The organism is Mangrovimonas sp. sgz306409 (assembly GCF_059735265.1).
Genome location: NZ_JCAPEU010000003.1, coordinates 1 through 57671, shown reverse-complemented (window position 1 = coordinate 57671; position 57671 = coordinate 1). Strand labels below are relative to the sequence as shown.

51 protein-coding genes (1 of these 51 running past the window's edge) are annotated in these 57671 nt (G+C 40.1%); 31 read left to right on the top strand and 20 right to left on the bottom strand.

The window, feature by feature from the left end:
- Window positions 1-837, bottom strand: partial view of a DUF8693 domain-containing protein gene (locus AC6I5C_RS06130; protein ID WP_497904398.1) — the 5' end (the start) only. Its footprint begins 3306 nt before the window's first position; the window shows 837 of its 4143 coding nt (coding positions 1-837); its start codon is at window positions 835-837; the stop codon falls past the left edge of the window.
- A gap of 294 nt (window positions 838-1131) precedes the next feature.
- Here AC6I5C_RS06130 and AC6I5C_RS06125 point away from each other — a divergent pair, with 294 nt between their 5' ends.
- The 7 genes from AC6I5C_RS06125 (at window position 1132) to AC6I5C_RS06095 (ending at window position 10116) form a co-directional block, all read left to right on the top strand.
- Window positions 1132-2178, top strand: a complete 1047-nt coding sequence (locus AC6I5C_RS06125; protein WP_497904397.1) for a hypothetical protein — start codon at window positions 1132-1134, stop codon at window positions 2176-2178.
- 193 nt (window positions 2179-2371) lie between these two features.
- Window positions 2372-2821 carry a MarR family winged helix-turn-helix transcriptional regulator gene (locus tag AC6I5C_RS06120; RefSeq protein WP_497904396.1) on the top strand — a complete coding sequence of 150 codons (450 nt, stop codon included), beginning with the start codon at window positions 2372-2374 and terminating at the stop codon, window positions 2819-2821.
- A gap of 6 nt (window positions 2822-2827) precedes the next feature.
- The gene (locus AC6I5C_RS06115) at window positions 2828-5236 is read left to right on the top strand and encodes a 3-hydroxyacyl-CoA dehydrogenase/enoyl-CoA hydratase family protein (protein WP_497904395.1); all 2409 of its coding nucleotides are present in this window, start codon (window positions 2828-2830) and stop codon (window positions 5234-5236) included.
- Window positions 5237-5274: 38 nt separating this feature from the next.
- Entirely contained in the window at window positions 5275-5622 is a 348-nt protein-coding gene (locus tag AC6I5C_RS06110; RefSeq protein ID WP_497904394.1) for a four helix bundle protein, read from the top strand.
- A gap of 38 nt (window positions 5623-5660) precedes the next feature.
- A complete protein-coding gene (locus tag AC6I5C_RS06105) occupies window positions 5661-6851 on the top strand; it encodes an acetyl-CoA C-acyltransferase (RefSeq protein WP_497904393.1) in 1191 nt (396 codons plus the stop codon).
- Between the two features lie 75 nt (window positions 6852-6926).
- A complete protein-coding gene (locus AC6I5C_RS06100; RefSeq protein ID WP_497904392.1) occupies window positions 6927-8729 on the top strand; it encodes an acyl-CoA dehydrogenase FadE in 1803 nt (600 codons plus the stop codon).
- 112 nt (window positions 8730-8841) lie between these two features.
- Window positions 8842-10116, top strand: a complete 1275-nt coding sequence (locus AC6I5C_RS06095) for a DUF6265 family protein (protein ID WP_497904391.1) — start codon at window positions 8842-8844, stop codon at window positions 10114-10116.
- Between the two features lie 3 nt (window positions 10117-10119).
- On the opposite strand, the gene AC6I5C_RS06090 is transcribed toward AC6I5C_RS06095, so the two are convergent.
- Window positions 10120-11919 carry a glycoside hydrolase family 15 protein gene (locus tag AC6I5C_RS06090; protein WP_497904390.1) on the bottom strand — a complete coding sequence of 600 codons (1800 nt, stop codon included), beginning with the start codon at window positions 11917-11919 and terminating at the stop codon, window positions 10120-10122.
- Between the two features lie 92 nt (window positions 11920-12011).
- On the opposite strand from AC6I5C_RS06090, the gene AC6I5C_RS06085 reads away from it, so the two are divergent.
- Together AC6I5C_RS06085 and AC6I5C_RS06080 are read left to right on the top strand one after the other, a co-directional pair.
- Complete coding sequence (locus AC6I5C_RS06085) at window positions 12012-14222, top strand: bifunctional alpha,alpha-trehalose-phosphate synthase (UDP-forming)/trehalose-phosphatase (protein WP_497904389.1); 2211 nt, start codon at window positions 12012-12014, stop codon at window positions 14220-14222.
- An 11-nt stretch (window positions 14223-14233) separates the two neighbouring features.
- Complete coding sequence (locus tag AC6I5C_RS06080) at window positions 14234-14809, top strand: YdeI/OmpD-associated family protein (protein ID WP_497904388.1); 576 nt, start codon at window positions 14234-14236, stop codon at window positions 14807-14809.
- Here AC6I5C_RS06080 and AC6I5C_RS06075 read toward each other — a convergent pair.
- Together AC6I5C_RS06075 and AC6I5C_RS06070 are read right to left on the bottom strand one after the other, a co-directional pair.
- Window positions 14806-16272: a magnesium chelatase gene (locus AC6I5C_RS06075; RefSeq protein WP_497904387.1), complete on the bottom strand. Its 1467-nt coding sequence runs from the start codon at window positions 16270-16272 to the stop codon at window positions 14806-14808. The genes AC6I5C_RS06080 and AC6I5C_RS06075 overlap by 4 nt on opposite strands.
- Before the next feature lie 39 nt (window positions 16273-16311).
- Window positions 16312-17439 (bottom strand): vWA domain-containing protein, encoded by a 1128-nt coding sequence (locus AC6I5C_RS06070; RefSeq protein ID WP_053978293.1) that lies wholly within the window; start codon window positions 17437-17439, stop codon window positions 16312-16314.
- A 232-nt stretch (window positions 17440-17671) separates the two neighbouring features.
- On the opposite strand from AC6I5C_RS06070, the gene AC6I5C_RS06065 reads away from it, so the two are divergent.
- The 8 genes from AC6I5C_RS06065 to AC6I5C_RS06030 all read left to right on the top strand — a co-directional run bounded on the left by AC6I5C_RS06065 (window position 17672) and on the right by AC6I5C_RS06030 (window position 26252).
- Entirely contained in the window at window positions 17672-20044 is a 2373-nt protein-coding gene (locus AC6I5C_RS06065; RefSeq protein WP_497904386.1) for a heavy metal translocating P-type ATPase, read from the top strand.
- A 63-nt stretch (window positions 20045-20107) separates the two neighbouring features.
- Window positions 20108-20296, top strand: a complete 189-nt coding sequence (gene ccoS / locus AC6I5C_RS06060; protein WP_053978291.1) for a cbb3-type cytochrome oxidase assembly protein CcoS — start codon at window positions 20108-20110, stop codon at window positions 20294-20296.
- Between the two features lie 3 nt (window positions 20297-20299).
- On the top strand, window positions 20300-22489 hold the full coding sequence (gene ccoN / locus AC6I5C_RS06055) for a cytochrome-c oxidase, cbb3-type subunit I (protein WP_497904385.1): 2190 nt from the start codon (window positions 20300-20302) through the stop codon (window positions 22487-22489).
- Window positions 22490-22495: 6 nt separating this feature from the next.
- Window positions 22496-22675, top strand: a complete 180-nt coding sequence (locus AC6I5C_RS06050) for a cytochrome c oxidase subunit IV (RefSeq protein WP_053978289.1) — start codon at window positions 22496-22498, stop codon at window positions 22673-22675.
- 2 nt (window positions 22676-22677) lie between these two features.
- Window positions 22678-23655, top strand: a complete 978-nt coding sequence (locus tag AC6I5C_RS06045; protein WP_497904384.1) for a cbb3-type cytochrome c oxidase N-terminal domain-containing protein — start codon at window positions 22678-22680, stop codon at window positions 23653-23655.
- 8 nt (window positions 23656-23663) lie between these two features.
- On the top strand, window positions 23664-25088 hold the full coding sequence (gene ccoG / locus AC6I5C_RS06040) for a cytochrome c oxidase accessory protein CcoG (protein ID WP_053978287.1): 1425 nt from the start codon (window positions 23664-23666) through the stop codon (window positions 25086-25088).
- Window positions 25089-25105: 17 nt separating this feature from the next.
- Window positions 25106-25549 carry a FixH family protein gene (locus AC6I5C_RS06035; protein WP_497904383.1) on the top strand — a complete coding sequence of 148 codons (444 nt, stop codon included), beginning with the start codon at window positions 25106-25108 and terminating at the stop codon, window positions 25547-25549.
- Between the two features lies 1 nt (window position 25550).
- Window positions 25551-26252, top strand: a complete 702-nt coding sequence (locus AC6I5C_RS06030; protein WP_497904382.1) for a sulfite exporter TauE/SafE family protein — start codon at window positions 25551-25553, stop codon at window positions 26250-26252.
- A 52-nt stretch (window positions 26253-26304) separates the two neighbouring features.
- Here the strand turns inward: AC6I5C_RS06030 and AC6I5C_RS06025 are convergent, their stop codons facing one another.
- A complete protein-coding gene (locus tag AC6I5C_RS06025) occupies window positions 26305-27138 on the bottom strand; it encodes a universal stress protein (protein WP_497904381.1) in 834 nt (277 codons plus the stop codon).
- A gap of 198 nt (window positions 27139-27336) precedes the next feature.
- Between AC6I5C_RS06025 and AC6I5C_RS06020 the strand changes: the two genes are divergently transcribed.
- The 5 genes from AC6I5C_RS06020 to AC6I5C_RS06000 all read left to right on the top strand — a co-directional run bounded on the left by AC6I5C_RS06020 (window position 27337) and on the right by AC6I5C_RS06000 (window position 33160).
- The gene (locus AC6I5C_RS06020; RefSeq protein ID WP_497904380.1) at window positions 27337-27945 is read left to right on the top strand and encodes a superoxide dismutase family protein; all 609 of its coding nucleotides are present in this window, start codon (window positions 27337-27339) and stop codon (window positions 27943-27945) included.
- 316 nt (window positions 27946-28261) lie between these two features.
- Complete coding sequence (locus tag AC6I5C_RS06015; protein WP_497904379.1) at window positions 28262-29713, top strand: MFS transporter; 1452 nt, start codon at window positions 28262-28264, stop codon at window positions 29711-29713.
- Window positions 29714-29735: 22 nt separating this feature from the next.
- Entirely contained in the window at window positions 29736-30890 is a 1155-nt protein-coding gene (locus tag AC6I5C_RS06010; protein WP_497904378.1) for an endo-1,4-beta-xylanase, read from the top strand.
- Entirely contained in the window at window positions 30883-31875 is a 993-nt protein-coding gene (locus tag AC6I5C_RS06005; protein WP_497904377.1) for a glycoside hydrolase family 43 protein, read from the top strand. Before AC6I5C_RS06010 ends, AC6I5C_RS06005 begins: the two co-directional genes overlap by 8 nt.
- A gap of 109 nt (window positions 31876-31984) precedes the next feature.
- Window positions 31985-33160, top strand: a complete 1176-nt coding sequence (locus AC6I5C_RS06000; protein WP_497904376.1) for an LETM1-related biofilm-associated protein — start codon at window positions 31985-31987, stop codon at window positions 33158-33160.
- A gap of 9 nt (window positions 33161-33169) precedes the next feature.
- Here AC6I5C_RS06000 and AC6I5C_RS05995 read toward each other — a convergent pair whose 3' ends face one another.
- From AC6I5C_RS05995 to AC6I5C_RS05980, 4 genes are read right to left on the bottom strand one after another with little or no spacing between them, the layout of a single operon-like run.
- Window positions 33170-33925 (bottom strand): LytR/AlgR family response regulator transcription factor, encoded by a 756-nt coding sequence (locus AC6I5C_RS05995; RefSeq protein WP_497904375.1) that lies wholly within the window; start codon window positions 33923-33925, stop codon window positions 33170-33172.
- Window positions 33922-34269, bottom strand: coding sequence for a 2TM domain-containing protein (locus AC6I5C_RS05990; protein ID WP_497904374.1), 348 nt, complete (start codon window positions 34267-34269; stop codon window positions 33922-33924). Before AC6I5C_RS05990 ends, AC6I5C_RS05995 begins: the two co-directional genes overlap by 4 nt.
- Window positions 34270-34271: 2 nt before the next feature.
- Complete coding sequence (locus AC6I5C_RS05985) at window positions 34272-35615, bottom strand: histidine kinase (protein ID WP_497904373.1); 1344 nt, start codon at window positions 35613-35615, stop codon at window positions 34272-34274.
- Window positions 35616-35624: 9 nt separating this feature from the next.
- Window positions 35625-35816 carry a hypothetical protein gene (locus AC6I5C_RS05980; protein ID WP_497904372.1) on the bottom strand — a complete coding sequence of 64 codons (192 nt, stop codon included), beginning with the start codon at window positions 35814-35816 and terminating at the stop codon, window positions 35625-35627.
- A 164-nt stretch (window positions 35817-35980) separates the two neighbouring features.
- On the opposite strand from AC6I5C_RS05980, the gene AC6I5C_RS05975 reads away from it, so the two are divergent.
- Window positions 35981-36859 carry a DUF1684 domain-containing protein gene (locus tag AC6I5C_RS05975; protein WP_497904371.1) on the top strand — a complete coding sequence of 293 codons (879 nt, stop codon included), beginning with the start codon at window positions 35981-35983 and terminating at the stop codon, window positions 36857-36859.
- Window positions 36860-36947: 88 nt separating this feature from the next.
- A complete protein-coding gene (locus AC6I5C_RS05970; RefSeq protein ID WP_497904370.1) occupies window positions 36948-37319 on the top strand; it encodes a protease complex subunit PrcB family protein in 372 nt (123 codons plus the stop codon).
- 49 nt (window positions 37320-37368) lie between these two features.
- On the opposite strand, the gene AC6I5C_RS05965 is transcribed toward AC6I5C_RS05970, so the two are convergent.
- Entirely contained in the window at window positions 37369-38301 is a 933-nt protein-coding gene (locus AC6I5C_RS05965; RefSeq protein WP_497904369.1) for a peptidylprolyl isomerase, read from the bottom strand.
- 174 nt (window positions 38302-38475) lie between these two features.
- Between AC6I5C_RS05965 and AC6I5C_RS05960 the strand changes: the two genes are divergently transcribed.
- Entirely contained in the window at window positions 38476-38931 is a 456-nt protein-coding gene (locus AC6I5C_RS05960) for a hypothetical protein (RefSeq protein ID WP_497904368.1), read from the top strand.
- A 93-nt stretch (window positions 38932-39024) separates the two neighbouring features.
- Here the strand turns inward: AC6I5C_RS05960 and recQ are convergent, their stop codons facing one another.
- Window positions 39025-41226 carry a DNA helicase RecQ gene (gene recQ, locus AC6I5C_RS05955; protein ID WP_497904367.1) on the bottom strand — a complete coding sequence of 734 codons (2202 nt, stop codon included), beginning with the start codon at window positions 41224-41226 and terminating at the stop codon, window positions 39025-39027.
- Between the two features lie 86 nt (window positions 41227-41312).
- Here recQ and AC6I5C_RS05950 point away from each other — a divergent pair, with 86 nt between their 5' ends.
- The 4 genes from AC6I5C_RS05950 (at window position 41313) to lptB (ending at window position 44305) form a co-directional block, all read left to right on the top strand.
- The gene (locus AC6I5C_RS05950; protein ID WP_053978270.1) at window positions 41313-42278 is read left to right on the top strand and encodes a KpsF/GutQ family sugar-phosphate isomerase; all 966 of its coding nucleotides are present in this window, start codon (window positions 41313-41315) and stop codon (window positions 42276-42278) included.
- Window positions 42278-43102, top strand: coding sequence for a twin-arginine translocase subunit TatC (gene tatC, locus AC6I5C_RS05945; RefSeq protein ID WP_053978269.1), 825 nt, complete (start codon window positions 42278-42280; stop codon window positions 43100-43102). Before AC6I5C_RS05950 ends, tatC begins: the two co-directional genes overlap by 1 nt.
- Entirely contained in the window at window positions 43095-43442 is a 348-nt protein-coding gene (locus AC6I5C_RS05940) for a carboxymuconolactone decarboxylase family protein (protein ID WP_076663510.1), read from the top strand. The genes tatC and AC6I5C_RS05940 overlap by 8 nt, the downstream gene beginning before the upstream one ends.
- A 122-nt stretch (window positions 43443-43564) precedes the next feature.
- Window positions 43565-44305, top strand: coding sequence for an LPS export ABC transporter ATP-binding protein (lptB, locus tag AC6I5C_RS05935; protein WP_053978267.1), 741 nt, complete (start codon window positions 43565-43567; stop codon window positions 44303-44305).
- Between the two features lie 111 nt (window positions 44306-44416).
- Here lptB and AC6I5C_RS05930 read toward each other — a convergent pair whose 3' ends face one another.
- The gene (locus AC6I5C_RS05930; RefSeq protein ID WP_497904366.1) at window positions 44417-45292 is read right to left on the bottom strand and encodes a DUF808 domain-containing protein; all 876 of its coding nucleotides are present in this window, start codon (window positions 45290-45292) and stop codon (window positions 44417-44419) included.
- A 21-nt stretch (window positions 45293-45313) separates the two neighbouring features.
- The gene (locus AC6I5C_RS05925) at window positions 45314-46048 is read right to left on the bottom strand and encodes a CDP-alcohol phosphatidyltransferase family protein (RefSeq protein WP_497904365.1); all 735 of its coding nucleotides are present in this window, start codon (window positions 46046-46048) and stop codon (window positions 45314-45316) included.
- 350 nt (window positions 46049-46398) lie between these two features.
- Here AC6I5C_RS05925 and AC6I5C_RS05920 point away from each other — a divergent pair, with 350 nt between their 5' ends.
- Entirely contained in the window at window positions 46399-47442 is a 1044-nt protein-coding gene (locus AC6I5C_RS05920; protein ID WP_497904675.1) for a putative type IX sorting system protein PorV2, read from the top strand.
- Window positions 47439-49025 (top strand): apolipoprotein N-acyltransferase, encoded by a 1587-nt coding sequence (lnt, locus tag AC6I5C_RS05915; RefSeq protein WP_497904674.1) that lies wholly within the window; start codon window positions 47439-47441, stop codon window positions 49023-49025. The genes AC6I5C_RS05920 and lnt overlap by 4 nt, the downstream gene beginning before the upstream one ends.
- Window positions 49026-49326: 301 nt before the next feature.
- Here the strand turns inward: lnt and AC6I5C_RS05910 are convergent, their stop codons facing one another.
- The 7 genes from AC6I5C_RS05910 to AC6I5C_RS05880 form a co-directional block, all read right to left on the bottom strand.
- A complete protein-coding gene (locus tag AC6I5C_RS05910) occupies window positions 49327-50727 on the bottom strand; it encodes a sugar transferase (RefSeq protein WP_497904364.1) in 1401 nt (466 codons plus the stop codon).
- Between the two features lie 56 nt (window positions 50728-50783).
- Window positions 50784-51797: a glycosyltransferase family 4 protein gene (locus tag AC6I5C_RS05905; protein ID WP_497904363.1), complete on the bottom strand. Its 1014-nt coding sequence runs from the start codon at window positions 51795-51797 to the stop codon at window positions 50784-50786.
- Window positions 51748-53112 (bottom strand): O-antigen ligase family protein, encoded by a 1365-nt coding sequence (locus AC6I5C_RS05900; protein ID WP_497904362.1) that lies wholly within the window; start codon window positions 53110-53112, stop codon window positions 51748-51750. Before AC6I5C_RS05900 ends, AC6I5C_RS05905 begins: the two co-directional genes overlap by 50 nt.
- A gap of 59 nt (window positions 53113-53171) precedes the next feature.
- Window positions 53172-53939: a transglutaminase-like domain-containing protein gene (locus AC6I5C_RS05895; RefSeq protein ID WP_497904361.1), complete on the bottom strand. Its 768-nt coding sequence runs from the start codon at window positions 53937-53939 to the stop codon at window positions 53172-53174.
- 190 nt (window positions 53940-54129) lie between these two features.
- Window positions 54130-55260, bottom strand: a complete 1131-nt coding sequence (locus tag AC6I5C_RS05890; protein ID WP_497904360.1) for a glycosyltransferase — start codon at window positions 55258-55260, stop codon at window positions 54130-54132.
- Window positions 55257-56054: a sulfotransferase gene (locus tag AC6I5C_RS05885; protein ID WP_497904359.1), complete on the bottom strand. Its 798-nt coding sequence runs from the start codon at window positions 56052-56054 to the stop codon at window positions 55257-55259. The genes AC6I5C_RS05890 and AC6I5C_RS05885 overlap by 4 nt, the downstream gene beginning before the upstream one ends.
- Window positions 56044-57159 carry a glycosyltransferase family 4 protein gene (locus AC6I5C_RS05880; RefSeq protein WP_497904358.1) on the bottom strand — a complete coding sequence of 372 codons (1116 nt, stop codon included), beginning with the start codon at window positions 57157-57159 and terminating at the stop codon, window positions 56044-56046. Before AC6I5C_RS05880 ends, AC6I5C_RS05885 begins: the two co-directional genes overlap by 11 nt.
- Window positions 57160-57671: the final 512 nt, after the last annotated feature.

Genomic DNA, 57671 nt, shown 5'->3' with positions numbered 1-57671 from the left:
ACTAAACCACACGTCATCATTGGGCACTCCTGTAGTACAATCGCCAATCCCCGAAGCTGTAGCAAATGTTAATTGCCCCTGTGTAGCAAGGGAACAGGAATTATCTGTATTTACGATTAAGGAAATAGGGCTATCACAGTTATCATTTGCTGGCGGTGTGGGAGCTGTTGAAGTTAATGAGATATTGTCAATCCCCGCTGGTGGGTTGGTTCCTATGGAACTATCGTTTCGCCATTCAAAAACCAACCTAAAGGTAGTACCTGCATAGCTAGATGGAATTGTTACGGATTCATTATTCCATGTAGATTGCCCTCCATAATTGTTTTGACCAATACTAGTCCCTCCACTATTCGTCGTGGATATTTGCGTGCCACTATTTGGGATGTAGGATACAGGAACCAACCAAACTCTCATATAATCAAAACCTGACTCTCCCCTACTTATCCAATCAAAATTTAACTGAATAAAGGTTTCTCCCGCAGGTATGGATATATATCTATAAATATGGGAAACACTTGAACTATTATTGGCATATACATGTGGAGGAATCGCTAACGAGGAACTATTGGAAATATAGGCCGCATTGGTTCCACTAAAGCCCGATGTTGCTCCTGTACTACAAACCCATTGATTGGTTTGTGAACTATTGTTGGACCAACCATTTATTGCAAATGTATCACCCGTTTCAAAACCACCATCCCCTAAAGGATCTATAAGTGTTGTTTGGCCAATAATTGCATTTGAGAAAAGAGCTGATAGAAAACAAAATAATAATGTGGAATAACCATGTTTGTAGTTAACTAAATCTAATGGGGTTAAAAGGGAATTGTATTTCACTGTTTTTAAATTTTACTATTTATTTTTAAGCTCAGTAACCCAAATACCATCTAGTTTACTTTGCCCTTACATTTATTTTCTTGACTTACATCAAAAAAAAACACGATATTCCACCAATAAAAAGCACCTCAATATGAGTTTTGAAATCCAGTCGTATTTTTCAGTTCTGATGAAAAAGAGTTTTTGTAGACCTTCAAAAAGAAGCATGAATCCTACAATCAAAAACCAAGAAGTAAATGTAATTTTTTAAGGACTCTAGGGTATCCGCAACACTACTACAAAACTACTATAATCATGTTTTTAAGCCATTTGACGTTTTTCCTGAGTGCAATTGGATTTATTCTTTTTATTGTAAGAAGCAATAAGCAAGAGCCGTTTGAATTATTCTTGACGTTCTTTTCGTTTCTATTTTTTTCTTCTTTGGGAGTGTGGTTGTATTTGGAATATTATTACACCGACCAATCTTTAATGGTTTTAGATTTCTATGGGATCATAAATGAAAATTTCGCCTTGCTGGCTCCCGTATTTTGTGCTGCACTATTTGGAAAATCGGTACCAAAATCTAAAATCTTTAAGTATTTCGGACTTCTAATTCTTGTAGGCGTTGGCTTTGCCATCATACATCTTTTAATTTCCCAAGATGACACCAGGCACCTCATTTTTTATCCCACCAACAAGAATATGCATATTAATGCCATAGTGCAGTTAATCTACAATATATCACTGCTGTGTCTTTTCATTTATTATTTAAGAAAAATCAATGTGAATAAAGGGCCCGAGCTCTTTGATGGCGTGTATAAAAAGGTGTTCAGTGTTCTTTTTATAGTCTATTACATTTTAGACAACCTATTTTTTATATCAATTTTGGTGTATTTCAACGACATCAAGGTCTTTAAACAAATGTATTACATCACCTTGGTTTCAAATTTAATAATGACCCTTTTAATTATAACCTTGGCCATTTATACCAATTGGTTGTTTTTAATCACTAGGTTTAAGCGTAATTGGCAAAAAGATCATGGCAACCAAGAAGAACCTACTACCCTAGACAACAAACCGTTCATCCTTTCCAATCAAAGAGATAGGATTACGAATTGGAATGACTTCAAGCAAAATCATATAAATGAATATGAAAGTGTTATTTCCAATATCGAATCATTAGAGTTTTTAACGAAAACAGAAAAGCTTTATGCTGCCCTGCAACCTTTCAACCTAGCCCATAAAGAACTGGCCGATCTATTAAGTGTCTCCCTCAGAACCATTGAAACCAACTTTTATAGATTGCGGGTGAAACTTCGGAAACAGGGCTATACAGAAGATTACCCCTACCAACAAAATTGAAATTACTAGTCTTACACATTAATGAAAATAAACCTCTTCAAACCTAGATATCCAAAAATTTACTGAAAGAACTTCCATCAAATTCTTACAATTAAAGACACCTTACCACAAGGTGTTTTTTTATGTTAATTTTTTCATTTATTATGCATGCATAATAAATAATTGTTATATTTGAGAGAACGAAACACTATTCATGAAAGACAAAACCATAGACTATGTCCTGAGAACCACTTGGTTGGCAGTAAACAAAATGTATAATGATGAAGCTGCAAAATTTGAGACAACTATGGCCACAGGTTTTACCCTATTAAGCATCGACCCAGAAAAAGGAACACCATCTACCTCATTGGGCCCAAAAATGGGTATGGAGGCCACTAGTTTGTCACGCATTTTAAAAACCATGGAAACTCGTGGACTTATAGAACGAAAACCTAACCCCGAAGATGGTCGTGGGGTGTTGATTCACCTTACTCCCTTCGGGAAAGAAAAAAGAGAACTGTCCAAAGATCGCGTACTCACATTTAACGACGCCGTAAAAAAACATATCTCTCCAGAAAAAATGGCCCATTTCTATGAGGTGGCCGAAACGATCAACGATTTAATTTCCAATAAAAAAATATTTAACCAAAACGAAAGATCATAATTTAAAATGAGCAAACGTATCATAAAAAAAGTGGCCGTTATCGGCTCTGGAATTATGGGAAGCGGCATTGCTTGCCACTTCGCCAATATTGGCGTTGAAGTCCTGCTTTTGGACATCGTGCCCAGAGAACTTAACGACACCGAAAAAGCCAAAGGTTTGACGCTAAACGATGCTGTCGTGCGCAACCGTTTGGTAAACGATGCCTTAAAGGCTGCCCTAAAATCTAAGCCATCCCCTATATATCACCAAAGTTTTGCAAACCGCATCCAAACTGGAAATCTTGAGGACGACATTGCCAAAGTGGCCAATGTCGATTGGATTATTGAAGTGGTTGTAGAACGTTTGGACATTAAAAAATCGGTTTTTGAAAACCTGGAAAAGTACAGAACTCCTGGAACCTTAATCACGTCCAATACCTCTGGGATTCCTATCCATTTTATGAGTGAAGGCCGAAGTGAGGATTTCCAAAATCACTTTTGCGGAACGCATTTCTTCAATCCAGCACGCTACCTAAAATTGTTCGAAATCATTCCTGGCCCAAAAACTTCACCTGAAGTCTTGGCATTCCTAAATGGTTATGGCGAACAATACTTAGGAAAAACTTCGGTGGTTGCTAAAGATACGCCGGCCTTTATAGGTAACCGAATTGGGATTTTTGGCATCATGAGCCTGTTCCACCAAGTGAAGGAACTTGGCTTGACCATTGAAGAAGTTGATAAACTTACTGGACCAGTGATAGGAAGACCTAAATCGGCCACCTTCCGTACGGTAGATGTGGTTGGCTTGGATACCTTAGTACATGTAGCCAATGGTCTTTACGAGAATTGCCCAAATGATGAAGCCCATGAGCTATTCAAACTTCCAGGCTTTATAAACACCATGATGGAAAACAAATGGTTGGGAAGCAAAACAGGCCAAGGATTCTACAAAAAAGTAAAAGCCGATGATGGCTCAAGTGAAATCCTTTCCTTGGACTTGGATACATTAGAATACCGTTCTAAAAAATCGGCAAAATTTGCCACTTTGGAACTTACCAAAACGGTTGATAAAGTTATAGACCGCTTCCCTATTCTGGTATCTGGTAAAGATAAGGCAGGTGAATTCTACAGAAAGAACTTTGCGGCCATGTTTGCCTACGTATCCCATAGAATCCCCGAAATCACCAATGAACTCTATAAAATAGATGACGCCATGAAAGCCGGCTTTGGTTGGGAACATGGTCCGTTTCAAATTTGGGATGCCATAGGACTTGCCAAGGGTATTGAATTGATGCAACAAGAAAGTTTGGCACCTGCACCTTGGGTTAGTGACATGCTTTCCTCAGGAAGTACTTCTTTCTACACAGTGAAAGATGGCGCCACCTATTGTTACGATATCCCTTCCAAAACGCAATTAAAAGTTCCTGGACAGGATGCCTTTATCATTTTAGATAACATCCGAAAATCCAATGAAGTCTTTAAAAACTCTGGCGTGGTGATTGAAGATTTGGGTGACGGTATATTGAACTGTGAATTCCAAAGTAAAATGAACACCATTGGTGGTGATGTGTTGGCAGGACTCAACAAAGCCATTGATCTAGCTGAAAAAGATTTTGATGGTTTGGTAATTGGTAACCAAGGAGCCAATTTCTCGGTTGGTGCCAACATCGGTATGATTTTTATGATGGCAGTAGAACAGGAATACGACGAATTAAACATGGCCATCAAGTATTTTCAGGATACCATGATGCGTATGCGCTATTCTTCCATTCCAACCATTTCAGCCCCTCACGGCATGACTTTAGGTGGTGGCTGTGAGCTTTCACTTCATGCCGATAAAGTGGTAGCTGCTGCCGAGACTTATATGGGACTTGTAGAATTCGGTGTAGGTGTCATCCCTGGTGGTGGTGGTTCCAAGGAAATGACTTTGAGAGCTTCGGATACCTTCAGAAAAAATGATGTTGAATTGAATGTCCTACAAGAATATTTTATGGCTATTGGTATGGCAAAAGTATCTACTTCTGCCTATGAAGCCTTTGATTTTGGCGTGCTCCAAAAAGGTAAAGATGTAGTCGTAGTTAACAAAGACCGACAAATTGCTACTGCTAAAGCCTACGCCCGACTTATGGCCGACCAAGGTTACACGCAACCAATCAAACGCAATGATGTGAAGGTGCTAGGAAAACAAGCTTTGGGAATGTTCTTGGTAGGAATTGACTCTATGCAGGCGGGTCATTACATTTCGGAACACGACAAAAAGATTGCCACCAAACTAGCCTATGTGATGGCAGGAGGCGATTTATCAGAAGCGTCATTGGTTAGCGAACAGTATTTATTGGATTTAGAACGTGAAGCCTTTTTAAGTCTTTGTACCGAACGTAAAACATTAGAACGCATTCAACATATGCTAAAAACAGGAAAACCATTGCGCAATTAATTGCTCAGTATTGAGATATTAGAATTAAGTAGTTAGACATGCATAACATTCAAGAATTAAAAATTTGGCAGAAAGCAATGGAATTGTCCAAGGCCACTTACATGCTTCGCTTGGATATGCCTACTGACGAAAAATTTGGATTGACATCTCAAATAAAGCGAAGTGCTATTTCTATTCCTTCAAATATTGCTGAAGGTGCAGGAAGAAATTCCAATAATGAATTTAAACACTTCTTAAGTATTGCGAACGGTTCAACATATGAATTGCAGACACAATTACTTTTAATATCAGAATTAAATTTACTCAACAAGAATAACGTACAACCCCTTATTGAGTTATGTATTGAAATTCAAAAAATGAATTATTCGTTTCAGCAAAAGCTCTGAATCTTAATACTAAAATCTCAATACTCAATACTAAAAACATGAAAACCGCATATATAGTAAAAGGATATAGAACCGCTGTAGGGAAAGCCCCTAAAGGAGTTTTCCGTTTTAAAAGGCCCGATGAATTGGCTGCGGAAACCATACAGTACATGATGGACCAACTCCCTGAATTTGACAAAACCCGTATTGACGATGTCATTGTTGGAAACGCCATGCCTGAGGCCGAGCAAGGTCTTAATATGGGCCGCTTGATTTCCCTCATGGGATTGAAAATTGAAGACGTACCGGGTGTGACTGTCAACCGCTATTGTGCCTCTGGAATAGAAACCATCGGTATTGCCACGGCAAAAATACAAGCTGGTATGGCCGACTGTATTATTGCCGGTGGAGCCGAAAGTATGAGCTACATTCCTATGGGTGGCTACAAACCGGTACCGGATTATGCTGCCGCCAAAGCTGGACATGAAGACTACTATTGGGGTATGGGATTAACCGCTGAAGCCGTTGCAAAGCAATTTAAAGTCTCCAGAACAGATCAGGACGAATTTGCCTTTAACTCCCATATGAAAGCTTTAAAAGCGCAGGCAGAAGACCGCTTTCAGGATCAAATTGTCCCCATTAATGTAGAACAAGTTTATATCGACGAAAATGGCAAAAAAGCCTCAAAAACCTATACTGTTACCAAAGATGAAGGACCAAGAAAAGACACCAATCTAAATGCTTTATCTAGGTTAAGACCTGTATTTGCTGCCGATGGTAGCGTAACAGCAGGGAACTCTTCACAAATGAGCGATGGCGCTGCTTTTGTAATGGTAATGAGTGAAGATTTGGTAAAGGAACTCAACTTGGAGCCTATTGCCCGTTTGGTCAATTATGCCGCGGCCGGTGTTGAACCTCGTATAATGGGAATTGGCCCCGTAAAAGCCATTCCAAAAGCATTGAAGCAGGCAGGTCTGAAACAAGAAGACCTCAGCCTTATAGAGCTTAACGAAGCCTTCGCATCTCAATCCATAGCCGTAATCCGCGAATTGGAACTGAACCCAAACATCGTCAATGTCAATGGTGGTGCTATTGCACTAGGACACCCACTGGGATGCACAGGAGCCAAACTTTCCGTGCAATTGTTTGACGAAATGCGCAAACGTGATATGAAAGGCAAATACGGTGCTGTTACCATGTGTGTGGGAACAGGGCAAGGTGCCTGTGGAATTTTTGAATTTTTAAATTAGAATTGAGATATGAGATGTGAGTAGTGAGAAGCTTAGCCTCAATACTCAATACTAACTACTAAAATCTTTAAACATATGGAAACTACAGAAAAAGATATTTTAAGAGGCGGACAGTTTTTGGTTAAGGAAACCAACTGTGACGACGTGTTTACTCCTGAAGATTTTTCAGAGGAACAATTAATGATGAAGGAAGCGGTTATGGAATTCAACGACCGTGAAATCATCCCGAACAAACCTCGTTTTGAGGCCAAGGATTACGCCCTAACCGAAGAGGTAATGAAAAAAGCTGGAGAACTTGGCTTTTTAGGGGTTGCCGTTCCTGAGGAATATGGCGGACTTGGTATGGGCTTTGTCTCTACCATGCTAACCTGCGACTATATTTCCAGCGGAACAGGTTCCTTCAGTACGGCTTTTGGAGCTCATACTGGGATAGGTACCATGCCTATCACGCTTTATGGAACCGAAGAACAAAAACAAAAATATGTTCCTAGGTTGGCTACTGGGGAATGGTTTGGAGCCTATGCCCTTACAGAACCTGGGGCTGGTAGTGATGCCAATTCAGGAAAAACGACGGCCCAACTTTCAGAGGACGGGAAAAGCTATAAGATCAACGGACAAAAAATGTGGATCTCCAATGCGGGGTTCTGTAATATGTTCATTGTATTTGCGCGAATAGAGGATGACAAATACATCACTGGATTTATTGTTGAAAACGATCCCAAAAACGGAATCTCCCTAGGGGAAGAAGAGCACAAATTGGGCATCCACGCTTCTTCTACACGTCAAGTGTTTTTTAGTGATACCGTTGTGCCTGTAGAAAATATGCTTGCTGGACGTGGAGAAGGTTTTAAAATCGCCATGAATGCCCTAAACATTGGTCGTATTAAATTGGCTGCCGCTTGTTTGGATTCACAGCGACGTATTACTACCACTGCTGTACAATATGCCTCCGAGCGTAAACAGTTCAAAACGCCTATTGCTAATTTTGGCGCTATTAAGCTAAAAATAGCAGAAATGGCTACCAATGCCTATGTAGGCGAATCGGCCTGTTACAGGGCTGCTAAAAATATTGAGGATCGTATTGCCTTAAGAATGGACGCCGGAAATTCCCACCAAGAAGCCGAGCTTAAAGGTGTCGAGGAATATGCCATAGAATGTTCTATTTTGAAGGTTTCCGTATCGGAAGATGTACAAAACTGTGCCGATGAAGGAATCCAAATTTTTGGAGGTATGGGATTCTCTAAAGACACGCCAATGGAAGCTGCTTGGAGAGATGCCCGTATTGCCCGTATTTATGAAGGAACCAACGAGATTAACCGAATGTTATCGGTGGGTATGCTGATTAAAAAAGCCATGAAAGGCCATGTAGACTTATTAGGACCTGCTATGAAGGTACAAGAGGAACTTATGGGTATTCCTTCGTTTGACACCCCAGATTATTCAGAATTGCTTTCAGAAGAAAAGGCCATGATTGCCAAACTGAAAAAGGTGTTCTTGATGGTTGCCGGAGCTGCGGTTCAAAAATTTGGGCCAGACTTGGAAGCACATCAACAATTGTTGTTAGCGGCATCTGATATTTTGATTGAAATCTATATGGCGGAATCAGCTATTTTAAGAGCTGAGAAAAATGCCAAACGCTTTGGAGAAGAAGCCCAAGCTTCACAAATTGCCATGGCCAAACTGTATTTGTACCACGCCGTAACCACGATAGAGCAAAATGGACGTGAAGGTATTATTTCATTTGCGCAAGGAGATGAGCAACGCATGATGTTAATGGGACTGAAACGTTTTACCAAATACGCAAACTACCCAGACATTGTTGCGTTACGTAACAGCATCGCCGAAAAGGTAACTGCCGAAAATAAATACTGCTTCTAAATATGTTCTGACTAATTCAAAATTTTAAGTTTTACAGAAGCAGAAAAGCCAATTCATTAATTTGAATTGGCTTTTTTAATTTACCTATCTTTAAAATTTCAAGATATAAAATATGAAACCATTTTTAATTGCATTTATAGTTTGTTTCAGTCTGAACATTATAGCCCAACCCAATACCGATGTATTTCTGTTTGATCTTGACCAGTTCTCTGGTAAATTGGAACTTTCCAATATCCAAAATATTTCCAACAAAGAAGGTTATGACAACCAACCGTCGTTTCTAGATAACTACACCCTAGTCTTTTCTTCCACTAGAAATGGTCAAACCGATATAGCCCAATACAATTTGAAAACAGGTGAGACAACTTGGCTTTGTAACACCGAAGGCAGTGAATACTCCCCCATTAAAATCCCTGGTAAAAAAGCTGTTTCTGCAATCAATTTAGGATTGGATAACAGCCAAAAATTATACAGCCACAGTTTGAATGATGACTCCTCGGAAGTTCTCATAGATAATTTACTGATTGGCTATCATGTTTGGAAAGACAAAAGCACCTTGTTTTTAGCTGTTTTAGAGCCAGACATGCTTTCGTTGGTGGAATACAACCTAAAACATCACAAAGCAGATACCATCCAAAGGAATATTGGTCGCTCCCTACTCAACATTCCCAACTCCAATTTGATAAGTTACGTTTCGAAAGAAACTCCACAATGGGAAATCCGTTCGTTTAATCCAAAAACAAACAAATCCTCTCTTATTGCCCAAACTCTTCCCGAAAGTGAAGATCTTGTTTGGTTAGAAGATGGTAGTATCCTAATGGCCAAAAACGAGGACATCTATCTCCTAAATCCTAAACAAGGAAAAGAATGGGTTCAAATTGCAAGTTTAAAAGAGTTAAACCTTCACAACATTACCAGAATGACGGTTAGTCCAGACGGTACAAAGCTGGCGGTTGTAGCAGAAAATGCTGCCACACTTCTCGAACCCAAACTAGATAATATTGCATGGATTTCTGGCAACTGGAAAGGCGAAGCCTTTGGAGGACAAACTGAAGAAAACTGGAGCGAACCTTCGGGAGGCTCCATGATGGCTACTTTTAAACTTATCAACGATGGTAAAGTCTCCTTTTATGAAATTGAAATCATCCGTGAAGTCAATAATACCTTGATTCTTCAACTAAAACATTTTAAAAATGACTTAACTGGCTGGGAAGAAAAGGACGAAACGGTAGATTTCCCCTTAAAAGAAATCACCCCTACAAAAGTTGTTTTTGAAGGGATGACCTTTGAAAAAATTAGCGACACCGAAATGAATGTCTATGTGGCTATCCACAATAAATCTGGTGAAGTGGAAACTGTGAAATTCAATTATAAAAAATCCAACTAAGGCTTAACGCATCTTGTCCAATACGCGCTCATCATCGGTGACATTGGACAAGTTGATGGCGGTTTCTATCAAGGCTAAATGCGAATAGGCCTGAGGAAAATTACCCAACAAACGTTTGGTTTTAAAATCGATATCCTCACTGAACAATCCTAAATGATTACTATAGGACAATAATCTATCAAACCATTGTTTTGCTTTTTGCACCTCTCCTATTTTGTACAAGCTATTGATAAACCAAAACGTACAAATGGTAAAAGAGGACGATGGTAAGCCAAAATCGTCCATGTTTTTATAGCGATACAGCAACCCATCATTACTCAAATCGCGCTCAATAGCATTTACCGTACTGATGTATTTCGGGTCCCTTGCGTCAATAAAACCATAAGGCTCCATCAACAACACGGACGCATCTAGATCGTGAGAACCGTAAGACTGTGTAAAAGCCTTGGCTTTCTCACTCCAAGCCTTATCCATAATGTCCTGTTTAATTTCGGAGGCTATCTTTTTCCATTTGGTGACTTTGTTCTGTTTGTTCAATAACTCAGCTACCTTGATGGCCTTGTCTACGGCCACCCAACACAGCACTTTTGAAAAAGTAAAATGCCTGTCTTCTGCCCTAAATTCCCAAATCCCTTTATCGGCTTCTTTCCAGTGACGATTCACTACCCAAACAATTCCTTTGGTAATGGTCCAAATCTCCTCGGTATGCTCTATATCCATAGAAAAATTGACAAACTGTTGGTGAATCACGTCCATCAAGATCCCGTAAATGTCATTCTGCTTCTGCTTATAAGCGGCATTACCCACACGTACCGGAGTGGAATTTTTATATCCGCTTAAATGCCCCAAAGTAACTTCGGTGAGCATTTTCTCTTTATTGATTCCGTACATGATCTGGAGCTTCTCATCCTTATCTGGAATCAAATCCATAATGAACTTTAAATACCGCTTGGCAATATTTTTATGCCCTAATTTGGATACCACTTTAATCACCATAGAAGCATCCCTAATCCAACAGAACCTATAATCCCAATTACGGACTTCACCTATAGTTTCTGGTAAAGACGTGGTAGCAGCCGCCAATACAGCCCCCGTTTTGTCATAGGTCAGCAATTTCAAGGTTAAGGCACTTCTAGCAATTTCCTTTTGGTAACGTTTGTATTTTGGAGTCCGGTCCATCCAATTCAACCAATATACTTTGGTGCGCTGATGTTCCAAATACATACTCTCTACAGTAGTTTCAAATACCTTTTCATTATAGCCCACCAAAAAATAGCCATCTTCTGTAAGCTCTATTGGCTCTCCATTGACGATCTTTTCCTTATCAAAATTGGAATATAAAAACAGGGTGTCAAATTTATCTCCATAAGTTAAACTCACTATAAAATGTTCCTTAATGTACATTTCGGTTACCCCTTTCGCATATTCCAGTTTGGGGTTGTACAGCACTCTAAACGTTGGTTTCCCCGAAATATATTGAATGTACCTAATGATCTCCGGTGGCGACTGATAGCCTCCATGAGCCTTGTAATAACGTGGCATAAAATCATGCACTTCAAATACATCATTGCCACTACTAAAGGTGGTTACCAAAATTGTAGTATTCTCAATATATTTTTGGGTAATTGTATAGGATTCATCCACCAAAATCTCAAAACTTCCCCCAATATTTTCATCCAATAATTTCGCGAATACTGAAGAGGAATCGAATTCCGGAAGGCAACACCATTCTATAGCTCCTGTTTTAGAGACCAATGCAGCGCTTCTGCAGTTCCCTATGATACCGTAGTCTAAGTTGTTCATTAATTCTTTTTTCTTTTTTGATATGGAAAACGTTCAATTTTTCATTAAATTAACAAAATTCACAGTATAAACAATTTTATAAATCAAAATTCATGAGTAAAACCATCATCGTATCCAACAGACTACCATTGCAGGTTAAAATAGAACAGAATTCCCTGAACATTGTCCCGAGCGTAGGAGGACTTGCCACAGGAATGAAATCGGTTCATGCAGATGGCAATGGCATTTGGATAGGATGGTCTGGATTGACCGAAGAGGAATTGGACGAGAACCTTTCAAAAGAAGTCGATAAAGCCATTAAGAAAGAAAAATGTGTGGCCGTTCCGCTAAACGAAGAAGATGTTGAGAATTTTTATTATGGATTCAGTAACAAAACCCTTTGGCCTCTTTTCCACTACTTCATGGAATACACCGAATTTGAAAAAGACCAATGGGACTCCTACACCGAAGTGAACCAAAAATTTGCCGATGTGGTTGTGGAGAACCTTGAAGATGGCGATACGGTTTGGGTACACGATTATCAATTGTTACTGTTGCCTGAACTGATCAGGGACAAAAAACCCAATACTACCATTGGGTTCTTTTTGCACATCCCCTATCCTTCCTATGAAATCTTCAGAACCTTCCCTTGGCGTGAAGAACTTTTAAAAGGTATGTTGGGAGCCGATTTACTAGGCTTTCACACGTATGACTATGAACGCCACTTTTTAAGTTCGGTAAAACGTATTTTACGTTTGGATGTGAAATTCAATAAAATTACCTACGGCGATCGTACGGTGAAGGTAGACTCCTTCCCAATGGGAATTGACTATGCCAAGTTTCACGACGCAGCCCTTAGGCACAACCAAATGGGACCCAACGAAAAATCGGAATTGCAACGCCGATTGGATGACCATATCGAACAATCCCCTGACGCAAAAATGATTCTGTCTATAGACCGATTGGACTATACCAAAGGAATTCCAAACAGATTACGTGCCTTTGAATATTTCCTAAACAAATACCCTGAATTCAAGGAAAAAGTACGGTTGATCATGTTGGCCGTTCCCTCCCGATCCAATGTCCCACAATACCAACGCTTAAAGCGGGAAACCGATGAGTTGGTAGGGCGTATCAATGGTGAGTTTTCTACGGTAAGCTGGACGCCAATTTGGTACTTTTACAGAGCCATGCCTTTTGAAAATCTAATCGATCTATACACGTCTTCCGATGTGGCCATTATTACCCCACTCCGTGACGGGATGAATTTAGTAGCTAAGGAATATATCGCCACAAGAGTGAATGAAGATGGCGTGTTGATTTTAAGTGAAATGGCAGGAGCTTCCAAAGAAATGAATGAGGCACTGCTCATCAACCCCAATAACTTCGAGGACATCGCCAACACCTTAAAACAGGCTTTGGAAATGCCTTTGGAAGAACAGCACAAACGCACCAAAATTCTTCAAAAACGACTCAAACGCTACACCGTAGAAAAGTGGGCCGATGAATTTATGAAGTCTCTTAATGCAACCAAAGTAACCGAATCTGTTGCCGTGGCACAGCGCCTAGATGACAACCTACAAAAAGAGATGTTTGCCGATTATAAAAAAGCTAAAAAGAGACTCCTGTTCTTGGATTATGATGGCACCTTGGTTGGCTTTAAGGACAATCCAAAAGATGCCAGTCCAGATGAGCAGCTCTATGCCCTTTTGGACAAGTTAAGTCAACAAAAAAATACAGATTTGGTCATCATTAGCGGAAGGGATCAGGACACTTTTAACGAATGGTTTGGAAATAAAAATTACAATCTTATTACAGACCACGGAGTTTGGCTCAAACGTCCCGATAAAAACTGGGAAGCCTTGGAACACCTGAAAAATGATTGGATGGAAAACGTAAGGCCAATCTTGGAAACCTTTGTAGACCGCACCCCGGGAACCTTTATTGAAACCAAACAATACTCTTTGGCATGGCACTACCGAAAAGCCGATCCTGAATTGGCACAAATTCGTACTATGGAATTGAACACCGTCCTTACAGGATTGATTTCCAACGACAACCTCAGCGTACTTTCTGGAAACAAAGTCATCGAAATAAAAAGCAGTAATGTTAATAAAGGGCGTGCTTGCTTACGATTGATTCCAGAAGACACCTACGACTTTGTTTTTGCCATTGGAGATGACTGGACCGATGAATATATGTTTGAGGAATTGCCAAAATCGGCATATACTGTGAAAGTAGCTTCCAAAACCACCAAAGCCAAATACTACATCAAGGATACCGACGAGGTAAGGACATTGCTAGAAAAGTTTATAGCCAATTAGGTCCTTTGCACATGTCTCATATTCCGGAACTCTATTTTAAAACGCATGAAGAATGGCGGGAATGGCTCTTGGGCAACCACTCCCAATACAAGGGTGTTTACCTTATTTTTTATAAGGTAGGACATGACAATGATAGTATGCGTTGGGAAGAAGCTGTGAAAGTGGCCATTTGTTTTGGTTGGATTGATTCCACGGTAAAAAGTTTAGGAGATGGTAAACGACGACAATACTTCACCCCAAGAAATCCTAAAAGTGTATGGAGTGCCGTGAACAAACGCTACATCGAAGAGCTTTTGAAAGCCGACCTTATGCATGAAAGTGGTCTAAAAACAATAGCAATTGCCAAGGAAAATGGCAGTTGGACAAGTTTGGACGATGTTGAGAATGGCATCATTCCTGAAGATCTTCAAGAAGCTTTCAACCAACATCCCAAGGCTTTTAAGAATTACCAAAGCTTTGCACCTTCCTATAGAAAAAGCTATTTGTATTGGTTGAACCAAGCCAAACGTGAAGCCACTAGGGCCAAACGTATTTCAGAAATCGTACAACTGTGTGGTGACAATATTAAAAGTCGTGGAGGCTATTAAATACCTCCGAAAAAACTACCATAAGGATCTTTAAATTGTATGCCTTCGGTGAAACGGTATTTGCTCAATTGTTTAAATTCAACCAAAGCCCATAGTACAAACTCTTTTATAAAATACGTATCGGATGCCGTGATATCTGGAGCATATTCTTCCAACAAAGCGTCCAAGGGAGTGATGCTATCCAATAGCTGTTGATAATCCCTATCCGGCACATCGTCCAATAATTCAAAACCTTCCTTTTGATTAAAAAACCAAGACACAATATCATCATAAGGCGTGGCATCGCCTTCTTTTTTCAGTTTTTCAATTTTAGGGAACAGTTCCACAAACAAAGTTTTTACAGCATCCCCTATTAAATTGTAGGCCACTACTGAAGCTCCTTCCTGCTCTCCTTCATACACCAATTCCACCTTCCCCGTAATCGACGGGATGATTCCCATAAAATCTCCCACACGTACGGTAGTATTTTCATCTTCGCATTGCAAGGCCCGGCGTTCGGCGGTACTCAATAAATTTTCATAGGCGGTAATTCCCAATCTGGCACTCACGCCACTTTTGGCATCTATAAACTCACTTTCGCGTGCTTCAAAAGCCACTTGCTCGAGCAAGTCCTTTGCCAATTCAGGCACTATAATGTTTTCAGTTTGTCTTATATCCAATTTGGCTTCCTGTTGGGTAATGAGTTTTGCGGTTTCCAAATCTTGGGGATAATGGGTTAAAATCTGGGAACCAATACGGTCTTTAAGCGGTGTTACGATGCTACCCCTATTGGTGTAATCCTCTGGATTTGCCGTGAACACAAATTGAATATCCAAAGGCAAGCGCAATTTAAATCCACGAATCTGAATATCGCCTTCCTGCAAAATATTGAACAGCGCCACCTGTATTCTGGCCTGCAGATCAGGTAATTCATTAATCACAAAAATACACCGATTGGCCCTAGGAATCATCCCGTAATGAATTACACGATCATCGGCATAACTCAATTTAAGATTGGCCGCCTTTATAGGATCTACATCACCAATAATATCGGCAACCGTAACATCTGGCGTTGCCAATTTTTCGGCAAAGCGTTCACTGCGATGCAACCATACAATAGGCGTATCATCGCCTTTCTCCTTGATTAATTCTGTAGCATATCTAGACAAAGGCCTTTGGGGATCGTCATTGATTTCGGAACCTTCCACTACAGGAATATATTCATCCAACAAATTTACCATCAGCCGCGCCAATCTTGTTTTGGCCTGTCCTCGTAATCCTAATAAATTAATGTTATGTCGGGATAAAACGGCACGCTCCAATTCAGGTATTACCGTATGCTCATATCCGTGGACGCCTTCAAAAGTTTCCTCCTCCTCTTTAAGCTTTTCTATTAGATTATTCCGCAACTCATCTTTAATCGACTGGTATTTATACCCTGCCTTTTTTAAAGCTCCTAAAGTGGTAATGGCTGATATATTCATAGGTTTGATTTCTAGTTTTGGTTTATCTAAAGGGGACTGTTACCCTTTGATGCGTTTTTTTCTATTGGTTTCGTAATCTTCAAAAATCATTTCGCCCAATCCTTTCAGTCCTGTATAAAAGGCCTTTCCTTGGTTGGCGTAGGTAAACTCACGAACAAATTGCATTAAATAAGCATCTTGGGCAATCATAAAAGTAGTGATTGGAATATGAAGCCGTCTTGCCTGCTGTGCCATGGCATAGCACTTATTGACTATAAAATCGTCCAAGCCATAACTGTTTTTATAATATTCGCCATTGGGCAAACGCAAACAACTAGGTTTTCCATCGGTGATCATAAAGATTTGCTTATTGGTGTTGCGCTTACGCCTTAGTAAATCCATGGCCAATTGCAACCCGGCCACGGTATTGGTATGGTATGGACCAACCTGTAGATAGGGCAAGTCCTTAATTTGAATTTGCCACGCATCGTTACCAAACACCAAAATATCCAAGGTATCCTTTGGATAACGGGTAGTGATCAATTCTGCTAAGGCCATGGCCACTTTTTTGGCTGGAGTAATGCGGTCCTCTCCATATAAAATCATGCTATGGCTAATATCAATCATCAAAACCGTACTCATTTGGGACTTGTGAAGGGTCTCCTCCACTACCAAATCGTCCTCAGACAACCTGAAATTTCCAAGGCCATGATTGATTTGGGCATTCTTTAAACTTTCGGTCATGGACACTCGATCCAAAGCATCCCCAAATTGGTACTCTCTATAGTCGCCAGTATGCTCATCGCCAATCCCTGGGCTTTTACTCCTATGGTTCCCTTGGCCACTGCGTTTGATCTTTCCAAAAATTTGGTCCAAGGCCGCCCTTCTAATCGCACGTTCTGTTTTGGAGGTAATCCCCAAGCCTCCTTCTCCATCAGGACGCAATTCTTCGCGGATATAGCCTTTCTTTTTAAGGTCTTCAATAAAATCGTCTATGGAATAATCTTCTGTCGTGAGATTGTATTCCTTATCCAATTCCCGTAACCAATCAATAGCTTCATCAAAATCGCCCGAAGTATGGGTGATCAATTCCATAAAGATATCCAGGAGCTTATCAAAAATAGATTGCTCCGGTGCCTCATAATTTCTAAAGACAAATCCCTTAAAAAAATAACCCTTTGTTTTCATAGCCCTATAAAATTACAATTTTTTGGAACGCCATCCGAATGTTATCGCAGTGCATCCCAAAACACCTCCCAAAGAGCCACTCCACGGCTCCTTTTCAAAAAAACACCTCATAATACACTGACAAACAATAAATTAGCACTAATCACCAGTGCTTCAGGATCAAAGCTGATAATTATCATATTATATTTTTTCTTATCTTTTAACCTTTGTTTAACAGATTAAACAAAAATTCATGGAGGGTCTAACCTGCTATCATTGTGGCGATTATTGCAATTCCAACACGATTACTTTGGACGAAAAAGTATTCTGTTGCAATGGGTGTAAGACCGTTTATGAGATTTTTTCGGATAATGGACTAACCTGTTACTACGATTTCCAGTCGTCTCCGGGAGCAACTCCAAAAATCCAACAGCACAAATACGACTTTCTTTCAGAAGCATCCATTATTGATGAGCTTACCGATTTTAATGATGGTAATGTACAGATTACAACTCTGTATATTCCGCATGTGCATTGTAGTTCCTGTATCTGGATTCTGGAAAACCTCAACAAGCTCAACCGTAACATAAGCAGTTCCCAAGTTAATTTTGGAAAAAAGACCGTGACCGTAACCTATAATAGTGACGCCTGCTCCCTAAAGGAATTGGTATTGCTATTAAGCAGTATTGGTTATGAACCCTATATAAGTCTGGACGATTTTAAAAACAATAAAAAGCAGATTGACCGCTCCTTAATTTACAAATTGGGAATTGCTGGTTTTGCCTTTGGAAACGTCATGTTCCTGTCATTCCCTGAATATTTTGAAGTTGGGGAATATTGGTTGGAACAGTACAAAGTAGTCTTTAGGTGGTTGATGTTTGCCTTTTCCCTTCCCGTGGTATTCTATGCAGCACAAGACTATTTTGTGTCTGCCTACAAAGGGCTGCGCTCAAAATTATTGAACATTGATGTGCCAATTGCCCTAGGAATTGCCGTCCTATTTATAAGAAGTACCATTGAAATTATCTTCGATTTGGGCAGCGGCTTTTTCGACAGCCTTACCGGTTTAGTGTTCTTTTTATTGGTTGGGAAGTTCTTTCAACAGAAAACCTATTCCTTCCTGTCGTTTGAGCGCGACTACAAATCGTACTTCCCTATTGCCGTTACCAAATTGGAAAACGGCCAAGAAAGCAATATTCAGGTTTACGACATCAAAAAAGGAGACCGTTTGCTCATAAGAAATGAAGAGTTGATCCCTGTAGATGGGATTTTATTGAAAGGTGATGCCGCCATCGACTACAGTTTCGTGACGGGAGAATCCAAAAAAGTAAAAAAGGTTTCGGGTGATAAGCTTTTTGCCGGAGGTAAGCAGACTTCTGGTGTGATAGAAATGGAAGCCGTAAAACCAGTAGAACAAAGTTACCTTACACAATTGTGGAGCAATGAGGTGTTTCAACAGGATAAAGAGCACCGCTTTACCACATTGACCAATACCATAAGTAAACACTTTACCATTGCCGTATTAAGCATTGCCCTTATTGCTACCGTGATTTGGTTAGTCGTCAACCCTAGCAAAGCCATGAATGTTTTTACGGCAGTACTCATCATTGCCTGTCCTTGTGCCATTGCCTTGGCTGCGCCATTTACCTTAGGCAATATTTTACGAATTTTTGGCAAACATAAATTCTATCTCAAAAATGCATCGGTGATTGAGCAATTGGCTGACATCAACCTGATTATTTTTGACAAAACTGGCACCATTACCTCCAACAAACAGACTCAAGCGGTGTATGATGGTATGCCCTTGACGAATCAAGAGGAAGAACTTTTAAAAAGTACCGTTCGTAATTCCAACCACCCCTTAAGTCGTAATCTGTACCAACTGCTAAAGGAACATGATATTTTGCCTTTGGGCCATTTTGAAGAGCACCCAGGACAAGGTATTGAAGGTAGATTTAACAGTGACCTTATTAAAATAGGTTCGGCAAATTTTGTTGGAAAAATTGAAACCTCGTCTGTTTTGGAAACGAGTGTACACATTAGTACAAACAACGTATATAAAGGTAAATACACCTTTTACAACAACTATCGAAAAGGGCTAACGCAACTTTTTAATCTGTTAAAAAAAGAAAACGATTTAGTAATTCTTTCGGGAGATAACGATGGTGAAAGTGATAATCTTAAAAAGTTATTGCCCGCCAAAACAAAATTGATCTTCAACCAAAAACCAGACGACAAACTGGAATACATCAAACACCACCAAAGCGAAGGTGCCAAAATAATGATGGTTGGAGATGGTTTGAACGATGCTGGAGCTTTGGCCCAAAGTAATGTAGGGATTGCCATTTCAGAAAATGTGAATGTATTTTCCCCTGCTTGCGACGCCATTTTGGACGCTTCAAAATTCAATTATTTGTACCAATACATTCAAACCTCCAAAAAAGCCATCCAAATCATCAAGTGGAGCTTTATGCTATCGCTGGTATACAATCTTATAGGACTCTTTTTCGCCGTAACCGGTCAATTATCACCAGTTATCGCAGCCATCTTAATGCCCTTGAGTTCTATTAGCATCGTGGTATTCACCACCATTGCTACCAATATGTTGGGCAAAAAACTAAATTAAAAATTACTGGACTATGAAACTAAGCAAATTAAACCCTAAATTTAAGTATCAATTCAACACATTATGAGTGTTTTATACCTATTACTAAGTATCAGCATTGTGGTTGCCGTGGTGTTTTTCTTCGCCTTTGTTATGGCTGTAAGAAAAGGACAGTACGACGATAGCTATACACCCTCCATACGCATGCTCTTTGAAGACGAGCTTGTAAAAGATGTACAAAAACCTTCAGTTAAACACAAAAAGACCAATTAAATTATGGAAGTAGAACAATTTTATTACGACAATAAAATCGTCAAGAAATTCCTCACAGCAACCATGCTTTGGGGTGTTGTTGGAATGCTCGTAGGGCTCCTGCTAGCATTTATGTTTATTTTCCCAAACCTAACCGAGGGCATTCCTTGGCTGAGCTTCGGGCGTTTGCGTCCGTTGCATACCAATGCCGTTATTTTTGCCTTTGTTGGAAACGCCATTTTCGCTGGGGTCTACTACTCCTCCCAACGACTTCTTAAAGCTAGAATGTTTAGTGATACACTAAGTAACATCAACTTTTGGGGCTGGCAGTTAATTATTGTTTCCGCTGCGCTCTCTCTGCCTTTAGGTTTCACGACTTCTAAAGAATACGCCGAATTGGAATGGCCTATAGATATTGCCATTGCCGTAGTTTGGGTGGTTTTTGGATGGAACCTTATCGGCACCATTTTAAAACGTAGACAACGTCATATGTATGTAGCCATTTGGTTCTACTTGGCCACTTTTGTAACGGTTGCGGTTCTGCATATCTTTAACAGTTTGGAACTACCTGTAAGCGGACTGAAAAGTTACTCGGTTTACGCCGGAGTACAGGATGCTTTGGTGCAGTGGTGGTATGGCCACAATGCGGTAGCATTCTTCTTGACCACGCCGTTTTTGGGATTGATGTATTATTTTGTTCCAAAAGCTGCCGATAGACCAATTTACTCTTATCGTTTATCCATCATCCACTTCTGGTCCCTGATTTTCATTTATATCTGGGCCGGACCTCATCACTTGTTATACACGGCGCTTCCTGAATGGGCGCAAAACCTAGGAGTTGCCTTTTCGGTAATGCTTATCATGCCATCTTGGGGAGGGATGATCAACGGACTTCTTACTTTGAGAGGTGCTTGGGATAAGGTACGTGTTGACCCGGTATTGAAATTTATGGTAGTGGCTATTACTGGTTATGGTATGGCTACTTTTGAAGGGCCTACCCTTTCTTTAAAAAGTGTAAATGCGGTGGCCCACTTTACAGACTGGATCATTGCCCACGTACACGTAGGAGCCTTAGCTTGGAACGGATTTATGGCCTACGGAATGATTTACTGGTTGATACCGCGTTTGTACAAAACCAAATTATATTCTGTTGGATTGGCCAACTTACACTTTTGGATAGGTACTTTAGGGATCATCATGTACGCCCTTCCAATGTATGTGGCTGGATTTACCCAAGCCAGTATGTGGAAACAATTCAACCCAGACGGTACCCTGGTATATGGTAACTTCTTGGAAACTGTAACCGAAATCATGCCAATGTACTTAATGCGTGCCATTGGAGGAACCATGTATGTAATCGGTATCTTGATTTTGGTATACAACATTATTGCAACCATCAGAACTTCTAATGCATCCGTTACCGATGAATTGGCAGAAGCTCCAGCACTTCAACCAGTCGCTAAGCACCGTGTTGCCGGTGAAGGCTACCATACTTGGTTAGAGCGTAAACCGGTTAAATTGACTATCTACGCGACGATTGCTATCCTTATTGGGGGTATTGTGCAGATTGTACCAACAATTATGGTAAAATCCAATATTCCAACTATTAGCAGTATCCAACCTTATACGCCTTTGGAATTGGAAGGTCGCGATATTTACATCCGTGAAGGTTGTGTGAGCTGTCACTCCCAAATGGTACGTCCGTTTAGAAGTGAGGTAGAACGTTATGGTGAATACTCTAAAGCAGGGGAATTTGTCTACGACCACCCATTCTTATGGGGAAGTAAACGTACCGGGCCAGACTTACACCGTTTGGGTCAAAAGTATTCCGACAACTGGCACTTAAACCACATGTACGATCCACAAAGTACTTCATCAGGATCTATCATGCCAAGATACCCTTGGTTGATTAAAGATGAATTGGACAAGTCGCAAACAGAAGCAAAAATGCGCACCATGGTGAAATTGGGAGTGCCTTATACCGATGAGGATATTGCCAATGCCCAACAACAAATGTTGGAGCAAGGAACTCAAATTGAGAAGAACCTGTATTCCGATCCAGACTTCGCTGAAACCTATGAAGCCGACAAAAAATCTGGAGGTGCTGATTTCGTTGAAATGCGCAATCGTGAAATTGTGGCCCTTATTGCCTACCTACAGCGTTTAGGTACAGATATTAAAGTAAAACAGGATGTTTCATCTAGTTCAAACTAAGGCCTTATGTTAAAATTTATAAAACATCATATGGACAGTATTGAAGGGATAGAAATCTACCCCATCATTTCACTACTGATATTTTTCATCTTTTTTGTACTTCTTTTTTGGTGGGTATTTACCGCCAAAAAAGAGTACATCTCTAGAATGAGCAACCTTCCATTAGACAACCAAAATATCGATTAATCATGAGAAAATTAATTCCATCCTGGATACGAGTACCTGTCATCTTCTTTTTTATAGTAGGACTCATAGAATATAATATAGACTCCCATGGCAAGCCAGCCATTTTAGAACAGCCAGCATTATTGCTATTTGTCATATTTGTGCTTTTGTTGCTCATAGGTATTGAAGGGATTGTAAGTTCTATGGACAATATCCTTTACCAAAGTTTGGACGAAGAAGGTAAAAAGCGTTATGATGAAGCCCAAGCCAAAGACCCTAAATTTGTTGCTTGGATCAAGCGCACCTACCTAAAACTTTTGGGCTCCAAACCTATTGAATTGGAGCACGAAATCATTTTGGACCACAACTACGATGGCATTCAAGAACTTGACAACGACCTTCCACCATGGTGGCTATATGGGTTTTATGCAACCATTATTTTTGCCTTCGTATACTTATTTAAATATGAAGTATTCAATGCCGACGGACAATATGACGAACTAAAAACAGAATACGCCGAAGCTAAGGCTGCCATTGAAGAGTACAAAAAAACAGCCAAGGATTTGGTGGATGCCAATACCGTTGAAGTGCTGACCGATACAAAAGATCTTAGTGCAGGAAAAGCTATTTTCGACGCCAACTGTGTGGCTTGTCACAAAGCCGATGGTGGTGGTGGAATTGGTCCTAACCTAACCGATAATTATTGGATTTTGGGTGGGGGAATCAAGAATGTATTCCATACCATTTCGGAAGGTGGTCGTAACGGAAAAGGGATGATTGCCTGGAAGCAAAGTTTAAAACCTTCGCAAATTGCACAAGTAGCCAGCTATGTGTTGCAATTCCAAGGCACCACGCCTGCCGAACCTAAAGAACCACAAGGTGATTTATGGGCTCCGGAAGGACAAACCGCTCCTACAGAAACTCCTGAAGCCCCTGCTACCCCAAACGAACCTGAAGCAGAAACAGTAGTAGATTCTACTGCCACTGCCTCAGTGCAATAACCTAAATTATGGATACTCCGGAACAAGAAACATTTAGAGATTCTATTGGCACTGTCACTAAGGAAGGGAAACGCGCTTGGGTATACCCTAAAAAACCAAGTGGACCTTATTACGACAAACGTAAATTGGTAAGCTATGCTTTGTTGGCGTTTCTATTCTTGGCACCCTTTATTAAAATTAATGGCAACCAGTTTTTACTGTTCAATGTGCTGGAAAGGCGCTTCAACATTTTCTCGTTCCCATTTTGGCCACAGGATTTCTATTTGTTTGTAATAGCCATGGTGATTGGCATTTTGTTCATCACCTTGTTCACGGTAGGTTTCGGACGTATCTTTTGCGGGTGGATCTGTCCACAGACCATCTTTATGGAAATGGTCTTCCGCCGTATTGAATATTGGATTGATGGTGATCGCGGTAAACAAATGCGCTTGGACAGACAACCTTGGAATGCCGAAAAAATTAGAAAGCGTGCTTTAAAATGGAGCATCTTTTTATTGATTTCCTTCCTAATTGCCAACGTGTTTTTGGCCTATCTTATTGGTGGCGATAAGCTTCTTTCCAATATTATGGACGGTCCTTTCGAGCATTTGGGCACCTTGTTTCCATTGCTCATTTTTACAGGAGTATTCTATTTTATATTTGCTTGGTTCAGGGAACAAGTATGCATCATTGCCTGTCCTTATGGAAGGTTACAAGGTGTACTTTTGGATACCAAATCCATTGTAGTGGCTTACGACGATAAACGTGGTGAAGGCGAAAACGGAAGAAAAAAATTCAGAAAAAATGAAGACCGTCAAGCCCTTGGACATGGCGATTGTATCGATTGTTTGCAATGTGTGCATGTATGTCCTACCGGTATAGACATTAGAAACGGGACACAGTTGGAATGCGTAAACTGTACTGCCTGTATTGATGAATGCGACCATATCATGGAAAGTATCAACCTTCCAAAAGGATTGATTCGATATGCCAGTGAAGATGAAATTGAGAAGAAGGAAAAGTTCAAACTTACCCTTCGTATGAAAGGCTATATTGCGGTTCTTACCATATTGATTGGATTCTTAATCGGTCTTTTGGCATTGCGAAGCGATGTAGAAGCGACCATTTTAAGATTGCCAGGACAATTGTATGAACATAAGGATGACAATATCATCAGCAATGTCTTCACTTATAAATTGGTAAATAAAACGTCTAAGGACATTGAAAACATTAGTTTCAAACTACGAAATTATGAAGGCACCATTAATTTGGTGTCGGCCAAGGATAAGTTTGATGTGCCTGGACAGGACCTTTCAGAAGGGACATTGTTTATTGAGATTAAACAAGGAGATTTAAAAGGGGACAAAAATAAATTGACTATTGATGTTTACAGCAACGATGAATTGATTGAAACAACAACGGTTAATTTTTTAGGCCCTAGAAGTTATAAATAATCAAAAAACTATAAGCTATGAAATTTAATTGGGGAACAGGTATCGTAATTGCCTTTATAGCTTTTATGAGCTTTATACTCTACTTTGTGGTGATAATGAGTAAAAATCGAAATGACCACCATTTAGTAACCGAAGATTACTACCAACAGGAATTGGAATTCCAACATGATATTGATAAACTCAACAATGCCAAAAATTTGGAAGAAAACCTGCGTTGGCAAAAAACAGATAGTGGAATGCTCATCAGTTTTCCTGAAAATTTGGAAACCCAAAAAATCGCAGGAAATATTGAATTGTACCGCCCTTCCAACAAGCATTTGGATTATAAAACAGCCATTGAGCTTACGGACCATACGGTCTTGATACCTAATGACCGCCTTTTGGAAGGACGTTGGGACATAAGAATAGACTGGACTTATAACAACACACCTTATTTGTACAAACAGCAAATAGTTTACTAAAATGCTCTGGACGGCCTTTATATTGGGATTATTGGGAAGTTTACATTGTGTAGGCATGTGCGGGCCCATTGCCTTTATGCTGCCTGTAGACCGCTCAAATACCACAAAAAAAGTGGGGCAAATTGCTATTTACCACTTGGGCCGAATTTTGGCCTATAGTATTCTGGGCTTTGTTTTTGGACTCATTGGAAAAAGCCTCTATCTATTTGGGATCCAACAACAGCTCTCCATTGCCATCGGGATTTTGATGATCTTGGCGATCTTACTTCCCCAAGGGAAATTCAATACCTCCCGACTTACGGCTCCCATTTTTAAAGTCATTTCAAAAATTAAACAAAATCTAGGCAATGCGCTACAAAAAAGAACTGCCGACACCTTTTTAACCATCGGCTTTCTAAATGGATTTTTACCCTGCGGATTGGTTTACATGGCCATCTTTGGGGCCATTGCCAACCAAAACATGTTAGAGGGGAGTTTGTATATGGCGCTTTTTGGTTTAGGCACGGTTCCTTTAATGACCTCTGCCATTTATCTAGGAAAGTTCCTCAGTTCTGAAGTAAAACAACGCATTCAAAAAGCAATTCCGGTATTCGTGGTTATTATCGGTCTAATGTTTATCCTTAGAGGCTTAGGTTTGGGCATCCCTTACCTTTCTCCTGCCCCATCAACTCCTATGGCCAGTAGCCATATAGAATGCCACTAAACAAAAAAAGGGTTGGAAGATTCCAACCCTTTTCATTTTCTTTTATCTAAACTTAGATCTTGAAAGTCAACACAGGCAATGATGCATGGTTGGCAATATCTTCAGAGATACTTCCTTCAAAGAAATGTAAAAAGCCAGTTCTACCATGTGTAGCCACAGCAATTAAATCGGCGTTGATTTTGTTGGCATAATTAAATACCCCACCTTCAACGGTATAATCGTTAACAATAGCTACGTTTTCTTTTTGATCTAAATTACCATCGGTCTTGTTCAAGAAGTTGGTGATCTTCTCTTCGATTTCATCAGAATTTCTAAAACTGTCTGAAGGCAAGTTCACATAAAGAATATGTGGAGTCACTTTCATAGCTTTGAAAAGGGACATGGCCTTTTTATACACCCCATAAGTTTTACTAGAGAAATCGCAAGCAAACACGGCATTGTTAAATTCTACATTGGCCAATTTTTCCTTCACAACCAATACAGGTACATCAGAATGTCTTACCACCTTCTCGGTATTGGATCCTACAAAGATTTCAGAGAAACCACTAGCGCCCTTAGATCCCATAACAATTAAGTCTACACTATGGCTTGCTGCCACTTCTGCTAATTCACTAAATACTTTAAAGTGCTTTACTACAGGGGTCACTGTTAAACCTTCCAAATAAGGTTTGTCCAAGAAAGTTTCAAATTTCTTTTCGGCTATCTTTAAGAAAAATACGGCCTTTTCTCCCTGCTCAAGGTCTCCTGTATTTAAAACCGCCTCAGAAATTTCAAGCATGTGCATTACTAATATTTCACTATCATGCTCTCTGGCTATGGCTGCCGCTGCCTCCAATGCATATTCAGAATATTCAGAGAAGTCAACGGGAACGATAATTTTTTTCATTGTAATAAGTAGTTTAGGTTATGTTTTTTCCAAGGATAAAATTACGATTTTTATTCAGCTTTTACGTACAATGACCATGAAATTAACATCGAAAACCTTATTTATTTACAATCAAAACTGTGGTTCCTAGACTTCAAATAAATTTTAGTATTCTTCATATAATCCTTAACTTTCGGTAAAATTCAAACCAAATTAACAATGAAAGCATCAATCTTAATAGTTCCTATATTGGCAGTTAGCCTTTTTATGGGATGTAAAAACGATCATAAAAAAACAATGGAAGGTACTGAGCAAGAAAGTACCGAAACGGTAACCACACCGGAGAAAACAGAAATGGATAATCACGCTGCCGAAACAAAAAAAATTAAGGTGAGATTGGAGCCAAAAAGTAAAAGCAATGTTTCTGGAAATGTCCTTTTTAAGGAAGTTGATGGGATTGTATCCATGGTAGCCGTATTCGACGGATTGAGTGAGGGGGAACATGCCATCCACTTACATGAAAAAGCAGACTGCTCTGCAGAAGATGGAACTTCCAGTGGTGGTCACTGGAACCCAACAGCACAACCTCATGGCAAATGGGGAAGCGCTGAAGGTTACCATAAAGGTGATATAGGTAATTTTACAGCCGATGCCAAAGGCCATGGTACCATTAGCTTTAGTACCGATGAATGGTGTATTGGTTGTGGAGATCCTTCCAAAGACATTTTAGGGAAAGCCGTAATTGTGCATCAAGGTACAGACGATTTCACCACACAACCTACAGGTAACGCCGGTGGTCGTGTAAGCTGTGGAGGAATTATTGAGTAAGAAAAGAATGTTCACCAATAGAAGTGAATTTTCAATTTCAACAACATAAAAAAGATGTCCTGAATGGGCATCTTTTTTTTATGCCAATAAAACTCCCAAAAACTGCTCGAAATCGCCTGTTTTACTAGAAAATTTAATTATCCATAAATTCTTTCGCAATCGGTTGCTTTTTTCATGAAAATTACCCTATTTTTTTCGTAGATTGCAAAGAGATTATTTCTACAAGCCGAAAATTGAAAAGGCAGCAACAGATGGATTCGCTGAAGTAATAATCCACAAAAACTAACTTCTAACCCATAATTAAACTACTTGTAGAATGACTTCAGATTCTCAAAAGCTCTCCGTAATGGAAAAGGTTGGCTACGCCTTGGGAGATTTGGCCGCCAATCTTGTATTTCAAACCTTAATTACTTACCTAGCCTTTTTCTACACCGATATTTACGGCTTGGACAACAACCATGCCTCGGTAATCATGCTCACTGTTGGCCTTGTGGCCGCTTTTGTTTTCAACCCTATCATTGGGGCCGTGGCCGACAGAACTCAATCCCGCTGGGGAAAATTCAGACCTTGGATTCTTTATACTGCGGTTCCCTTGGGTGTTGTGGCGCTTTTGGCCTTTACAACTCCCGACTTCTCTTATAAAGGTAAAGTTATTTGGGCCGTAGTAACCTATACCCTACTCCTGTTATTATATGCCGCCAATAACTTGCCATATTCGGCATTGAGCGGTGTGATTACCGGAGATATGAAAGAACGCAACAGCATGTCGGCCTATCGTTTTGTAGCTGTTATGTTTGCGCAGTTCTTTGTACAAGTACTCATGCTTCCCATTATCATGTATGTAGGTGAAGGCGATAAGGCTGCCGGGATAGAAACCGTAATGACCTGGTTGGCCATTATTGGAACAGTAATGCTCCTCATCACTTTTGCATCAACCAAGGAACGTATTGTCCCTAAACCTGAACAGCAAGCAAGTTTGAAGGAAGACTTATCCGATTTGTTTCAAAACCGACCTTGGGTCATCATGCTATCTTTAACCATTTTGATTTTTATCACTTTGGCCATGAAGGGCGGCTCGTATTTGTATTATTTCAATAATTATGTAGACCAAGCTGCCTTAACCGATTACATCAGCCCTATTTTGGATACAATGTCCAGTATGGGTATTAATTTCTTTGGTTCCGATCCTGTGTCTGCAGGCTTTGGATTGTTCAATGCAGGTGGGATTATCTTTATGATTATAGGAATTACCATCTCCAAAAAACTGGCCGACAAATATGGCAAACGAGATGTGTTTGGCATCGCTCTATTCATCTCTACCCTATTTATCATGGCCTTTTACTTTTTTCAACCCAAAAGTGTTGGCTTGATGTTTTGGTCGCAAATCCTCCATGGCTTTTTCTATGGCATCACCATTCCTATTCTTTGGGCCATGATAGCGGATGTAGCCGATTACTCGGAATGGCGCACCAATAGACGTGCTACCGCCATCATCTTTTCCGCCATGATGGTAGGCCTTAAAGCGGGTATAAGTATCGGCGGAGCCCTATTAACTTGGATTTTGGGAAGATATGGTTACATTAACAAAGATATGGTGCCTGCAGGTAAGGAAATCATACAGCCCGAAAGTGTGGCTCAGGGAGCTAAAATGTTGGTGAGTATTTATCCTGCCATTCCATTTTTGATAGGCGCTGCCATCTTGTTTTTCTATGTCATCAATAAGCAAATGGAAACCCAAATTGAAAACGACCTAAAAGCACGTAGATAATCAATTTCAAATTACAAGGATTATGAAACTTAAATATCTTCTTCTTACTCTTCTGATTGTAGGCTGCAAGGCAAAAGAATCTAAAGATACCAAGATTGAAAAGCCTCAAGAAGTCACTTCTTTGAAGGAAGCTTTAAAAAGTGATTTTTATATTGGCACAGCACTTAATGTGAATCAAATCCATGAACGGGATGAGGCCACCGATAGTGTAATCAAAACCCATTTCAATGCCATTGTTGCAGAAAACTGTATGAAATCGGGACTGATTCACCCAGAAAAGGACACCTACTTTTGGGAGGATGCCGATGCCTTCGTAAATTTTGGAATGAAGAACAACATGTTCATTACAGGGCATACCCTGGCATGGCATTCGCAAACACCTCCATGGCTGTTTGTAGACGACCAAGGGAATGATGTCTCTAGGGAAGAATTGATTGCCCGTATGACAGACCATATAACCACCCTCATGACCCGCTACAAAGGCAAAGTAAAAGGTTGGGATGTAGTAAACGAGGCCCTCAATGAAGATGGTACAATGCGAGAGAGTAAATTCTACAGCATCATCGGGCCAGATTGGGTAGAAATCATGTTTGGGATTGCCCAAAAAGTAGATCCTAACACAGAACTTTACTACAACGACTACAATCTTTCCAATCCGGAAAAACGCCAAGGCGCTGTCAATTTGGTAAAATCCATTCAGGAAAAAGGGATTAAAGTGACTGGAATAGGCATGCAAAGCCACATTTCTATGGACAACCCCGACTTGAAAGTATATGAAGAAAGTATTGAAGCCTTTTCAAAATTGGGCACCGTGATGATTACCGAATTTGATCTTTCGGTTTTAAAATGGCCCAACAGACAGATGACTGCCGATATTTCGGAACGTGCTGCCTATATGGAGAAAATGGATCCTTTTAAAACAGGATTGCCAGATTCTATGGCCATGGCCCAACAGGAACGTTTCCAAAAAGTGTTCAATATATGGAAGAAACACAGCAAAAGCATTACAAGGGTAACCACTTGGGGCGTTAACGATGGGAATTCTTGGAAAAATGACTTCCCAATTCCTGGAAGAACTGATTACCCGTTGTTATTCGATAGAGACAACAAGGCAAAACCAATTGTAACCGACATTATTAAACAGGCTAACACCACAAACCACGCGACTCATGAATAAAATAGCCAGACATCTCGTAAAACATATTTACACAGCCGATCCTTCGGCCCATGTATTCAATGGAAAACTATACATCTATCCGTCTCACGACATTGATGCAGGTGAAGCCTTTGACGATTTAGGAAGTCACTTCGATATGGAAGATTACCATGTATTTTCAATGGACACTCCGGATAGTGAAGCTGTAGATCATGGGGTGGCTTTGCACGTAAAAGATGTGCAATGGGCAGAAAAACAAATGTGGGCACCAGATGCCGCCGAAAAGGACGGCACCTATTACCTCTATTTTCCGGCCAAAGACCGTGAAGGGATTTTTAGAATTGGTGTGGCTGTAAGCAACTCACCAACGGGACCTTTCACCCCACAGCCAGATGCCATCAAAGGCAGCTTTTCCATAGATCCTGCCGTATTTAAAGATAAAGATGGGGAACACTACATGTATTTTGGAGGCCTTTGGGGTGGACAATTGCAACGTTGGAGAACAGATCATTTCAATGCCGATGAACCAGAAAGTCCTTTTGCTCATATTCCGCAAGATCACGAACCTGCTCTCTGCCCTAAAGTGGCCAAACTCACCGATGACCTATTGGAATTTGCCGAAATGCCAAAGGATTTGCTCATCTTGGATAAATTTGGTGAGCCACTAAAAGCAGGTGACCATAACCGTCGATTTTTCGAAGCAGCTTGGATGCACTACCACAACGGAAACTATTATTTTTCCTATTCCACTGGAGATACCCACATGCTGTGCTATGCTATTGGCGACAATCCCTATGGTCCATTTACTTATGCCGGAGTCATCTTAACACCTGTGGTTGGTTGGACGACTCACCATAGCATTTGCAAGTTTGAAGACAAATGGTATTTGTTCCATCACGACAGTAAATTATCGGATGGTGTCACCCATTTAAGGAGCATTAAAATGGTAGAATTACAGCACAGACCGGATGGTACTATAGAAACCCTGGATGGTATGATGGAATAATTCCATTCATTTCAGAAAAGTAAGACAGCATAAGCTAATTTGATTTGGAAGTCACTTCGGGTTTAAGATTAAAAAGTATCTTTACACCTTAAATTTTTCAGAAAAGCCTATGAACCCGTCTGCCAATGGTTGGATAAAAAAATGTCTTAAGGAAGTTTCTAAAAATGACAGCTTCCTTAACCATGGTGACTATCAATTTTATGAGTCTTTAAAACATTGTGGTTTTATTTATGGTAGCAATGTAGAAGTAGTACTCAATGGCATTTACAATAGGGATTTCTCCCACGAGGAGCTCGGAAAAGTCAACCTCCTATTGGCCTTTTATTATGTGCACCACCTTCAAAAAGAACCTCAAAACTTTATTGATAGTGTAGTAGGATTTTACAATACCATTGCTGCTTACAAAAGTTCCTTTTTTGAAGATTTATTGGGTGAAAAAACCTCATCTGAACTACTGGAGAGCATTATTGACAAACGCGTGCATATCGATGACAATATCATCACCAAAAACTTCAATTATTTTATTACGAACGCCTTGTTGTTTGTAGATGTTTTGGCCTACCAAAAATACCTCAGCACCCACAACATTACTGAAGCTTATATCAAGCAAATGGAAGCTTGTATAGAAACCATTGTGGTAACGGTATTTGATTATAAAGCTGAAAAATCGCAGTATGATAGAAGTTTGATTAAGTTACTCAAGGCTTCTTTACGCTACCAAAACAAGGAAGCCCTAAGCTATGAAGATGTCATTACCTGTATGGAAACCCCTCTCTCCAAATTTTACATTACCGATGTGGTTTGTATGGCCTTTTGGAGCGATAAAGTAATTGATACGGAAGAGCAAAAGTTTTTAAAACGTTTTGGAAAGGATCTGCAATTGCCCGACACAGTCATCCAACAATCGGTGAAAGATATCGATTTGTTTTACAAAACCAACAAGGATAAAATAGCTCTGTTGAATTCCAAAAACATGGTGCAGAGTTTTTACGACAATTCCAGTAGAATGGTCAGCAAGCTTATAAAACGTAACAGCAAACGCCTGCTCAAGGAATTGAAGCAAAGCAAGGAATTAATGGTCCTACTTACCAAATCAACCACTCGCCCACTTACCGATGAAGAACAGAAAAAGGTGACCGATCAACTTTTGGACATCATTAAAACCATCCCAAGTTTGGCCATTTTCTTATTGCCTGGAGGGATGTTGCTCTTGCCTATTTTTATAAAATTCATTCCTAAAATGCTCCCATCGGCTTTTGATGATAACCGAGTGGATGAGGATTAATTAGAACAATTATTCTAACCAATCTTTAAAATCCCTAACGCGTTCTCGGGCCACAATAACCTCATGTTCCCTAAAGCTACCCAACTTTATCTGCAATCTGGAATTGGTATAACTAATCATGTCCTGTATGGCATTGATATTGACAAAAAACTTTCGGTTGATCCTGAAAAACAGATTGGGGTCCAACTCCTGTTCCAGTTGCTCCAAGGTGGTATCCAATAAATAATTGCGTCCTTCGGCCGTATGGGCATAGGTGCCTTTGTTTTCACTGTAAAAACATTCAATGCTCTCTGTGGTTATCAATTTTAAATGTTGGCCAACTTTCACTGAAAAGCGCTTTTTATAATCACGTTCTATAGGATTCACCAACAGTTTTTTGATGGCTTCAAAATCCAAACCCATCAAACCTTGTTGGGGCAAACGCTGTTGGTATTTTTCCACTGCCTTTTTCAGCTCTGCTTCATCAATAGGTTTCAGAAGGTAATCAATACTGTTCAACTTAAAAGCCCTAAGGGCATATTCATCGTAGGCCGTTGTGAATATGATGGGTGAGGTAATGGATACAGCTTCAAAGATTTCAAAGGACAATCCATCACTCAACTGGATATCCAAAAAAATCAAATCCGGATGTGGATTGGATTGAAACCAAGTAATAGATTCTTCCACAGAATGCAACAAAGTATCTACTTGCACACCAATTTTGTCCAACATACGCTGCAGGCGTCTTGCCGAGGGTTTTTCGTCCTCAATAATCAGTGCGTTCATTGCCATTTTTGCTGATCTTTTTCCATAAACTCCTTTATTTTTCGTTCTTCCCAATGCTTTCCAAACAAGAGGTCGGGGCCAAATACTCCAAAGGCATGGAAGCCTAAGCCTATTCCCCAGAAAATAGCTGTAGCAAAGGTGCCAAAATTCCAAATATTTCCATGACTTGAAATAGCAATGGTAATGATGATGAATAAATTGACAATGACATAGGACGCCAAATGCCAATAAAATCCAACCAGTTTTTCAACTTTTTTCTTAGCTCTTAAATAAGCTTCTTCCTTATAAATATAAGTGTCCTCCAAACGCGGCGGAAACTTATCGTTGTTTTGATACGGTTCCATGATCAGCTCCATTTTTGTTGATTTTCTTCTTCTTTCATAAACTCCTTAATCTTCCTGTTTTCCCAATTTTGGCCCAAAATGCCATCATTAACAAAGACATTGTAGGCCTGAAAAATAAGGCCCATGCCCCATCCCAAAAGTGGGAACCAAAACCAATGGAAGCCCCAAAAGGTTTTGTAGTTGATAAAGATTAAAAAAGGAATTACGAGTAGGTAAGAGATCAAACTGTAATAAAATCCTTTTAGGTTGTCTACATGTTTTCTGGCTCGCAAATAGCTGTCGTCAAATTGTGAAGCGGGTTGTAATAATGGTCTCATAACGGATATTTTTTTGGACAGCATTGGAATAGCCACTGAGAACTTTCCTTGCTGTTGGTGAATACTAACGGTTTTATTGGTAAGCAATTCGTAGCGCTGTTTTATGTTTTCAAGCCCTACACCGCTACCACGCTTAACTATCTGTTTGGGCTGTAAATTATTTTCCACTACAAGCGCTCCTTCACGCTCATATATAGTGATATAAAGTGGTTTTGAACTTGTGACCATATTGTGCTTCACAGCATTTTCCAAGAGCAATTGCAATGACAGCGGCACTACTTTATAGTCTGGATTGGAAGCCCTTTCCGGAATATCAAACACAATACTGTCTTCAAAGCGCATCTTCAACAAAGTCATATAGGTTCTGGCGAAGTCCAGCTCCTCATCAACAGTTACCAAATCTTTGTTCTTTTGCTCCAACACATAGCGATACACTTTGGAAAGCGAGGTGGTAAACTGTTGGGCACTCTCAGGGTTTTCCTCAATCAAACTGGTCAGCACATTCAAACTGTTGAACAAAAAATGGGGATCCAACTGGTTTTTTAGCGCATCGAATTTGGCACTGGCCGTTCCTGCAATAACTTGCTGTTCCTTGATCTTATTCTTTTGGTACCGATTGTAAAAAAAGATCACATGAAAAATAGCAATAACGGTCAAGGTAATCCACAGTCCAAATTTATAGGCTTCAAGTGTTTCCTGTTCCAAAAAGCTTCCAAAGGAATGTCCATTGAATACCATGGCCGTCAAGGCTCTTAACACAAACAAACCAATTAAAGTGATGATGGTGGCTCCCAATACACCTACTACAATTCGCTTGAAGTAATGCTTCCATTGAAAGCGCTCCAAATATTGAAAAAAGTACATATTGGAGTACCCCAATACAAAGGCGTACAATTGGTAAAACACAAAGTCAATGACATAATCGGTGATGCTTTTATTGGTAAATCCTCCGTAGAGTAAATTGCCAAATACAAATATGGCACAGCCAATACCAAAGGCGATAAAGAAAGATTTCATTGACTTGTTCATGATGTTATGCTAGTGTTTTTCTTGACAGGATTCTGCCAGCAATTGTTCCAACCTTTGCTGTCCCCAATTGGGATGAAAAGGCGTCTCTGGTTTAAAGGTAGCAAAAAGTTCCAAGGCGCTTTGCATGCCTTTTTCAAAATTGGATTGTGCTTGGGATATACTTCCCAAAAGCAACAAAATGATGTAGATAAAATGCTTCATAATGCTAAGTTTTAATGTTAAAACAAATATCCTGCGCTTTAAGAAGTTTTTGAAAAGAAGTCTACCGAACTGTCACTTTTAAAAGCTGAATTGTGTGAACCTTCCAATTTCCCAAAAGTGAGTATCTTTAAATTTCATAACTTTCAAATCTAAAATCTCAATTCATGCGAATCCTTCTCTTCCTTTTATGTACAGCTTTAATGTCCTGCGGAAATGCTTCCTCAGAAAAGAAAATTGATCAAACGTATAAAGAAGACATTGAAGCGTTTTGGAAGTCTAAAAATGAGGTAAGAAAGGACAACTATCTGCAGTTATCTGGTTTGTTAAAACTTACAGACAGTAGCACTGTTTTTGGACTGAATGCCTCCAACCAACCTTCCACAAAAAAGGAAGCCATGCAAACCATATTTGGAAATTATACCCAACAAGGCGATAGCCTTATATTCACTCCTGCTGAAACCAAAATTATTACGGCAGAAGCCGATACCATATCAGCTAGACTCCCCATGGTTTTTGATAACTACGGAAGCTCACAAATGCTACATCAAGAGCATATAAAATGGCAAATTATTACCCGAGGCGATAACCGCTATATTCGGGTTTGGGATGCAAAGAATCCGGCCATAGACGCTTTTAAAGGTTTTGAAACCTTCCCTTTAAATCCAAATTTTATCCTAGAAGGGCAATTTACCTATTACGACCAAACCCAAACTAAAGATGTAGAATCCAAATTAGGCTATATGCATGCCACAGATTTTGCCGGTTTTGTAAGTTTTGAATTTGAAGGTAAAGAATACAAACTCGACACTGAAGCTGATGGTTTTATCATGTTAAGTGATGCCACTTCCGGCAATACCACTTATGGTGGCGGACGCTACTATGTCTTGGAAATACCAAGTACCAACGGGCCTGTTACTATTGATTTCAATAAGCTATATAATCCACCATGCGCTTATTGTGCCTTTACAACTTGCTTATTGCCCCCAAGTCAAAACCAATTACCATTCGAAATTTTAGCAGGAGAAACAACCACTAGATTATAATACCATGAAAAATACATGCTTCCTTATATGCACCATACTGTTTACCTTAGTGAACTGTGGTTCAAAACCAAATAAAACAACCCAGAACATGGAACCTTTTTCAATTGGGGAAGGTAGCCTCTATGGAAATGGAGATGAAGGCATTCCCAAACAACAGCTCATTATTGAAACCGAAGAACAATGGCATGCTTTAAAAAAACAAATGGATCGTGTAAATCCTGTATCGGAGCAATTCACGCCAAAAGATATTAATTTTAAGACCCATCAAGTCATTGCGGTATTTGAGAGTGTAAAAACTACGGGAGGTTACCATATCTACCTCAATTTGGAAACTACCCAAACCCAACGCACCATTACCGTAAAAACCAAAGCGCCGGAAGGCATGGCCACCATGGTCATGACCCAACCCTTTAAAATCATGGCCATTCCACGAATGGACACACCCATAATATTTCAATAAAAAAAGCACCTCAATGAGGTGCTTTCCTTTTAATATATAAGATTGGAGATTACTTTACATCCATCAATTCTACGTCGAATACCAAAGTAGCGTCACCAGGAATCACACCTCCAGCACCACGACTTCCATACCCTAAATCGCTAGGGATTACAAAACGTGCTTTGTCACCTACCTGCAAAAGCCCAATACCTTCATCCCATCCAGCAATCACCTGACCAACACCTACGGTAAATTCCAATGGTTGGTTACGCTTATAGGAAGAATCGAATACAGTCCCATCAGCCAATTGACCTTTATAGTGTACGGCAACAGTTTTTCCTTTTTCGGCTTTTTTACCAGCTCCCTTCTGGATGATTTGGTAGCGTAAACCGCTAGCAGTTTCTTCAAAACCAGCAGCCAACTTATCCAACTCTGCTCTCTTGGCTTCACGCTCGGCAGCAATACGCTTTTCACGAGATCCTTCAAAAGTTCTAAAAGCTTCAATAGCATTAAAGTTTTCAGCAGCCTCACCTACACGGATAATTTCAACCGCATCCATAACATCACCTTGGGAAATAGCATCCACCACATCCTGGCCTTCTACCACTTTTCCAAATACGGTATGCATATTGTCCAACCAAGGCGTCTCTACATGCGTGATAAAAAACTGGCTACCATTGGTTCCAGGACCGGCATTGGCCATAGACAATACACCAGGACCATCGTGCTTCAAGTCTGAGTGGAATTCATCGTCAAATTTATATCCTGGACTTCCAGTTCCTGTTCCTTGAGGACATCCTCCTTGAATCATAAAGTCTGGAATTACTCTGTGGAATTTCAACCCATTATAATAAGGTGTTCCCTGTGGCTTTGCCGAATTTTCCAAATTTCCTTCTGCCAAGGCCACAAAGTTTCCAACCGTTCCCGGTACTTTTTCAAATTCTAAAGCAACCAATATGTCGCCTTTGCTTGTATTAAATTTTGCGTATAAACCGTCTTGCATTGTCTTTGTATTTTGTTTCGATGTGCAAAGATACTAAACTATGGTTGAAGCAGAAAGCTTCCCTAAAGAAGATGGAGAATGAAAAGTACTTTAAACAAAAGCTTCACTTGCCTTTTACACGATTTGCACAAGCTTTCCTGAAACCCTAGATTTGCAATAATCTAACAGATACCTATGAAATTTTCACTTACAAAACTTAAAGCGGCCTTTGGAGATTCCAAAACAATGGAAAAATTGCACGCTGACAGCTATACCCAAAACATCATCAACGATATCAAAGATGAACCTTTTGCTGTTGGTACAGAGAACGTGTGCTATGCGGGCATTACCGAATTGGGAGGCTACCATTTTTTACAGACCATTATCGTTGGAAGTTTTCATATCAAAACCATCAAAGGGGCACGATTGACCATAAATGGCAAAGATTTTAAAATGGTCATGACTTCTGACATGGAAGAATTGGAGTCTGAGCATTCAGACGTTTCCAACCGAAGCATCACACGCATCGATTTTGCCATTGAAAAAGAAGACATAACTAAATTCAAAAAATCGAACATCAAAAGTTTATTGTTGGAAGCAAAAAAACACCGCATTCCTTTTGATATCTATAAAGATCCAAAAGAAGCTTAATTATATGTTGTCATTTCAACAGAGTGGAACGAAATGAAGAAACAAAAAAGGGAGCCATTGGCTCCCTTTTACTATAGTTTAAAGGTATGCTATTTAATTAGCTACCTCACTGATAAACTTTATACGATACAAACGTAATTCCTCATCGTCATAATCTCCATCAAACTCCTCAATGGCATCGGATATTTTATCGGTTTCAGAATCCATAAAATACTCATGGATTTCCTCTTGCTGGTCTTCATCCAAGATTTCGTCAATCCAATAATCGATATTCAGCTTGGTCCCCGAATATACAATGGCTTCCATCTCCTTGATAAACTCGCCCATGCTCATTCCTTTGGAAGCAGCAATGTCATCCAACGGCAACTTTCTATCCACATTTTGAATGATAAAAAGTTTTAAAGCCGAATTGGTTCCGGTACTCTTTACCACCATATCGTCAGGACGGATGATATCGTTTTCTTCCACATAACGGGCAATCAATTCGATAAAGTCCTTTCCGTATTTCTTGGCCTTTCCTTCTCCTACACCGTGAACATAGCTCAGTTCTTCAATAGTCATAGGATACTTAAGGGCCATATCCTCTAAAGAAGGATCTTGGAAAATCACAAAAGGCGGCACACCCAATTTTTTAGCATTGCGCTTGCGCAAGTCCTTGAGCATTCCCATAAGTTTTTCATCGGCAACGGCACCTCCAGATTTAGCAGCAGTTACAATGCTTTCATCGGTAGTTTCATCGAACACATGATCTTCCGTCATCATAAAAGAGATAGGCTCCTTTAAATAAGCCTTCCCTGCTTTGGATAAACGCATCACGCCATAGGTTTCGATGTCCTTTCTTAAATAACCGGCTACCAACAATTGGCGAATAAGAGCCATCCAATAACGTTTGTCATGATGGCTTCCAATACCAAAAAATGGCTGGTCATCGGTTCTATGCGAAGTAATCAGGGCATTGGAACGCCCAAGCAACACATGTACCAAATCCTTAGCCTTATATTTTTCATTGGTCTTTTTAACGGTTTCCAAAACAGTAACTACGTCCTCTTGGGCTTCGTGCTGTTTCTTTGGGTGACGCACATTGTCATCCATATCACCTCCTTCACCAGTGGCATTATCAAATTCTTCCCCAAAATAGTGAAGAATGAATTTACGGCGCGACACCGAACTTTCAGCAAAGGCAACGACCTCTTGCAATAAGGCATGCCCAATTTCCTGTTCGGCTACTGGTTTCCCAGCCATAAATTTCTCTAGCTTTTCAATATCCTTATAGGCATAAAACGCCAAACAATGGCCTTCGCCACCATCACGTCCTGCCCTACCTGTTTCTTGATAGTAACTTTCAATACTTTTTGGCATGTCGTGGTGGATCACAAAACGCACATCTGGTTTGTCAATCCCCATACCAAAGGCAATGGTGGCCACTACCACATCCACATCTTCCATCAAGAACATGTCTTGGTGCTTAACCCTTGTTTTAGGATCTAGCCCTGCGTGATACGGTACTGCCTTAATGCCATTTACTTGAAGTACCTGCGCCAATTCCTCTACTCGCTTTCTGCTCAAACAATACACAATCCCCGATTTACCTTCGTTCTGTTTGATAAATCGAATGATGTCCGCATCCACTTGTTTGGTCTTTGGGCGTACTTCGTAATACAAGTTTGGACGGTTAAAGGAAGCCTTAAACAGATTGGCATCCGTAATATCCAAACTTTTCAGGATGTCCTCCTGTACCTTAGGCGTGGCCGTAGCGGTCAACCCTATGATAGGAATGTTCTCCCCAATACGTTTGATAATGTGTCTTAAATTGCGGTATTCAGGTCTAAAATCGTGGCCCCATTCACTGATACAGTGGGCCTCATCTACCGCCATAAAGGAAATAGGCACCGAGCGTAAAAACTCTACGGTTTCTTCCTTGGTCAACGACTCTGGTGCTACATACAATAATTTGGTAATGCCGTTAGTGATATCTGATTTAACACGGCGAACTTCGGTTTTGTTTAGTGATGAATTCAGTACATGGGCAATGCCTTCATTGTCCGAAATCCCCCTGATAGCGTCAACTTGGTTCTTCATTAACGCAATTAATGGCGACACTATAATAGCTGTTCCATCCTTGATAAGGGCTGGAAGTTGATAGCAAAGCGACTTCCCTCCTCCGGTGGGCATGATTACAAACGTATTACGCCCTTCAACAATACTTTGAATTACAGGCTCTTGCAATCCTTTGAATTTAGAAAATCCAAAGTACTGCTTCAGCGCTGAATGCAAGTCAATTTCTTTGATACTCATTAATCCCTATTAGTATTTTATATACATTTGCATAGATTAAAGATATGAATTTCTTTAACCGCTTCAAACCATAAAATTAATAAATTTTGAACATAAAAAACGACATCCTTAAAACCGCGAAAAGAACCATTGATTTAGAGAGGGATGCTATAGATAACCTAGGCCAGCTGCTGAATGACGACTTTGCAGATGCTGTGTCTTTAATATACAATTCCAAGGGTCGTGTCATCATCACTGGAATAGGAAAAAGTGCCATTATTGCCAATAAAATTGTTGCCACCTTAAACTCTACTGGAACCCCTTCGGTATTCATGCATGCTGCCGATGCCATCCATGGTGATTTGGGGTTGATTTTGGAAGACGATATTGTAATTTGTATTTCAAAAAGCGGGAATACTCCAGAAATTAAGGTCTTGGTGCCACTGATAAAAAATGCCAAAAACAAAATGATTGCCATTACGGGCAACGAAAACTCCTTTTTGGGACAACAGGCCGATTACATTTTAAATGCCTACGTAGAACATGAAGCCTGTCCTAACAATTTGGCCCCAACCACCAGTACTACGGCCCAATTGGTGATTGGCGATGCCTTGGCCATTTGTTTATTGGAATTACGTGAATTTACCAGCAAGGACTTTGCCAAATACCACCCAGGTGGTGCTTTGGGAAAACGTCTATATTTAAGGGTTAGCGACCTTGCGTCCTTAAACCAAAAACCACAAGTAACCCCTGAAACCAATGTAAAACAGGTGATTATTGAAATCTCTGAGAAAATGTTGGGAGTCACTGCCGTAGTGGAAAACAACAGCATTCTTGGAATCATCACCGATGGGGATTTAAGACGTATGCTTACCAAAAATGAGTCCTTCATGCACCTTACTGCTAAAGACATCATGAGTCAAAACCCAAAACGTATCGATTCTGATGCCATGGCTGTAGATGCCATGGAACTTATGGAAGCCAATGGCATTTCACAATTATTGGTGGAAGAAGAAGGCAAATATGCTGGGGTGGTACATTTACATGACTTGATTAAAGAAGGAATTATCTAATGGCAAAAAAGAACGTAAACGAAATGTCGTTCTTGGATCACCTTGAAGATCTAAGATGGCATTTAATAAGGATTACCTTGGCCATTCTATTGGGAGGAGTTGTGGCTTTTTTAATGAGTGATTTCATTTTTGACACTATCATCTTTGGTCCTAAAAAAATGAGTTTCCCCACCTACAAATACCTTTGTCAAATCTCCCAATTTATTGGAATAGACACCACCTTTTGTGCGGAGGAACTTCCTTTTAGGATACAAAACCGCACCATGGGAGGACAGTTTTCTGCGCATATCTGGACCTCCATTTATGCAGGTTTAGTCATTGCCTTTCCTTATATAGTATATCAGTTGTGGCATTTTATAAGCCCAGGTTTGCACCCTAACGAACGCAAACATTCCCGTGGCTTTATTGTCATTACTTCCTTACTGTTCTTTTTGGGAGTACTGTTTGGATACTATGTGGTAACGCCCTTGTCCATCAACTTCCTTGGGACCTACAACGTCAGCGCCGAGATTTCCAACGAAATAGATGTTAGCTCCTATGTGGCATTGGTAAGATCCTCTTCCATTGCCTCTGGTTTTGTATTTGAGCTGCCCATCATCATCTACTTTTTAACTAAGGTAGGTCTGGTAACGCCACAGTTCTTAAAGAAATACCGCAAGTTTGCCTTGGTGTTGGTATTGATCCTTTCAGCCATCATCACGCCTCCAGACATTGCGAGTCAAATTATTGTGGCCATCCCAATTTTGCTCCTGTACCAAGTGAGCATCTATATTTCGGCAATTGTTATTAGAAACCAGAAAAAACAAACCACACATCATGGCTGATTTAGTAAACGAATTTAACGACTACCGCAGTCGTATGAATGAGAGGATCTTGGCCGACAACAACAAGATCATCAAACGGATTTTCAATTTAGATACCAATGCCTATGCGGAAGGTGCTTTGGATGTAAAAACCAAAGAACTATTGGGCTTAGTGGCTTCTGCTGTTTTGCGCTGCGACGACTGTATCAAATACCATTTGCAAACAGCCTATAATGAAGGCTTGAGCAAAGAGGAAGTAAGCGAAGCCTTGGGTATTGCCACTTTGGTTGGGGGTACCATTGTCATTCCGCATTTGCGTCGCGCCTACGAATTTTGGGAAGCTTTGGAAAACCAAGAATAAGGATTTTTTAGCTCTAAAATTCATAGTCCCCCAACATATGTTGGCACTTGGTGACGCGTTATATAATAAAATTAAAAATTGTAAGTTTGCCTTCTTAGAAGCAACGACGAAAAAATAAGCCTGTGAAATTAAAAGCCGAACATTTAATGAAGTCCTATAGCGGACGTAAGGTTGTAAAAGATGTTTCCTTGGAAGTGAACCAAGGGGAAATTGTTGGATTATTGGGGCCTAACGGTGCTGGTAAAACCACTTCCTTCTACATGATTGTTGGGCTGATCAAACCAAATGGCGGGACCATTTATTTGGACAACACCGAAATTACCCACTACCCGATGTACAAAAGGGCACAAAACGGGATTGGCTATTTGGCGCAGGAAGCTTCGGTATTCCGAAAGTTGAGTATTGAGGACAACATTTTAAGCGTTCTGCAATTGACCAAAATGAGCAAAAAGGAACAGTTGCACAAAATGGAATCGCTGATTGATGAATTCAGCTTGGGGCATATCCGTAAAAACCGTGGGGACCTACTTTCGGGTGGGGAACGCCGCCGTACGGAAATTGCTCGCGCCCTGGCTACCAATCCTAATTTCATCTTATTGGATGAGCCTTTTGCCGGAGTAGACCCTGTAGCGGTAGAGGACATTCAGCGTATCGTGGCTCAATTGACCAGAAAAAACATCGGAATTCTTATTACCGATCACAACGTACAGGAAACTTTGGCCATTACAGACCGTACCTATTTAATGTTTGAAGGAAGCATCCTAAAAGCAGGAGAACCGGAAGAATTGGCTTCCGATGAAATGGTTCGTAAAGTATACCTTGGGCAAAACTTCGAATTGCGTAAAAAGAAATTGCACTTTTAAGGACTTACTATGTTGTCATTGACTGCGTCGAATCTTCGATTTCAGAAGGAGGTAAAACGTAATCAGCATCTTGCATGCTTCATTCATCCCAATGACCAACAACGTATTAGGTTACTTTTTCTTAAACAACTTCTTAATTACCAACACCACTGCAAGTACAAGGGCACCAATGACCAGCCCCATTACAAACTCGCGCAACATTCCTGGCCAAGACGCCAATATATGATGGTCGTGAAACCAAGGAACATTATGGGCAAAGATCCCTCCTGCCACAATCAACAAGGCCAAGGTACCAATTACCGAAAGTCCTTTGACTACAATGGGTAGCGCTCTCACCAAACCACGTCCCATATGATACGTGGCATTGGTTTCGCCATTGCTAAGTGATATCAATTTCAAACCGAAATCGTCCATCCGCACAATAAGAGCAACAATTCCATACACACCCACCGTAGCCAAAATAGCCACTACAGAAACCACCGCTATTTGTACCAACAACTCCGATTCCATCACATTCCCCAAAGCAATGATCACGATTTCAACAGAGAGAATAAAATCCGTAAGAATGGCCGATTTTACCTTTTTTTGTTCTTGGGCCAAAACTTCCTTTGGAGATTTGGCTGCATCAGAGCCTTCTTCTTTATGATGGGCATGCGGTACAAAAAACTCATACACCTTTTCGGCACCTTCATAGGCTAAATACAATCCTCCCAAAATCAAAATAACGGTAATCGCCACAGGCACAAATGCACTGAGCAAAAAGGCAATGGGCAAAATAATGAGCTTGTTTAAAAAAGACCCTTTCGTGATGGCCCATAACACAGGAAGTTCTCTGGACGACACAAAGCCAGAAGCCTTTTCGGCATTCACCGCCAAATCGTCCCCTAAAATTCCGGCTGTCTTTTTTGTGGTAATCTTACTCATTACCACAACGTCATCCATTAACGCAGAAATATCATCCAATAAGGCAAAAAAACCTGAGGCCATACATGTAAATCTTTAAAATAATTAAGCGTTTTTGCTAAACACCGACAATAGAATATATAAGGCAATCACTATGGGGATTGCTACAAACTGCAACAACAGTAACAGTACTAAACTGATCAGCAAAAAGCTATAGCGTACTTTATTGGCTGCAAAGCTCCAGTCCTTCGTTTTCAAAGCAAACAACCGAATGGACGAATTAAGGATATAGCAACTAAAAACCGTAAATAGTATCAAAAACCAAGGATTCAAAATCAATTGGCTTAGCCATGCCGTGCTTTGAAATTCCAGGATTAAAGGCAGGGATAGAATCAATAAGGCATTCGCCGGGGTTGGCAAGCCTTTAAAGGCTGTTTGTTGTTCGGTATCAATATTGAATTTCGCTAAGCGGTAGGCAGAACCCAATGTAACCAATAGGCCTACCAGAGCCAAGGGCGCAAAGGCTACCCCATTAAAATCGGCCACAGAATTCCATTCTGCAGGCTGCTCCGAAGCCAAGGAAATGGACAGTAATTTGTACATCACCAATCCGGGAACCAAACCACTGGTAACCATATCTGCCAAAGAATCCAACTGCAGTCCCAATTCACTGCTTACCCCTAGTTTTCGAGCTAAAAAGCCATCAAAAAAGTCGAAGAAAATCCCCAAGAACACACAAAAGGCCCCAGCTACAAAATTACCGTGTACCACAAAAAGCACACCTACACAGCCGCTAAATAAATTCAGTAAAGTAAATAAATTGGGTATATGCCGCTTCATATTATTGGCTTAGTTTTGTGTAAAAATAGCAACTATTTTGGAATGTTTCTAAGGAAATAATTTCCGCTTTTGTGGATTTTGTAGCCTAATAACCAATATTCATAAGAATCAAACACACAAACCTTCCAATATCAGCGCCTTATAAAACAGCATTACTTTGAAAACATAATCCTACAGACCAAGTAACAGCGGCCGAAATTTTAAGGAACCAAAAAAGAACCTCCTAAACTTATCTACTCTATATAACTCCCACACAATAAGTGTGGACATTTGTTGTTTAATAGGTTAAAAATATTGTGCATCTTTGTAAAAATTTTTTGCTATTGAAAAACTATATCGGGCTTTTTTTGATGTTGGTTTCCTTTGGAGCCCTTGGGCAAACCGCTAGAAAATACTCCAATGAATTTATGAATATCGGGGTTGATGCCGCAGCGCTGGGCATGAGTAATACGGTGGTGTCCTTCACTTCCGATGTGAACTCTGGATATTGGAACCCCGCAGGATTGACCGCTTTGGAAGACAACCAATTGGCCCTGATGCACTCCAGTTATTTTGCCAATATTGCCAATTACAACTATATGGCCTTTGCCATGCCGCTCGACACCGAAAGTGCTGTTGGAATTTCCCTGATCCGTTTTGGAGTTGACGACATTTTAGATACTACTCAATTAATAGACGACCAAGGAAATATCAATTACGACCGTATCAAACGCTTTTCTACCGCCGACTACGGAGTCACCTTTTCCTATGCCCGTAACCTTAAACTTAAAGGCTTCAGTTACGGTATCAACGCAAAAGTCATCCGTCGTATCATTGGTGATTTTGCGTCTTCCTGGGGATTTGGCCTCGATGCAGGACTTCAGTTCCAAACAGACAAAGATTGGAAGTTTGGGGTAATGGCACGCGACATTACCACCACCTATAACGCTTGGGCAATCGATAAGGACAAGTTCAACGACATTAGTGAGGCTGTAGAAGGCCAAAACCAAAGCCTTCCGGAAACGACCGAAATTACCATTCCTAAATTACAGGTGGGCGTTTCCAAAAAGTTCGTCTTTCACTACGACTATTCTTTGGTAACGGCTTTAGATTTGAATGTGCGTTTTGCAGAAAACAACGATATCATCTCCTCCTCCTTTGCCAGTATCAATCCTGCTTTTGGATTTGAATTTGGCTACACCGATTTGGTATTTCTAAGGGGAGGCCTTGGGAATTTCCAAAACGAAACCCAATTCGACGATTCCCAAACCACGACATTCCAACCCAATTTTGGAGTAGGCTTTAAATACCGAGGCATACAAATAGACTATGCCTTTACCGATATAGGCGACCAAAGTGCCGCCTTATATTCCAATGTATTTTCCCTAAAACTCGATTTTAGTATCTTTAGATAGTGCAAAAACCAATTCTTGCCATAAGCTCCGGACTACTGTTGGCCCTCTCATGGCCCGCCTATGGCATGCCTTTGTTATTATTTGTGGCCTTTGTACCTTTATTGATATTAGAGCATTCCTTAAGAAATTCCTCTTCAAAAGGCAAGCGATTAAAGTTGATGGGCTATGCCTATCTAAGCTTTGTTATTTGGAATTTTATCACAACCAATTGGTTGCGTTTTGCCGATGTGTTTGGAGCCAGTTTTGCCATTTTGGTCAATTCTTTATTGATGACCATGCTCATCCTACTCTACCACACCATCGCCAAACGCAGTTCACAGAATAAAGCACTTCTATTTCTGCTAACCTTATGGATCTGTTTCGAAAAATTGCATTTGGGCTGGGAATTCTCTTGGCCGTGGCTGAATCTTGGTAATGCCTTTTCCGAACACCCTTCTTGGATCCAATGGTATGAATATACGGGAACCTTCGGAGGCACCCTTTGGGTATGGCTTGGCAACCTGATTGCCTTTAAAGCCTATTTGGCCTACCAAGAAAAAGGTAGAAAAGCCCTAAAAAAACCTGCAATAGGACTGGCTACACTCATCCTTTTACCAATTGGAATATCTCTCATTCGCTACTTTACCTTTTCATATGAAGGAACGGCTGTAGAAGTGATGGCCTTGCAGCCGAATATCGACCCTTACAGTGAAAAATACCATACGGCCAACGACAGTATCGCCCAGTTACTTTTAAAGTTGACAGATGAGAACATTACAGACAAGACTACTTTGATATTGGCCCCCGAAACGGTATTTGCCGATAATGTACGTTTAAAGCAGTTCCCCAATGCACGTTTCAAATCTTTATTGGATGGCTATGTAAAACACCATCCCCAGGTTAATTTCTTGACGGGTATATCTTTCATAGATGTCTTTGGGAATCCTGCCAAAGTGCGCTCTGAGACCAACCAATTAAGAGACGATCTTTGGTATGACGACTACAACTCGGCCATCATGCTCAATGCCTCAGACAGTGTACAGTTTTACAACAAATCCAAATTGGTAGTGGGGATTGAAAATTTCCCTTATCAGGAAATCCTAAAACCCTTGATTGGCGATGTCATGATCGATTTGGGAGGAACCGTAGCCATGAAAACCACACAAAAGGAGCGCTCGGTATTTACCACCTCCGAAGCTAACACCAAGGCTGCCCCTATCATTTGCTACGAATCGGTATATGGTGAGTTTGTCACAGGCTATGTCCGAAATGGCGCCAACCTCCTGGCCATCATTACAAACGATGCCTGGTGGGGAGAAACCCAAGGACATAAACAGCATTTAAGCTATGCCCGCCTCCGGGCCATAGAAACACGCCGTCCTGTGGTGCGCAGTGCCAATACAGGGATTTCAGCCATCATCAATGCCAAAGGAGATATCGAGGCTACCCTACCCTATAATACCCAAGGCGCACTCACAGGAACCATTACCACCAGCAATACACAAACCTTTTACACAAGGGCAGGCGACTATATTGCGCGTATCAGTTTGTTTGTGATGATAGGATTGTTTTTGATCACTATGTTCAGAAGACCTAGAATATAGAATCGCGAAACTGCTTCTCTATTCTCTATTCTCTATTCTCTATTCTCTATTCTTGTATCTATCCTCTTGCCCAACCTTTCATTTAAACACGCCCACTTTCTACGTCATCCTGAGAAAACCCATCCTAAATAAAGTCGAAGGATAGAAGGACTCACTACGTCCTCCTGAGCAAGCCTGTCCTGAGCATCGTCGAAGGGTCGAAGGACACTACTCACATAAGTCTTGGGTCTTTATTCTTGGCTCTTTGTTCTTTGGTCTTTGTTCTTTGTTCTCAAGTTATGTATTCTTCATTCTTAATTCATTACTGCCCTCTATAATACACTATCGTACTCAAGGTTTTCAGGGTAATATTTAAATCTAGGAAGAAACTACGGTGTTTGATATAGTAAAGGTCATATTGCAGCTTGGTCAAACTGTCATCAATGGTAGCCCCATAACGATAGTTAATTTGCGCCCAACCGGTAAGTCCCGGTCTAATCACATGACGGGTTTCATAAAAAGGAATTACTTGCGATAGTTCATTCACAAAATAAGGCCGCTCAGGACGGGGGCCAATAATACTCATATCGCCTTTTAGCACGTTAAAGAACTGAGGAATCTCATCGATACGCGACCGTCTCAAAAACCGCCCAAATTTTGTAATACGGGCATCATTCTTATCGGCCCATTTCACGCCACAATGACGTTCGGCATCTACCACCATACTACGCAATTTCACGATGTGAAAGGGAGCGCCATTTTTCCCTACCCGCTCCTGCTTATAAAATAACGGTCCGCGATTTCCTAAGGCATTACCTAGCAAAACAAAAGGCAAAAAGCATACGCCCACCAACAGCCCTAAAAAAGCAAATACCATATCAAAACTGCGATGAAAAAAGAGATACAGGGCATTTTGATTGCTTCTGCTAAACGGAAAATACTTATAAAAATCCTTACCTATAAATTGAATGGGCACCCTATGTGTCACCTCTTCATACACCTGGGTATATTCCCTTATGGTAAATCCTCGTTCCAAAAGCATCATCAAATCGTGGTAAATCTCAGGCATAATGGTTTCAGCATTAAAGCTGGCCACCAAAACCTCCGACACCCGTTCCTCAATAATCACGGGAATCAACTCTTCTGGACGATATTCCTTTAATCCTTTAAACCTCACAGGGGCATCTGGCTCGGCTTCACAATTGATAAACCCGATAATACGATAATTCGGGTCGGAATCTTTAAGGGGTCGGATAATATTTTCCATATTGGAAATTTCCCCCACCAAAAGCACTTTCTTGTTAAATCTGGGAGAGGACACAAAAGTGGTATAGGCCACACGCCATAAAAAAATGCCCACAATCAAGGCAATATAAAAATAAACAATCTGAAGACGCTTTTCCGGAAGAAAAGGCGTAAAGAAGGGCGTAAGTAGATAAAACAAGACTACTGTGGAAGCAGTCAGCACAACATTTCGGAAGGTTGTATCCAATTTGCTCGATTTATGCAAATCATAAATCTCAAAAACCGTCCCAAACACCATGATGTAAAGTCCCAACACCACTAAAGGTACTGTATGTTCTTGATCGATGGTAAGGTACCTAAATCCAAAGCCATATTCCAAAACACAGAGTCCTAACAGGACCATACCCAAATCCATCAAACGCAGCAATACCTTACGTTCTGAAATCTCAAAATGTATATCCTTGGTTGGCCCTCCCATGTGTTAGTTGGAATTTTGCCGTAAATATATAAAGATATTTAACAGAAAGGCAGGTCTTAGCGATGTAATACGGCATTCCATCGTTGTTTGACCAGTTCCCAGTCAAATTCTGCCACTAAGGCACGGGCATTATCGATCAAATGCTCCCGAAGTTCCACATCTCCATAGACCCTTTCTATTGCTGCAACCATAGCCTGTACATTATTTGGAGGCACTAATAGACCACTCTCTCCATCAGCAATCAAATAAGGCATCCCCCCCACATTGGTGCTGACTACAGGTAGTCCCAAGGCCATGGCTTCAATGACACTCAAGGGAGTATTGTCAAAATTGGTAGTATTGAGAAAGATATTATACTCCTTGGCCAATTGGGTCCATTCAGCCTTACTCAACTTCCCAGTAAAACGAACCGAAACATTCAAATCCTCTGCCAAAGCCTGCACGTCTTCCAAACTCCCATCGCTATCAGGTCCCACCATACAGAGCGAAACATCAAAACCTTTTTGTTTTAAGGCATAGACTACCTTAATTGCTAATTGGGGGTTGTAAATTTTTGAAAAAGAACGTACCCATAAAAGGTTTACACCTTCGTAATTACGTTTGGTCAATGGGTAATTTATCAATTGAAGGCTATTGGGAATATGCACCACATTGGCATAGCCATGCTTTGCAAAAGCTTCCTGCAAATATTTGGAAGGAGACACATTATATTGGGCGTGTTTAAAAATTAGAGCGCACAATTTTGGATGACTGAGCAAACGGGTAGGCAGATTACCGCCATGTAAAATCGGAATATATGTTTTTTTTAATATCCTACATAACTGACTCACCCCTAAAGCAAAATAAAAATTTTGGGTGCTATAAGTGTCTATCAATACCATAAACACTTTCCTACGATGCCAAAACACATGACACAACATATCCAAAAAACGAAAAAGTTTGAGTGATTTCGAAGAAGCGTAATAGACTTGGTATCCTTCAGAAGCAAGAGCTGGACCTAAATTCTGAACGGATGACGTATTAGCGTTCGAATGTTGTAAGTTGTTGCCTATATAGAGGACGTTGGTCATGAGTAACATGTAATAAAGCTAAAGCATAAATAAAAGCCGGCATGGCAATTCGCATAGACATATGGTTAATGGTAAGAAACCAAAAGGCTAAAAAGGGGAAAAAATAATAGTTTTGTTTATTAGTAAAACGCACATCCAAGGGTTTAAACAACAATATCAATAAAATGAACACCCCTAAAATGCCATGCTCAGCCAAGGTACGGCTAAATTCACTATGCGACGTTACTCCTTGGCCTTCTATTTCATAGCGCATATCCTTGGCACGGCTCGAGCCTATACCCAAAAAAGGCTGCGCCATAAACCCTTCCAACTCATTCATTAATAATTCCCCTCTCCCTGTTGTCAAATCTTCCTTTTCCCGGCCCAAATGATCCTTATTTTCATACCTTAAATTCAAGAGCCCTCCCGTTTGTTGCACCCCAATGATCCAAGTAACACTCAAACTAAAACCGAGAAATAAAAGCATCCAAAAAATCTCATGTTTTTTTCTATAGGATGCCTTCAAATAATAAAATATTAAAAACACCATTAGCGACAAAATAGCCGCAAGGACTCCGCCACGACTCATTGTCGTGACAGCCCTAAAGGAAATCAAACACAAAATAGCTCCATTTAAAAGTTTTAATCCTAAAGTAGGTGATTTGGTAAATAATCTAATCCCCATTACGAACATCCCAAGTCCCAATATAGCAGACACCTGATTAGCTCCAAACCCTCCTGCCGCAGCTCTATTGGATGCGGTACTTGTCAACACGTCTTGTAAATCAGGAACATACAAATAAATATAGGCTGTATGGGCTATGATGGGCAAGGCCATAAACAATAAAATTTGGTGCATCTGTCTAAAGGACACCTGTCGCTTATAACAAAATAAAGCCGCCAATCCCAAACATATAGGACCACTTAAAACAAAGGCTATATTGGTTCTAAAATTCGCATCAAAACTAAGAGTGGTAGAGGCTACAAATATGGAAGGGATCAAAAACAGAATGTAGATAAAATAGGGATACCCCTTACCAGACATTCCTTTGTAAAAAATTCCCATAACTACAAACACAATCACCAGGTACTTGCCTGCTTCGTATGAAATTGCCCCATTGGTAGCTCTTAAGAAAACTTCCGCCCCAACAAAATAGGCACAGGCCTTTAATACCTCAAAAGATTTCAACTGTTTAGGCACTGTGATAATCCGGAACATAAAATAACCGGTAATCACAAAAAAGTACAACTTGGCCAAAGCCTCGTTAAAATAAATCATTACCCCAATGACGCCATGTAACACAATGGCACTAAGATAAGTTATATTGGTTTTCACAGAATTAAAAGTGGTTAAAAATAAAAATGACCAGATTAAAACAACCTCACTTTTACAACCTAGTAAGGGTTTTGAAATATAAGTTTATAATCCCCAAAAGGAAAACGATAATGGTAACTTTTTTGCAATAAAAAAACAATAAAATGCAATATAAACACGGGTACATAAGGACGTGCCGCCTTTAAAACGGTATCATAGGTCTTATTGCGATAGTTGCAGATTAAAAAAGGAATATTACGAGAATCTAAATAATTAGTATGAACGGTATTAACTTTTATTGTACGTCCCTCAATAAAGGTTTTAAAAACAAGTGATCTATCCTCCCTTAAATGGTAAACATCTACAACCGAAAGTGGTGTTCCTGAAGTATCATAAAAAAACATCCCCCAAGTAGGATCTATCAATACCCACTTTCTCAATTCTTTACAATAAACTTCATTAAAAGAATGTCCTCCATAATTCCTATCAAAAGGAGCTCTGGTCACACCCCATTCTCGCACTTGCAAATTATTTAATACACAAAAATTATTAAAAATTTGTACCATATCACTACAAACCCCTCCCTTGCCTTCTAACATAAGTTTTAGAGCTTGCTCCGAAGCCTCACTTAAACCAGGACCACCCTTAATATGGGTATTCAACCAAATACTTATGGCTTTAACCTTATCCAAATCAGCTTCAGGCTTTCCTTCTTTAAAGATTTCCGCATTGACTTCTTTAAAATACAATGGCATGTCCCCTGGAGCATTCACACCATTATAGTCGTATGCCGCAATATCTTCTATGCTTGATGTTTTGGATAACAACCTAAATCGTGCTTTATACAAAGCGGGGTGCCGTTTTATAGTCCACAAAAGTTTCTTAATAACCATGAAGGCAACTGAGATTTCTGTTTTAATGAGTCTAAAATAGCCTTTTTTTTAAGACCTCACTTAAGAAAACAAAAAGATAATATAAAAAGTAGCCAAAATGATCATGGTTAAAGGAGTCAAGCAACCAATCTTATAATAAAATAGGCTAAAATGTCGCAATAAGTTCCCTTAGTCGAGAATTGTAATAATCATAGCCAAACCGTTCGATTCCGTCCCTTGTACGACCTACCATTTGCTTATAAGCCTCATTTGAAAGACCTAATAAATTGTGAATTCCGTCTACAACGGCTCCAGTATCCAGACGCTTAAACAAAAATCCATTATGGGAATCCTGTACATATTGGCTAATAGCTGACACATCCGAAACAATGGGAACACAACCATAATTCATAGCTTCCGCAATAACTTTTGGAAAACCTTCCGAAGCTGAAGGCAGCACAATGGCATGAGACTTTTTGTATATCGCATGGACATCGGTTCTCGATAAGTGTCCGTAAAATTCAATAGGGATTCTGCTATCTTTAGCTTTCACCTTATAAACCCCTTCTTGCTTCCCGGTTCCTACCACATGAACCTGTGCTATTTCAGTTTGTTCATTCAAAGTCAATGAACTAAACGCCTCCAATAAAAGAGCCATCCCTTTTTCCGCTTCCAAACGTCCAACAAAACAAAATTGGAGACCTCCTGAGATCTTCGATTTCACTTTTGCCACCTTTGCTCCTTCTGCAATCTCAGTTTGGGTTAAACAGGGATTTTCAAAACTTAAACATTGTTTGCCCTGATCTGCCCAATGTCCATTAATCGTAACGTTCCTTTTTTGCTGCTGTAACAGCCATTTTTGAAACCTGTAAGCCACTGGGGCTCGGTCCGGATTCCAATTACCTGCATATTTAAACCAACCAGGTTTCGAAACAAACCACATCAAATAAGGAATCATATAAACGCCAATACCCGTCGGGGCCCGAAATTGAAAACAATCACATTCTTTCAACACTTTGGAAACAGTTCTGAGTGTATGAGGCCCTTCCTTAAAAATTCCTAGTTTATCCTTAAAACTGGCCCCACCAACCGCAGTAATCGGATGAAAATTAATACGTTCAGATGCATAAGGTAAGGTATTAACAGGTGCCTCCCCTAGATGTAACATGGCTACATGTGTAATTTCCTCAAACACATCCAATAAGCGGTTAACTTCAGTTACAGTAGAGCTCAACCCTACTAGCTTACAATCTTCCCTGATATAATGCTCTGTATGTGATATTATCACCAATTTCATCCTTTATCCACAAGCTGCTTTAAATATCCTAATTCATCAAAACTTAAATGATTCAAATAAGCCCTATTCGTATCTTGTTCTATATGCCAACTATTTACAACCTCTCTAAACCTTTTTGAAAAGGATAGTCCACTTAATTTACACACTTCTTGAAAAAATGCAATTTTATCCTCAACCAACTTCTCATATTTCAATTCATAAAATTTAAATCTACGAAGATTCTCCTTTTCTTCTAAATAGTACTTATATCTTTGATAATATTGATTCATTAAATCTTGTTTTGAAACACTATTGAATCCCGAAATATTATTTTTATACCCCCATTTATTTTTATAATAAGACATAATGACAGACTCTGGATTTCTGTTTAGCCAAAATACTATGGGCTCTTCAAAAACGGCATCCAAAGTTTGCCACCTAGATTGTCCTGTTAACTTAGTTACAAACCTATCTTTACCTGACATACTTAATATTCCATTAATAGCCCCAATTACTCTTTCTTCGCTAATTTTATCAATAGATTGTTGTACACCATTATTAAACTCAGGCACCAACGATTGCCAAAAGTTATATGCCTCAGAGGGTCTTGGAAATTTCCTTTTTCCTCTTGTAAACTTTTCAAAACTTTGAAAATGATGTAATCTATTAAAATAGGTTAAATACAAAAACCAAGGATATTTATTGACATATCCAGAAATCCAAGCCAAATCCTCATGAAGTGACAATATACTATTGAACAATGTTGTTCCACTTCTTCCTGGTCCATGAATAATAATTGAATTTTTAATCTTCATAATTTCCATTAATAATATTAACATACTTATTGACAAGTATATCCCAACTGTGTCTTTTAGCCCATTCAATCGCATTTCGTGAAAAAAAACTACGATGGTTCAATATGGTATTTAGAGCAGAAATAAATTCATTCATATCTGTTGGAGCAATTAGAAACCCTGTCTGAGTATTTTCTATAGCATCTGTAATCCCACAACCCATGCTTCCAATTGCAGGGAGTCCAAAAGAATTAGCTTCTAAAATGGCAATCCCAAAACCTTCCACATCCCCACTTTCCGTAATCATACTTAGCATGATAAACACATCACATGCCTTTAATAGTCCTTTTAGTTGCCTTTCAGATACTCTACCATGAAAACTCACATGTGCCCCAACACCCAAATGTTCGGCTTCTCGTTGAAACACCGCCTTTTCAGTTGGCAAGCCTACGCAATGGTAATGGAGTTCAGGATACTTTTGCAACAAACCAGGTAAAGCCTTGATAACATGCAATTGCCCCTTTCGTTCAGAAACATGTCCAACCGTGATCAGTTTGGGATTACCCTTTAAAGTTTCAGGATTCTCATGCACATCTACTTCCCAAGAGGCTTCAATACCATTAGGAACCACGCTTGTTCGTTGCTTTAGGGACTCAGGAAGTAATCCCTTGGTAAAATTGGACACCGCTATAATATGAGCCATCTGTTCCAATGACTTCTGGATAGAAACTCTTAAAAATGGATTTTTAAAATTCACTTCAGTACCATGGACAACCGCCACTGCAGGTCGTTTCACAAATTTGCTTCCCAAGGCCACACTCCAAAGCGAAAACTTCCCTGAGGCCAACACCACATCTGCCCATCTCATAGATTGTAATAACAATTGTAACCGTTGAACATACATAATGCCACGCAGCTTTCGCAAGGGTACCCGAATGATTTCAAAGGTCAACTGGGCATCAAACTCCTGTTCCTCCTTAACATGCCAACTTCTTTGATCAGCAATCACTCTTACCTTATAGCCCCTTAGATTCAAATGCTTGGCTAGTTGGTAGGCATGCGTACCAATCCCTCCCGGTAAAGGAGGAAATTCAGAAGTGATAATAAGAATGTGTTTGCGTTGCAAGGGCTTATCAATATGCAGTAAAATAAAGCTATAATCTCGCAGGGCGCAAGTTTTTAAAAAGGAAATTCAAGATAACATATAGCCTAAGCCTCAAAAAGGAAGATCCAGGCTCCCGTTAAACCTCGAACCCCCTCCCAATTATTCACTTTTTATTATTCATTTTTAATTCAACTAGATTTGAACCGTACTAAAAAATTCATTGTCTACTAATTACTAGGTCACCTTGAGCTTGTCGAAGGGTCGAAGGCATCAGCACTAACCACTTAGTCTCCCTGAGCAAGCCTGTCCTGAGCATAGCCGAAGGGTCGAAGGACTCTCTACTCTCTACTCTATACTCTCTACTCTATGCTCCCTATTTAGTCACCCTGAGCTTGTCGAAGGGCTAACTACTAACTACTAACTTGTACCCCCCAGAGCTTGCAGAAGAATCAAATCCCTTCCCCAAAATCACCCAAAAACAAAAAGCCCCCAGCAATTCAATGCTGGGGGCTTCAAAAAAGGCGACGACCTAC

Coding starts and splice junctions, on each gene's coding strand:
- AC6I5C_RS06125 (WP_497904397.1), top strand. CDS start 1,132: ATGTTTTTAAGCCATTTGACGTTTTTCCTGAGTGCAATTGGATTTATT.
- AC6I5C_RS06120 (WP_497904396.1), top strand. CDS start 2,372: ATGAAAGACAAAACCATAGACTATGTCCTGAGAACCACTTGGTTGGCA.
- AC6I5C_RS06115 (WP_497904395.1), top strand. CDS start 2,828: ATGAGCAAACGTATCATAAAAAAAGTGGCCGTTATCGGCTCTGGAATT.
- AC6I5C_RS06110 (WP_497904394.1), top strand. CDS start 5,275: ATGCATAACATTCAAGAATTAAAAATTTGGCAGAAAGCAATGGAATTG.
- AC6I5C_RS06105 (WP_497904393.1), top strand. CDS start 5,661: ATGAAAACCGCATATATAGTAAAAGGATATAGAACCGCTGTAGGGAAA.
- AC6I5C_RS06100 (WP_497904392.1), top strand. CDS start 6,927: ATGGAAACTACAGAAAAAGATATTTTAAGAGGCGGACAGTTTTTGGTT.
- AC6I5C_RS06095 (WP_497904391.1), top strand. CDS start 8,842: ATGAAACCATTTTTAATTGCATTTATAGTTTGTTTCAGTCTGAACATT.
- AC6I5C_RS06090 (WP_497904390.1), bottom strand. CDS start 11,919: ATGAACAACTTAGACTACGGTATCATAGGGAACTGCAGAAGCGCTGCA.
- AC6I5C_RS06085 (WP_497904389.1), top strand. CDS start 12,012: ATGAGTAAAACCATCATCGTATCCAACAGACTACCATTGCAGGTTAAA.
- AC6I5C_RS06080 (WP_497904388.1), top strand. CDS start 14,234: ATGTCTCATATTCCGGAACTCTATTTTAAAACGCATGAAGAATGGCGG.
- AC6I5C_RS06075 (WP_497904387.1), bottom strand. CDS start 16,272: ATGAATATATCAGCCATTACCACTTTAGGAGCTTTAAAAAAGGCAGGG.
- AC6I5C_RS06070 (WP_053978293.1), bottom strand. CDS start 17,439: ATGAAAACAAAGGGTTATTTTTTTAAGGGATTTGTCTTTAGAAATTAT.
- AC6I5C_RS06065 (WP_497904386.1), top strand. CDS start 17,672: ATGGAGGGTCTAACCTGCTATCATTGTGGCGATTATTGCAATTCCAAC.
- ccoS (WP_053978291.1), top strand. CDS start 20,108: ATGAGTGTTTTATACCTATTACTAAGTATCAGCATTGTGGTTGCCGTG.
- ccoN (WP_497904385.1), top strand. CDS start 20,300: ATGGAAGTAGAACAATTTTATTACGACAATAAAATCGTCAAGAAATTC.
- AC6I5C_RS06050 (WP_053978289.1), top strand. CDS start 22,496: ATGTTAAAATTTATAAAACATCATATGGACAGTATTGAAGGGATAGAA.
- AC6I5C_RS06045 (WP_497904384.1), top strand. CDS start 22,678: ATGAGAAAATTAATTCCATCCTGGATACGAGTACCTGTCATCTTCTTT.
- ccoG (WP_053978287.1), top strand. CDS start 23,664: ATGGATACTCCGGAACAAGAAACATTTAGAGATTCTATTGGCACTGTC.
- AC6I5C_RS06035 (WP_497904383.1), top strand. CDS start 25,106: ATGAAATTTAATTGGGGAACAGGTATCGTAATTGCCTTTATAGCTTTT.
- AC6I5C_RS06030 (WP_497904382.1), top strand. CDS start 25,551: ATGCTCTGGACGGCCTTTATATTGGGATTATTGGGAAGTTTACATTGT.
- AC6I5C_RS06025 (WP_497904381.1), bottom strand. CDS start 27,138: ATGAAAAAAATTATCGTTCCCGTTGACTTCTCTGAATATTCTGAATAT.
- AC6I5C_RS06020 (WP_497904380.1), top strand. CDS start 27,337: ATGAAAGCATCAATCTTAATAGTTCCTATATTGGCAGTTAGCCTTTTT.
- AC6I5C_RS06015 (WP_497904379.1), top strand. CDS start 28,262: ATGACTTCAGATTCTCAAAAGCTCTCCGTAATGGAAAAGGTTGGCTAC.
- AC6I5C_RS06010 (WP_497904378.1), top strand. CDS start 29,736: ATGAAACTTAAATATCTTCTTCTTACTCTTCTGATTGTAGGCTGCAAG.
- AC6I5C_RS06005 (WP_497904377.1), top strand. CDS start 30,883: ATGAATAAAATAGCCAGACATCTCGTAAAACATATTTACACAGCCGAT.
- AC6I5C_RS06000 (WP_497904376.1), top strand. CDS start 31,985: ATGAACCCGTCTGCCAATGGTTGGATAAAAAAATGTCTTAAGGAAGTT.
- AC6I5C_RS05995 (WP_497904375.1), bottom strand. CDS start 33,925: ATGAACGCACTGATTATTGAGGACGAAAAACCCTCGGCAAGACGCCTG.
- AC6I5C_RS05990 (WP_497904374.1), bottom strand. CDS start 34,269: ATGGAACCGTATCAAAACAACGATAAGTTTCCGCCGCGTTTGGAGGAC.
- AC6I5C_RS05985 (WP_497904373.1), bottom strand. CDS start 35,615: ATGAACAAGTCAATGAAATCTTTCTTTATCGCCTTTGGTATTGGCTGT.
- AC6I5C_RS05980 (WP_497904372.1), bottom strand. CDS start 35,816: ATGAAGCATTTTATCTACATCATTTTGTTGCTTTTGGGAAGTATATCC.
- AC6I5C_RS05975 (WP_497904371.1), top strand. CDS start 35,981: ATGCGAATCCTTCTCTTCCTTTTATGTACAGCTTTAATGTCCTGCGGA.
- AC6I5C_RS05970 (WP_497904370.1), top strand. CDS start 36,948: ATGGAACCTTTTTCAATTGGGGAAGGTAGCCTCTATGGAAATGGAGAT.
- AC6I5C_RS05965 (WP_497904369.1), bottom strand. CDS start 38,301: ATGCAAGACGGTTTATACGCAAAATTTAATACAAGCAAAGGCGACATA.
- AC6I5C_RS05960 (WP_497904368.1), top strand. CDS start 38,476: ATGAAATTTTCACTTACAAAACTTAAAGCGGCCTTTGGAGATTCCAAA.
- recQ (WP_497904367.1), bottom strand. CDS start 41,226: ATGAGTATCAAAGAAATTGACTTGCATTCAGCGCTGAAGCAGTACTTT.
- tatC (WP_053978269.1), top strand. CDS start 42,278: ATGGCAAAAAAGAACGTAAACGAAATGTCGTTCTTGGATCACCTTGAA.
- AC6I5C_RS05940 (WP_076663510.1), top strand. CDS start 43,095: ATGGCTGATTTAGTAAACGAATTTAACGACTACCGCAGTCGTATGAAT.
- AC6I5C_RS05930 (WP_497904366.1), bottom strand. CDS start 45,292: ATGGCCTCAGGTTTTTTTGCCTTATTGGATGATATTTCTGCGTTAATG.
- AC6I5C_RS05925 (WP_497904365.1), bottom strand. CDS start 46,048: ATGAAGCGGCATATACCCAATTTATTTACTTTACTGAATTTATTTAGC.
- AC6I5C_RS05920 (WP_497904675.1), top strand. CDS start 46,399: ATGTTGGTTTCCTTTGGAGCCCTTGGGCAAACCGCTAGAAAATACTCC.
- AC6I5C_RS05910 (WP_497904364.1), bottom strand. CDS start 50,727: ATGGGAGGGCCAACCAAGGATATACATTTTGAGATTTCAGAACGTAAG.
- AC6I5C_RS05905 (WP_497904363.1), bottom strand. CDS start 51,797: ATGACCAACGTCCTCTATATAGGCAACAACTTACAACATTCGAACGCT.
- AC6I5C_RS05890 (WP_497904360.1), bottom strand. CDS start 55,260: ATGAAATTGGTGATAATATCACATACAGAGCATTATATCAGGGAAGAT.
- AC6I5C_RS05885 (WP_497904359.1), bottom strand. CDS start 56,054: ATGAAGATTAAAAATTCAATTATTATTCATGGACCAGGAAGAAGTGGA.